Genomic DNA, 44,916 nt, shown 5'->3' on the forward strand with positions numbered 1-44,916 from the left:
CCTGCGCATCCCGATCGCCGAGCGCGCCAAGCCCCGCAAGATCTCCATCGGCGTCGGCTCCGCCCACAAGGAAATCTCCGGCTGACACCAGCCCGCACCCGGTACGGAGGGCGGACACCCGACCTCCCCCTCACCCCGCCCTCCGCACCCTCTGGGCAGTCCGAAGAAGGGGCGGCAGCCGAGATGACCCTGCGACGCGAAGCGTTCCTCAGCCATGTGAAGGAACGCGGCGAGTACAGCACTGTGGAAGAAGCCGAGCGCGCGGCCCGCGTGGTGCTCGCCCTCCTCGGCGCGCACCTGGTCGGCGACGTCCGCGCCCAGCTGGCGGCACGCCTGCCCGAAGCGTTCGCCCTGATCCTGCTCAACCCGCTGCAGAGCGCCGAACCGCTGTCTCCGGAGCGGTTCGTCCGCGCGACCGCCGCGTGGATCGAAGGCGCCACCGAGCAGACCGCCACCTGGGACGTCAGCGCCGTGCTGTCCACCGTCGCCGACACCGCCGACGAGGATCTGCTGGGCCAGATCCTGCTCCAGCTCCCCCTCGGCTACGACCTGCTCTTCGGCCGCCCCCAGCCCAGCTGACCAACCCGCACGCCGGTGCCCGCACACCGGCCGGCCCCAGAAAGGCAACTACCCCCGTGATCTCCGACGTGCGCGTACCGCTTGAGCACCAGCAGCCGTACTCGACGGCGTACGAGCAGATGCTGGAGAAGGTCCGCTACGAGGGCGCCTACCCCACCCGTGAGCGGGCCGACGACGCCGTCCGCCTGGTCCTCGCCGGGCTGGGACGCCAGCTGACCGGCGACGAACGCGTCGATCTGGCCGCCTGCCTGCCCCTGGAGGCCGCACGTGTGCTGACCGCGCAGATCCCCGACACCCAGCCACTGACCGGCTGGGCCTTCGTCAAAGACCTCGCCGCCCGCACCGGCGCCTCCCCGGCCACCACCCGCTGGGACACCGGCTCCGTCTTCGCCGCCGTCACCGCCCACGCCGGACCCGACCTGATCACCCGCATCCTCCACCAACTCCCCAACGGCTACGCCCTGCTGTTCGGCCAAGCCGAACTCACCCAGGCCGCGTAGACGGCGAGGCGCGGGAGGTCGCCTGAGAGCCCAGCCACAGGACCGGGGAAAGCCCGCTGTCGATGTCGCCCTCGCGTCCGCGCCGCGCCTCGTCGAGGGCGGAGACCTGGGCCAGCACCTCCTGGGACGCCGCGTGCTGCGCCACCGTGGCGTCGCCGGGGAGCCGGTTGGCGTTGCGCACCCCGTCCAGGAGCCGCCACCCCCGCTGCCCGAGCGGCTCTCGCCGCGCCATCGTGGGCCACTCCGTGGTCACCACGTGGTGGACGTACGACCGCATCCCCGAGCGCACCCCGTCAGCCTGCGGCTCAGGGAGGCTCCACGAGGCCGTCCCGGGCGGGGCGGCTGTGCCCACACGCGAAGCAGGTGAGGAACGGGTGACCCACGTGCCCCTCAAACCGCGGCGGGCGGTGGATCGACGGGGCACGACCGGGCGCCACCGTGGCGCTCAGCCGGGTGCCGTGTGTGACCGTGGACCGTCGCGGGCCGGGGGTGAAGGTCAGCGGCTCGTCCAGCGGGGTGGGCTCGGTCAGGGTGACGGTGACGGTGGCGCCCTGGTGCGGGGCCGCGAGGGCGGCGAAGCGCGCCAGGGTCGAGGGCGGAAGAGCGCTCGGCGGCCGCGGCGGCGGCCCCCGCGTACCCCCAGGGCCACGCTGGTACCGCCGATCAGCAGCTCACCGGCGGTACCGGCCGGGACCGGGGCACCGGACTCGTCGGCGACCACGGCGTGCACCCCGTCGAGGGGGCGGCCGATGGGCATGGTGTCCCCCGTCCATGGCCAGCAGGCCGTCCAGGCGCAGCGCGTCGGGGAAGAGCTCCGCCCCGTCGGCGTCGGCGAGGACGGCGGCGGGCGCGAGCCGCGTCACGTTCTCGCGTACGGCCGTGGCGGCATGACGCACGTCGAAGGGCGCCGCGGCGGCTCCGGAGGCGAGGGTGCCGACCAGAGCGAGGACCTGCTCCGTGGACCGCACGAAGCACAGGGCCACGGTGTCTCCCGGCCCGATCCCCTTGCCGCGCAGGACGTGCGCGACCCGGGCAGCGATCGCCACCAATTCCGCATAGGTGAAATGGCGCATTCCGTCGGTGAGGGCCACCGCGTCGGGACAGCGCGAACGCTGCACAGTCACCATGAACCCTCGTTTCGGGAACCGTGGCGGAAAGGAGAAGAAGGGGTGGGTCAGTTCGCCGGTACGTGAGACGTACTGGACTCGGCAGATTCCGCGGAGTTCTCCGCGGCGCTCTCGTTCTGATCCGCATTCGGCGCGCGCAGATTGCGTACGGCCGGCAGCATGAGCACCACGGAATTAGCAAGGACCTGCCAGCCGACGCCGATGGCCAGGATCAGGCCGCTGCTGGTCTGTTCCGCCAGCGGACCGGCGAGGGCGAGCCCGACCGGCCCGACCGAATAGGCTCCGAAGGCCACGTACGACATCACCCGGGACAGGCTGTCCGCGGGCACGTGCTGCTGGATCGTCGTCATCCAGAGGCTGTTGAACACCGCGCTCGACACGCCCGCCGCGAGGGCCGCGGCGCACACCGTCCACAGCGGGGCGCGGACGGCGAGGGCCGCTGAGGGAGCCGCCCACAGGAACGTGATCAGTGTGGTCACGACCAGCGGGCGCGAGGGTCGTCGGCCGAGCAGCAGCAGACCGCCGAGCAGCGAGCCGCCGCCGAAGGTGCCGACGATCAGCCCCCAGGCCTCGGCCCCGCCGTAGCTGCGGGCCGCCGAGACGGGGCCGAGGACCAAGTAGGGCGCCCACACCAGCAGGTTGAACAGAGTGAACTGGAGGGTGACGGTCCACAACCACGTGTGGGCCGAGAAGGCCCGCCATCCGGCCCGCAGTTCGGCCACCATGGAGCTGCCGCCGGAGTCGGGCGCCTGGTTGCCAACCCGCAGCATGAGCAGGGCGCCGACGCTCACCACATAGCTCAGCGCGTCCACCAGCAGAACCGTGGCCGCCGAGGTGACCGCGACCAGGACGCCCGCGAGCGCCGGGCCGCCCACGCTCGCGGCCGACTGGGCCATCCCGAGCAGGGAGTTGGCCTCCGGCAGCCGGTCCTTCGGGGCGAGTTGCGGCACCAGACCGTCGAACGAGGGACGGAACAGGGCCTCGCCGACCCCACCGCAGGCGGCGAGGGTGAGCACTACCCACAGGGGCACCGGTCCGATCAGCAACAGCACGGCCAGGGCACCCTGGCTGAGGGCGCGCACGGAGTCGGCCACCAGCATCACCAGGCGCCGCGGCAGCCGGTCGCCGAGCACCCCGCCGCCGAGGAGCAACAGCACCATCGGCACGATGCGCGCGGCGAGGACCAGACTCAGGTCGGTGGGTGATCCGTCGTTGTGCAGGACCGCGAACGCCAGCGCCACGGATGCCATCGACGTACCGAGGTTGGACGTGACGTAGCCGACGAAGAAGACGGTGAAATCACGGTCCCGAAATACCGCGAACCGTTCTCGAGACCCCATCAATGGCCGGTCCCGGCCGATATGGGAAAGGAACCCTGTGGGGTGACTGCTCGCACTGACACGAAAGCCTTTCGTGTGGCGGACAACTTGTGGCCCGAACGGCCGTGTGGCGGATACCTTTTGGCTTGAACGACCGGAGCCTACGTATCGTCGACGACCGACGTCAACCAAATGCATACCTGTTCGTGGCAGCAGGCTGAGCGCCGATGACGTCGCCGACAGCGCGAGTCGGGCGGTGGCCAAACCGGCGGGCGTCAACGGCGACTTGATCAAGCTGTTGCCCACCCTCCGAGCACACAGGTCGTGTTCCACGCACGCGGACGCGGCCGCCTGCTAGGGGCACCACTGTGGACTGACACCGTGCCCAGCCGAGTGCAGGCCTACGGGGAGGCGGGTTGTCGGCATTTCCTGGCGTGACAGTTGAGGTGTGCCGGATTCCCGCTGCTCGGCGGACCGCCGTTCATCCTCGGCTGGGACATCAGCGGTGGGGTCGCACAGGCGACGCGGACCTGGCGGTTCAGGCCAGGCGACGAGGTGTTCGGGATGCCGCGGTTCCCGCAGGCGGCGAGCGCGGGCGGCGAGCACGTACGCCGAGGTCGTGCCGATGCCCGCGTTGCACCTGGCACACAAGCCCGCGTCGCTCTCGCACATCGAGGCGGCGGCGCTGCCGATCGTCGGGCTGACAGCGTGGCAGGGCCTCGTCGACCTCGGCGGCGTGAGTGAGGGCGACCTCGTCCTGATCCACGGCGGGATGGAGGGGTCGGCCACGCCGCGATCCACATCGCGAATGCACTCGGGGCGCACGCGATCGCGACGGCGAGCGGAAGCAAGCGGGAGTTCGCCGAGGGGTTCGGCGCCGACGAGGTGATCGACTACACGGCGGTCGACTTCACCGAGGCGGTCCGCAGCGTCGAGGTTGCCGACCTGGTTCCGGAACAGTCGTCCGCGTGGTGCCACGCCGAACCGATCGATGTGCGCGAGAAGCATGCGACGAACTGCGGCGGGATGGGTCTGGCCGGGTCGCGGTATCCGCGCGGCGCTTGAGCGAGTGCACCCAGCCAGGGGCACGAGCACGTGCTCGCCGCATGCCCTGCCCCTGACCGGAAGGAAGAGGCAGGGCCTGAGCCCAACGCCCGTCGCCACCACCCGCAGTCGCAGTCGCTCGCCCGTCCCGACGATCACACGGCCGTGAAGGTCCACAGCAGGTTGGTGCTACTGCCATACGTCCACTGCTTGGCGACGGAGCCCGAGTCGACCTTGCCGCCGCCGTCCAGGACCAGACCGGTGGTGCGGTTGGCGATCGAGTAGCTGTCACCGCCCCGATGGGTGACCGTCCACTGCTGGTTGGTGCCACCGTTCCACTGGGCCTGTCGGGCTGCGGAGCCGTCGGTGGTGGCGCCCCAGCCGTCGGCGACCATGCCGTTCGCGCGGTTCACCAGCCTGTAGTAGCCGCCTCCGACGGGCTCCGCGTGCCACTGCAGGTGAGAGCTGCCGTCCCAGGTCCACTGCTTGAGGTGGGAACCAGAGGCCACGTTGCCGCCGCTGTCCAGGGCGAGTCCGCCTGCGACGTTGGTGATCCGGAAGTACGTCGCCGGGTTGAACTGGACTCTCAGCGAGGTGATCTGGTCGTTGTTGCCCGTGACCCTGAGGTCGGGGTTGTCGGCCGTGAAAGTCCAGGAGGTGCCGGTGAAGTTGTCTCCGGAGTAGCCGATCGCCCGGTGGCCGGGGGCCGGACGGAGGGAGGAGAGGGTGGCCGCGCCCAGTCCGGCCGTGGTCAGGGCGGCTGCGGTGTGGTCGCCGACGGGGAGCACGGCGTAGTCGCCGGTGTAGTTGACGTCCCTGAAGCCGATGACGCCGGAGAGCGGCCGCAGGCCCGGGATCGTGCCGGAGAAGGTGAGCTTCAGGACGTAGGCGTTCGCACTGTACGGCGCGGATGAGGGCAGGGTGACCGTGAGGCCGGAGGCGTTCTGTGCCGGTGTGGGCAGGTCGATGTAGGTGCCGGCGGTGGTGCCGAGGAGCTTCACCGAGGTCAGCGAGGAGAGGTTGATCCGGTCCGCGCCGAGGGTCTTGATGGTCAGTGAGCTGCCAGGCCAGCCCAGGACGGTGGCGTACAGCACATGGTTGGCCTTGTTCCGGGTGAAGCGGATGTCCTGCGGGGTGCCGGCATGCGGAGTGGTGAACGAGCCGCCGCCCATCTTCGTCGGGCCCTCGCCGTACGCCATCCAGGCGCGGGTCGCGTACATCGACTCACCGAAGCGCTTCAGGTGGTCCCCGATGCCCAGCAGGATGTCCTTCTGCGCCTGCGGAATGGCGCCGTCGGCCATCGGCGCGATGTTCAGCAGCATGTTGCCGTTCTTGCTGACCCGGTCGATGAACGCGTGCAGCATCTGCTGGATGGTGTAGTAGCCGATGCCCTGGGTGTAGCACCAGCTGCTGCTGGAGATGCTGTCGTCGGTCAGCCAGTAGGGCGCGGTGAGGTCGGCCGGGCCGCCACGCTCGTAGTCGAAGACCTCGCCCTTGCCGTGCATGCCGTCCTTGTACGTGGTGACGACCTCACGGCCCCAGCTGATGGCCTGGTTGTAGTAGTACGCCAGGAAGTTCAGACGCTGCTTCTCGTCGACCTCGTCCAGATTGAAGTCCTGCCACAGGATGTCGGGCCGGGCGCGGTCGATGACCTCCTTGAGCTTGTCGAACCAGAGCTGGTTCTCCGCGGCCGAGCCCAGCTGCCCGTAGAGCTTCTTGAGGCTCGGGTCCGCCTGGGCGGGGACGGCATCGTAGAAGCCGGTGAAGTTGTACGCGTGATGCATGGCCACAAGGAGTTTGAGGCCCTTGGCGCGGATCGCCGTGGAGAAGACCTTCAGCAGGTCAAGGCCCGGGCCCTTCTTCACCGAGTTCCACTCGTTGGCCTGGCTGTCCCACATGGAGAAGCCGTCATGGTGCTCGGCGACCGGGCCGGCGAACCTGGCGCCCGCGTCAACGAACAGCTGCGCCCACTCGTCCGGGTCGAACTTCCCGCCGGTCGACTTCAGTTTCGGGGCGAACTGGACGAACTTGCCCGCCAGGTCCTGAGCCCCGTTGATGAAGTTGTGGTACGGCCACGCCGATGGCTGGCCGTAGGTCGCGATGTGGTGCTGATGGGCGGTGTCTCCGGCCCGGTACATGTTGCGCGGGTACCACTCGTTGCCGAAGGCCGGGACGCTGAAGACGCCCCAGTGGAAGTAGATCCCGAACTTCGCGTCCTGGAACCACTCCGGGGCCGGCGGGTGCTGGTCGACCGAGTTCCAGTCGGGTGTGTACCTGCTGGGTGCCGCGTGGGCCACACCGGCGCCGGACAAGCCGCCGGTCACGGCCGCCGCGGCCACGCAGGTGGCACCGGCGAGGAAATGGCGTCTGTTGATCGAACTCGACATGAGCACATCCCTGGTGCAGAGGGGGCAGGGGACACAAGTCGGCGTGGCGCAGCGCACAGGGCACCGCGTGTTACGCATGAAGGTCGGTCAGGTCTCCCTGGGTGTCAACCAGCGTGCAGGGATGAAAGCGCTGAAGAGTCAGGCAATTCACCCCGGCTAAGCCTAGTTTGAGGGAATTGCGTTCCGTCAAACATCGCATGTCTGCCCATACTGCATGGCCAGTTCGACTCGTCGAGATCGCCCCCGCTGCCGTGATCGCCTTCCCGCACACGCATCCCCGTATCATCAACGGCACCCTCGGCATGCGGACTGCGGAACAGGTCGGACGAAACGTGGAACTTCAGAATCAGCGCGTCCCCCTCGCGGGGCACGGGGGGAGTGATGCGCGGTGTCTCTGACGGACCAGGCCATTGAGCAGATCCGGGAGCTGATCCGGACCGGTGCTCTGCCGCCGGGGGCGAAGCTCCCGCCGGAGCCGGAACTGGCCGCCCAACTGGGGCTGTCCCGCAACCTCGCCCGGGAAGCGGTCAAGGCACTGGCCGTCGCGCGGGTCCTGGAGGTCCGGCGGGGCGACGGCACTTATGTGACCAGCCTGCAGCCGAGCCTGCTCCTGGAAGGGCTCGGCGGTGCGGTGGAACTGCTTCAGGGCGACTCGGTCGCCCTGAAGGACCTCATGGAGGTACGGCGGCTCCTCGAACCGATGGCCACGGCCCTTGCCGCCACCCGGATCTCTGATGAGCAGTTGGCCGAAGTGAAGTCGCACCTGGACGCCATGCGCGACGCCCACGACGACGTGGAGCGGCTCAACGTCCACGATGCCGCCTTCCACCGCGCCGTCGTCTCGGCCACGGGGAACGAGACCCTCCTCACCCTCCTGGAAGGGATCGCCGGTCGCACCCTGCGGGCCCGCATCTGGCGCGGCCTCGTCGACGACAAGGCCGCGGCCCGCACCCTCGCCGAGCACGAGGCGATCTTCAACGCGCTGTCCGCCCGGGATGCCGCCCTCAGCCAGGCCGCCGCACTGCTGCACGTGAGCAACACCGAGCAGTGGCTGAGGGCACACCTGCGCTCGGGCGAACCCCTCCCCTCCGGGACGACAGCGCGGAAGTGACGAGCGAGCGCGGCCAGCCAGCCGTACGACGGTCGGCCGCTCCAGGACGGCGAGCTGCACCCCGAGGGCTGTCAGCTAGCGGGCAGAGTGGTCCACTTCTGGTTGGCGCCGCCGTTGCAGTCCCACAGCTGGAGCTGCGTGCCGTCGGTCGTGGTGGAGCCCGGAACATCGAGGCAGCGGCCGGAGGCAGGATTGCGGTAGCCGCCGTTGTAGGGCTGCCAGACCTGGTTGGCGCCGCCGTGGCAGGCCCAGATCTGCACCTTGGTGCCGTTGGCGGTGCCCCCGCCGGCGACGTCGAGGCACTTGCCCATGGCGCGCAGGGTGCCGTCGGTGAACGCGGACCAGAGCTGGTTGACACTGCCACTGCAGCCCCAGATCTGGACGGCGGTCCCATTGGCGGTGCCGGCGCCGTTGACATCCAGGCACTTGCCGGCGATGCCGGACTGCACGCGCGCCGCGGTGGGGGCGGGGTTCCTCAGCCACCCGGCGCGGTCCGCGGCCTGGATGCCGCGGTGGAAGGCGTCGGCCATCTTCTGGTAGCCCCCGTCGTTGGGGTGCAGGGGGTCGGCCAGGTCGGCCGTGGTCAGGCTGCTCATGTCGACGGATGCGACGTGCTTGCCCGCGGCCTGCGCGGCGCTGACGATGTGGGAGATGGCCTGGTTGTACGCACCCCGGTACCGCTCCTCCGACTCGCTGGTGGACACGACCAGGGAGGCGACGAGGACGGTCGCGTCGGGCACGTCCGCGGTGATCTGGTTGACCAGCGACTTCAGCCGGGCGATGGCGGTGTCGACCTCGGAGGCTCCTTGGAGGTCGTTGGTACCGATGTGCAGCGTCACGACGTTGGGCCGGTAGCGGGTCAGCGGAGCGTCGGCGAGTGCGGCGATCTGGTCGATGCGGTATCCGGAGTGGCCTTCGTTGTCGGGGTCGGACATCGAACCGCCCCGCAACGTGCCCACGAAGTCCAGCGGATGGCCGTCCGCCGCGAGCCTGTCCCACAACGGAGCCCGGTAGCCGTTGCCCGTACTGCTTCCGACACCCCAGGTTATCGAGTCGCCCAACGGCATGACCCGCAAAGGTGTGGTGGACGCCGCGGAGGCGGGGGTCGCATCTGCCACCGTCGCCCCGAGCGCGGCAGCGACAAGCGAGATCAGGGGTAAGATCCAGGATTTCCTCATGCAGCGTCCTGTTCTGCGAGTGGTTGCTGAATCAGCGGGACTGATCGCCACGCACCCGTATAGATACCACGATCCCGGCTGGAACATCCCATGAATCTGCGAGATCGGAGATCGGTGGCAGGGAGCGAATACTGCGCGATTTCGTGCCAAGAGTGCTGCTATAGCGGCCAGTTCGCCGCTCTCCCCTCACTGACATGCCCCGAGAACATCCCATGTCTGGCCGCGTGAGCCAAGGGAAGGCCGCGGCGACCGTGTCGGTGTACGTCTTGAGGTCCCTGTCAAAGGCGCGTCAGCCGTTGGACTCCTTGGTTCCGGTGCTGGGCCACATGGCACGAAGGTGTCACTGGAACTGTGCGAAGAACCTCCAAATCTCTGCCTTGGTCCAGGTGGCGACGCCGCTTTCGTTGGGGGAGCCGTCGACCGGACCGGGTATGTGGCCGCCGTCGAACGCGGCCCATTGGACGGGGTACCCGGCACGGCAGCCCGAGTAGGTGGTGGTGATGTGTGTGCGGCTGCCCGGCGCGGGCTCGCGTGGGCTCTGGGGAGCGCAGCCGTTGTTGCTGACGAATTTGTCGCGCAGGGAGCGTCCTTGCGAGATGTTGAGGACGGAGTCACCGATGCCGTGGATTCCGAAGTAGGCGATGGGCTGGGTGCCGCCGCCGCACCCGCTGATCTGGGCACCGGAGATGACCGCGACGGCCCTGAAGACATTCGCCCGGCTGCAGGCGAGCGCATAGCTCATGCCGCCGCCCCAGCTGAAGCCCGTGGCGAAGCGCTGTGCCGGGTTGACGCAGAGGCCGCCCTCGATGCGACGGATCATGTCGTCGACGAAGGTGATGTCCTCACCGCCGGTATTGGCCCAGCCGTTCCCGAGACCCTGGGGGGCGACGAGGATCGCGGTGTTGTTCGACTGTTCCTGCTGGCCGTAGTAGGACCAGGCGGCCCCGCTCGTTCCGCCCGAGGCAACGTCGCCGGCGGTTCCGCCCCGCCAGTGGAACGCGAAGATCAGCCGGTAGCGGTGGCTGTTGTCGTAGTTGGCGGGAACTCTGAGGACGAAGCTGCGGCTCTTGCCGCCGCTCTGAATCGTGTGCGTACCACTCGTCAGAGTCGGGGCGTTGCCGCATGCGCCGCCTCCGGACGACAGCTTGACCAGCTGCCATTGCTGGTTGGCGCCGCCCCGGTCGGTGTACTGGACGACGTTGCCGCCGTCGGCGGTGCTGGCACCCTGCACCTCCACCGCCTTGCCGCTGTTGCGGTTGATCAGCCGGACGTGGCCCGCGTCGGAGTCGGCCAGGCGGAACTGCTGGTTGGCCCCGTTGGCATCGGCCCACTGCTGGATCGCTCCGCCGTCGGCGGTCGAGGCGCCTGCCACGTCGAGGACCTTGCCCGAGTGCCGGGCCTTGAGCCGGTAGAAGCCGCCGCCGGAGTCCACGAACTGCCATTGCTGGTTGGTTCCGTCGTGACGCGTCCACTGGCTGACCCGCGCGCCGTCGGCGGTGGAGTTGCCGGAGACGTCCAGGGCCTTGCCGCTGTTGCGATTGACCAGGACGTACCAGGCGTTGGTGTCCACCTCTGCCACCTGAGCGGCACGGGTGCCCGCGGTCGCAGCCTCGGCAGGTGCCGTCATCACCGCGACGAGCATCGCGGTCGCGAGGCCCGCCGCCACGGCGGTGCACCGGGACCACCAGCGATGTCTTGGTGGAGGGGCGGGGGAAGCCGCACTGTGGGTCTTCATCGCATCACTCCTTCGTCTAGGGCAGGTCCCATCAGGTGCGGGTCCAGCGTTGGTTGCTGCCGCCCGAGCAGGAGTAGAGCTGGATCAGGGTTCCGTTGGCGGTGCCCGCCGCGGCGGCGTCGAGGCAGAGGCCGGACTGGACGCCGACGATGGATCCGTCGGATCCCAGGCGCCATTTCTGGTTGTCGCCGCCCCAGCAGCTGTAGATCTGGACTTTGGTGCCGTTGGCGGTGCCTGCGGCGTCCAGGCACTTGTTCCCGTAGACCCTGAGCTCGCCCGCGGCGGTGGAGGCCCACTGCTGGTTGGTGCCGCTGCGGCAGTCCCACAGCTGCACCTGGGTGCCGTCGGTGGTACCGGCGCCGGGCACGTCCAGGCAGCGGCCTGACGCAACGCCCTTGATCTGTCCGGAATCCCCCGGAGGCGTAGAGCCACCGTTGAGTGCGTCGAGGACCGCGGTGTAGGCGGGCTTCTTGGTGCCGTTGCTGTTGAACAGGAGCGGCGAGTGCTCCGGTCGCCATGAGTCGCTGTCGCGCACGCCCCAGACGGTGATGCCGAGGCAGCGCGAGACCGCCAGGCAGTCCTTGGTCACGTTGGCGTAGGTCGTGGCCGACGCACGCTGGATGTCGAGTTCGGTGACAGCCACGTCGACGCCGAGAGCGGCGAAGCTCTGCAGAGTGGTGCGGAAGTTGCTGTGGTAGGGGCTGCCGTCGTTGAAGTGCGACTGGAAGCCGACGCAGTCGATCGGCACGCCGCGCTGCTTGAAGTCCTTGACCATGGCGTACATGGCCTGGGTCTTGGCCGCGGTCCAGTTCTCCACGTTGTAGTCGTTGTAGCAGAGCTTGGCGGCCGGGTCGGCGGCGCGCGCGGTGCGGAAGGCGACCTCGATCCAGTCGTTGCCGGTGCGCTGCAGGTTGGAGTCGCGCCGGGCGCCGGAACTGCCGTCAGCAAAGGCCTCGTTCACGACGTCCCACTGGGCGATCTTGCCCTTGTAGTGGGCCATCACGCCGTTGATGTGGCCGATCATCGCCCGACGCAGGTCACTGCCGCTGAGGCTCTGCATCCAGCCCGGCTGCTGGGAGTGCCAGGCCAGGGTGTGGCCGCGCACCTGCTTGCCGTTCTGTACCGCCCAGTTGTAGACGCGGTCACCTGCGGTGAAGTTGAACTGGCCGCGCTGGGGTTCGGTGGCGTCGATCTTCATCTCGTTCTCGGCCGTCACCGAGTTGAACTCGCGGCTCGCGATCGACGTGTACGCCGAGTCGCCCAGCCTGCCCGAGGCGATGGCGGTGCCGAAGTAGCGACCGCTCTGCGCCGCCGCCGCGCCGAGTGTGCTCTCGGCGGCGTGCGCTGTCGGCGGCGCGGCCAGTGCACCGACGAGAGCGAGCACGCCGACGGCCAGCGCTGTCAGCAGACCGCGGAGCTTGTGGCGGACTGCGGGTGGGGGAATGGCGTACGAGCCCATGTCTGTGCCTCCAAGGTAGACATCACGGAAGGACTGAAGTGCGGCGGAACGCGTCGTCCGCTCCCACTCGGCGAGGCGGACGAGGAGGACCGGAATCCAGATGGGCGGCGATGTTCCGACAGAGGCATGCAGCGTGCGGCCAGACCACTGTCGTCCGAGATTTCGAACTATGACCGGTTCCTCAGGCAAGGATGATTGAAGGGTTGACGGTGGATCGTCAACGGTTCGCGCAGAAGAAGTTTCCGTTCCACACCCGAAAGTTTCCGGACCTCGCGGCCCCTCCCCGAGATGGCTGGGGGCATGTTCCAGCCATGCGCAAGGCCCGCCGTCGGCGTGGAGTGGACGCCGCCTACTCACCTTCCGCTCTGTGCGTGCACCGTGGACTGCAGGCTGTACCGCAAGAATCCGGATGGTTTCGGGTCGCTCTGACAGCCCGTCAAGTCTGAAGGCCAGGCTCTGTTTGTGGACAGATCGGCTTCTGCCCTTGACCGGAAGGCCCCGCATTCCTAGCTTGTGGCGTCAATGAGTCCGGAAGGTTTCCGGAAGGTTTTCGAGGTTGGACTGACCTTCCCCACCCCGGATCCCCTCCCGGAGGGCTTCTCGGCCACGGCGAAGTCCTTCGGCTCAAGTGCCCAGAGCGCCAACCCCTCGACATGTACGGCTGCCTTCGCATCCCTCCGGTCCGTCCCTGCCCCCTCCCCCAGCGCCGCCGCTCCGCGTTCGTCGGGGCCACCTCGCCCCTGCCCCCAGAAAGGGAGGCCCTCTGATGTGGTTTCGCCATCCGTCCCCGTTCCGCCTGAGACGCCTGCTCGCCGCCCTTGCGACCTTCCTGCTCATGGCTACCTTCCTCGGTGCCCAGCCCGCCGCCAGTGCCCAGTCCGCCGCGGCGGCCGTCGACCCCAACGCCTCGTACGTGCTGGTCAACCGCAACAGCGGCAAGGCCCTTGACGTCTACAACCTGGCGACCAACGACGGTGCCCGCATCACCCAGTGGACCAGGAACGATCAGAACCAGCAGCAGTGGCAGTTCGTCGACTCCGGAGGCGGCTACTACCGCATCAAGTCCCGCCACTCCGGCAAGGTCCTGGACGTCCAGAACCGGTCCACCACGAACGGCGGCGCGATCGTCCAGTGGACCGACCAGAACGCCACCAACCAGCAATGGAAGCTGGCCGACAGCTCCGACGGCTATGTGCGGCTCATCTCGCGCCACAGCGGCAAGGCCCTTGAGGTGCAAGGAGGTTCCACTTCCGACGGCGCGAACATCGTCCAGTACGACGACTGGGGCGGCGCCAACCAGCAGTGGCAGTTCGTCAAGGTCGGCGGCAGCACCCCCGGCCCGTGCGATCTCCCCTCGACGTACCGCTGGACATCGACGGGCGCGCTGGCCCAGCCCAAGCCGGGATGGGTCTCGCTCAAGGACTTCACCGTCGTCCCCTACAACGGCAAGCAGCTCGTCTACGCGACGACGCACGACACGGGGACGAGCTGGGGTTCGATGAACTTCAGCCCGTTCACCAACTGGTCGGAGATGGGCTCGGCCAGTCAGAACGCGATGTCGTCCGGTACCGTCGCACCCACGCTCTTCTACTTCGCGCCGAAGAACATCTGGGTGCTCACCTATCAGTGGGGCGCGACCGCCTTCTCCTACCGGACGTCAAGCGACCCGACCAATCCGAACGGCTGGTCAGCTCCGCACGAGCTCTTCTCCGGCAGAATCGACGGCTCCGGAACCGGCCCCATCGACCAGACGCTCATCGCCGACGGGTCGAACATGTACCTGTTCTTCGCCGGTGACAACGGCAAGATCTACCGGGCCAGCATGCCGATCGGCAACTTCCCGGCCAGCTTCGGTTCGTCGTACACGACGATCATGAGCGACACGGAGAAGAACCTCTTCGAGGCCCCGCAGGTCTACAAGCTCCAGGGCCAGAACAAGTACCTCATGATCGTCGAGGCGCGGGGGGCGAACGAGCACCGCTATTTCCGCTCGTTCACGGCCTCCAGCCTGAACGGATCGTGGACCCCGCAGGCCGCCACCGAGTCCAACCCCTTCGCGGGCAAGGCCAACAGCGGTGCCACCTGGACCAACGACATCAGCCACGGCGAACTGCTCCGCACCAGCCCCGATCAGACCATGACCGTCGACCCCTGCAATCTGCAGTTGCTGTACCAGGGGCGCAGCCCCAACTCCGACGGCGTCGACTACGGCCTTCTCCCGTACCGTCCAGGCCTGCTGACACTGCGGCGCTGACGACGTGACCACGTCCGGCTCCAGTACGGAGCCGGTGGGGCGGGCCCGGTGGAAAGCCGAGCCCGCCCGGTCACGTCCTCGACAACTCCCCTATGCATACGCACCTGTTGACGACGGCCGTGTGCGTCATTAGTGTCCGCCTCGAATTTCCAAAAGATCGACCGGTGTTCGACATTTCGATCAATGGGAGCGCTCCCACCTCCGATGGCCAGACCACCTCATCCTGCCGCCCCCCTCCCCCGGAGCCGCTCATGCCCCCCGCCCCTTCGTCACGCCACCCCAGACGACTCGCCGCCGCCCTGGTGACGGGTTCCCTCCTCGTCGGCGGCCTCCTGGCCGCGCCCACCGCGGCAGCCGCCCCCTCGGCGGCGACCACTGCCGTACGCGTCAACCAGGTCGGCTACCTGCCGGACGGCCCCAAGCGCGCCACCGTGGTCACCACGGAGACGCGGTCGCTCACCTGGCAGTTGCGCGACGCGTCCGGGACGGTGGTCGCCTCCGGTGCGACCGTGCCGCGCGGCGCGGACGCCCCCTCCGGGCAGTCCGTCCAGGTGGCCGACTTCTCCTCGTACCGAGGATCCGGCTCGGGATACGTCCTGTCGGTGGACGGCCAGGGCAGTACGCCCTTCGACATCCGCGCGAACCTGTACGACGCCCTCCGCTCCGACTCGATGGCGTTCTTCTACCACCAGCGCAGCGGCATCCCCATCAACGCCTCCCTGGTGGGCTCCGCCTACGCGCGCCCGGCCGGACACCTCGGCGTCGCACCCAACCAGGGAGACACCTCCGTCCCGTGCCAGGCCGCCGTGTGCGACTACACCCGAGACGTCAGGGGCGGCTGGTACGACGCGGGCGACCACGGCAAGTACGTGGTCAACGGCGGCATCTCCACGTGGCTGATGGTCAACTCCTTCGAGCGGGCCAAGCGCGCGGGCAAGGACGCGGCCCTTGGCGACTCGACCCTGCACATCCCCGAGCGCGGCAACGGCATACCTGACGTCCTCGACGAGACACGCTGGGAGCTCGACTTCCTGATGCGCATGCAGGTGCCCAAGGGCAGACCGTACGCGGGCATGGCGTTCCACAAGATCCATGACGCGGCCTGGACCGGCCTGCCGCTCCGCCCCGACCAGGACACCCAGCCCCGCGAGCTGCACCGGCCGTCCACGGCGGCGACCCTCAACCTCGCGGCGGCCGCCGCGCAGTGCGCCCGGGTCTACCGGCCCTACGACGCCGCGTTGGCCCACCGCTGTCTGTCGGCCGCCCGCCGGGCCTGGACGGCTGCCCGGGCCAACCCGGCGCTGTACGCGCCGGATTCGGACAGCACGGGCGGCGGCGCCTACGGAGACACCCAAGTCAGCGACGAGTTCTACTGGGCGGGCGCCGAGCTGTACGCCACGACCGGTAAGCGCGGCTACCGGGACGCGGTCACCTCCTCCACCTGGCACACCTCCGCGACCGCCTTCTCCGCCTACGGTTTCGGCTGGGCCGATACGGCCGCGCTCGGCCGGCTCACCCTGGCCACCGTCCCCAACGGGCTGCCCACAGCCGACCGGGACCGGGTCCGAGCCTCGGTGACCTCGGCCGCCGACGGCTACCTGTCCCGAATGGCCGCCCAGGGCTACGCGGTGCCCGTTCCGGCGGACGGCTACTTCTGGGGCTCCAACGGCGAAGTGGCCAACGACGCGATCGTCCTGGCCGTCGCCGGGGAACTGACCGGGGAGGCCCGCTACCGCACCGGCGCGTTGGAGACGATGGACTACCTGCTCGGCCGCAACGCCCTCGGCCAGTCCTACATATCCGGCTACGGCAGGGCGTCCTCGCAGAACCAGCACCACCGCTTCTGGGCCCACCAGCTGGACGCCTCGCTGCCCCACCCTCCGGCGGGATCCCTCGCGGGCGGTCCCAACAGCGGACTCCAGGACCCAGTGGCGGAAGAGAAGCTGCGCGGCTGCGCGCCCGCCGCCTGCTACATCGACGACATCGGCTCATACTCCACCAACGAGGTGGCGATCAACTGGAATGCCCCGCTGGCCTGGCTCGCCGCCTACGCCGCCGAACGGCCCCGTCGGCCTGCGCAGTGACGTACAAGACCGACAACGTCTGGAACACCGGCCTCACCGCGACGGTCACCGCCAAGAACACGGGCCCGACCGCTACCGTCGCACCGCCGTACGCGCCGAAGTCTCTTCGCGGGGTGGCGCCGTTGAGGCGCGTACCACGAGTTCGGTGGCGAGTTCGATGTGGTGGGACTCGACCTTTTCACCGTTGGCCAGTCGAAGGGCGGTGCGCAGGGCGGCACCGCCCATCTCCCGTAGTGGCTGGCGCACGGTGGTCAGTGGCGGTGAGGCCATCTGGGCGAGGCTTGTGTCGTCGAAGCCGACCACGCTCAGGTCCTCGGGGACGCGCAGGCCGCGGGTGCGGGCGGCCTCGATGACACCGAGGGCGGTCTCGTCGTTGCCTGCGAAGATCGCCGTCGGTGGCTCTTGCAGGTCCAGGAGCGCCGTGGCGCCGAGCAACCCGGTCTCGTAGGTGAATTCTCCGGGCCGGACGTAGGCGTCGGGCACCCGCGCTCCTTCCGCCTCCATGGCGGCGCGGTAGCCGTGCATACGTGCCTGGTTGCATACGGCCATGGCCGGTCCGCCGATATAGGCGACGCGGCGGTGCCCCAGGGAGAGCAGGTGCCGGGTCGCGGCCAGGCCGCCGCCGAAGTTGGTCGACCCGACGCTGTGGACGCGGCTGTCCGGCAGGTGCAGTGGGTCCAGCAGGACCAACGGCAGCCCGGACCGGGCCAGTTCGTTCAGGTGCGCTGTGGTGTACCCGCTAGTGACCGCGATGACGGCGCGGCGCCCGGCTGAGACCAGGTCCCGGGCCCAGTGCGGGGCGTGGGACGCCTTGCTGATCACCACCGAGACCCCCGATTCGGCGGCGGAGTCGATGATGCCTTCCAGGGTCTCGGCCACGTACGACTTGAGGCCACCCTTGAACTGCACCTCGATGGTCGGGCTTTCGACAACCTCGGTGTGGCGGAACACGGGCGCGAGGTAGTCGTGCTGATGCAGCAGTTCCTGCACCCGGCTGCGGGTGTGCGGCGCCACGTCACCACGGCCGTTGACCACTTTGGACACGGTCGCGACGGAGACTCCCGCCTCTTGGGCGATGTCGGCCAAGGTGGTGCGCCTGGCGTTCGGACGCATCGGTTCCTCCCAGGTGTACGTCCACCGGCGTGGTGAGCTGCCGGTCGGCCCGGCCATGCGGGTGGAACCGGTCAACCGTACGGCAACCCGGCACCGACCTCGTCCGGAGAGGTGCCGACGAGCCCCACAACCTCGACACGTCCGACGTCGCCGCCTTCGGCCACACCGACAGTGCATCAGCCGCAGCCATCGCGTCGCCTCTCCGCCCCCAACCAGTCGATTTCGAAATAGTTTCGATCCCTGCCAAGGCTTCTCGAGGGTCGTTCTTGCCCGAGATTACGGAGGTATCTGCACCATGACAACGCGCCTGCACACACCTTGACACGGCGTCAGCCCGAAATCTAATTTGCACGAACAGAGCTCGGAGAAGGCTGTTTCGAAACCCTTTCACCATGACTCACGAGTAGCCGATGGCTCTCGAGTGCGGAGAAGAACATGGCGCTCTCCCGACGTACCTTCCTCGGCCTGGCCGCCGGCGTGCCGGCCTCCGCGACCCTCGCGGCCTGCGGCTCGTCCGGCCCCAGCAAGGGCGGCGGCGGAACGGCCACGTACTGGCACCTGAGCGGCCAGCCTCAGGAAGGCGTCAGGACCCGTGCGGTGGAGCGGTTCAACGAGGCCAACCCCAAGGGCCAGATCGAGGTCACCACCTTCGAGAACGACGCCTACAAGACGAAGATCAAGACCGCTATCGGCGCCGGGAGAGCGCCCACCGTCATCTGGGGGTGGGGCGGCGGCACGCTGCGCACCTACGTGGAGGCCGACAAGGTCGACGACCTCACCCCGTGGTTCGACGAGAACCCCGACATCAAGAACCGGCTCTTCCCGTCCTCGTTCGGCCCGGCGACCGTCGACGGCAGGATCTACGCGATGCCGTTCGAGAGCGTGGAGCCGATCGTCCTGTTCTACAACAAGAGGGTCTTCGACGACGTCGGCGTGGAGCCGCCCCAGTCCTGGGACGACATCATGGCCCTGGTGCCCAAGTTCAACGCGAAGGGCATAGCGCCGTTCTCCCTCGGCGGCCAGTCCCGGTGGACGAACATGATGTGGCTGGAGTTCCTGTTCGACCGCATCGGCGGCCCCGAGGTGTTCCAGGCCGTCTTCGACGGCGAGAAGGACGCCTGGTCCCACCCGGCCGCCATCGAGGCGCTGACCAAGGTGCAGGACCTGGTCAAGGCGGACGGATTCATCAAGGGCTTCTCCTCGACCACTGCGGACTCCAACGCCGACCAGGCGCTGCTGTACACCGACAAGGCCGCGATGATGCTGCACGGCTCCTGGTCGTACGGCATCCAGCAGACCGAGGGCGGCGACTTCGTCTCCAGCGGCGGCCTCGGCTTCATGAACTTCCCACCCGTCGAAGGCGGCAAGGGCGATCCGGGCAACTCCGTCGGCAACCCCGCCCAGTACCTGTCCATCTCCTCGAAGGCCAGCGCCGAGCAGAAGAAGATCGCGAAGGACTTCTTCGCCACCGGCGTCCTCACCGACGACGAGATGAAGGAGTGGATCGACACCGGGGCGGTGCCGATTCGGAAGGGCTCGGAAAAACTCCTTGCCGCATCTGAGAGCGCCGAGTTCCTGCAGTTCGTCTACGGCATCGCCAGCAAGGCGAAGGCGTTCGGCCAATCCTGGGACCAGGCGCTCAGCCCGACGGCCGCCGAGACGCTCCTTGACAACATCACCAAGCTGTTCCAGCTGTCCATATCGCCGCAGCAGTTCACCGGCAATCTCAACAAGGTCATCGGCAAGTGAGCGCACTCACGGGCTCTACGGGGCGCGAGGGCCGGCGCAGCATCCTGCCCTGGCTTGCCGTGCCGGCGCTGCTGTTCTTCGTCGGCTTCGCCGTGGTCCCACTCGTCGGCGTCTTCGTGCTGAGCTTCACGACGTGGGACGGGATCGGCACCATCCACCCGTCCGGGCTGACCAGCTGGCGTGCGGTGCTCACCAACCCCGGGCTGCCGCACGCCCTCTGGGTGACGTTCCTGGTGATGGCCGTGTCCTGGGCGGTTCAGACACCGGCGAGCATTCTGCTCGGCACGTTCCTCGCTGGCCGCCAGCGCTACCGTGCGGTGCTGAGCCTGATCTACTTCGTCCCGCTCCTGCTCAGCTCCGCGGCGATCGCGGTCGCGTACAGGGCGCTCCTTGACCCCAACTTCGGGCTGGGCGCCGGGCTGGGGTTCGAGTGGCTCAGCAAGGACTGGCTGGGGCGCCCCTGGCTCGCCTTCGGCGTCGTCGTCTTCGTCGTCTCCTGGCAGTTCGTCCCGTTCCACTCGCTGATCTACCAGGGGGGCGTCCAGCAGATCCCTCAGTCCCTGTACGAGGCCGCACAGCTGGACGGCGCCGGGCAGATCCGTCAGTTCTTCAGCATCACGCTGCCCCAGCTCAAGTACACCATCATCACCTCGTCGACGCTGATGGTGATCGGCTCGCTCACCTTCTTCGACCTCATCTTCGTCCTGACCGAGGGCGGCCCAGGAGACGCCACCCGAGTCCTCGCCCTTGACATGTACAAACGGGGCTTCCAGGCCAACCTGATGGGGCCCGCCAGCGCCATCGCGGTCATCCTCGTCCTGATGGGCCTCGCCATCGCCCTGCTGCTGCGCCGGCTCGGAGGCCGGGACGCCGGTGAGAGCCAGCTTGAGGGAGTCTGACATGACCACCACGCTGACCAAGCCGCAACCGCAGACGACCACCCCGCGTGGGCAGGGGCGCCGTCCCGGCGCGACCGCCCGCCGACGCAACTGGCTCGGCGGTCTGGCCGGATGGCTCTGGCTCGCCGTGGTCGTCGTACCCCTCTATTGGATTCTCATCACCAGCCTCAAGGCCCGGAGCACCTACTACGCGAGCAACCCGCTGGCTCCGCCGACCGACCCCACGCTGGACAACTACGAGCTGGTCCTCGAGTCCGACTTCGTCAGCTACTTCTGGAACAGCGTCGTGGTCACCGCCGGTGCGGTGGTGCCGGCGGTCGCCGTCTCCTTCATGGCCGCCTACGCCATCGTGCGCGGCTGGCGCATACGGTTCCTGCGCGTGGTGAACGGCATGTTCCTCGTGGGCCTCGCCATCCCGCTGCAGGCGACGGCCATCCCGGTCTATCTGATCATCATCAAGCTGCGGCTGTACGACAGCCTGCTGGCGCTGATCCTGCCGTCGATCGCCTTCGCCATCCCGCTGTCCGTGCTGATACTCGCCAACTTCATCCGCGACGTGCCCAAAGAGCTGTTCGACTCGATGCGGGTGGACGGAGCCACCGAGTGGGGGACGCTGTGGCGCCTGGCGGCGCCGCTCACCCGCCCGGCCATCCTCACCGTGACCATCTTCAACGCGCTGACCATCTGGAACGGATTCCTGCTGCCGCTGATCCTCACCCAGAGCCCTTCCCAGCGGACTCTGCCGCTCGCCCTGTGGACCTTCCAGGGCGAGTACGGAGTCAACGTCCCCGCCCTCCTGGCCGCCGTCGTCCTCACCACCCTGCCCCTGATCATCCTGTACGCGTTCGGCCGCCGCCAGCTGCTGAGCGGTCTGACCGCCGGATTCAGCCGTTGACCGACGAAAGTGAACGCCGACGTGGCTGCAGAGACCACCACCGGAGTCTCCCCCTGGAACGACCCCACTCTTTCCGTCACCGCGAGAGTCGACGCCCTGATCCACGCGATGCCCCTTCAGGAGAAGATCGCCCAGCTGTACGGAGTGTGGGTGGGCGCCTCTGATCAGGGCGGTGAAGCGGCCCCCCCCCCCACCAGCACGACGTGGAGGAGGCCGTCGACGCGCTCCTGCCCAACGGCCTTGGCCGCTCTCGCGCATGACGAGTGCCTGGCCGACTTCGCCGCCTGGGGGCGACGGCCTACCCCGTTCCGCTGTCCCGGGGCGCCACCTTCCATCCGGACACGGTGCGGCGCATGGCCGCCGCCATCGCGTGCCGTCGGCGTCCACCAGGGACTCGCGCCCGTCCTGGATGGGGTGCGCGACGCCCGCTGGGGCCGGGTCGAGGAGACCATTGGTGAGGACCCGCACCTCGTCGGCACCATCGGGACGGCATACGGGCAGGGCCTTGAGTCCGCCGGGATCGTCGCCACCCTCATCGTCGCCGACTACTTCGCCATCGCCTTCCTGAAGACGCTGCACGGCATCGCAACATACGGCGCACCCTTGGCCAGGGCCGTCGCCGACGGCCGCATACCAGAGGCATCGGTCGATCGCGCCCTGCGCCGGACACTCACCCAGAAGGCGACGCTCGGCCTGCTCGACCTGGAGACACTCGTGGTCACCGTCCTGCTCGCGGGACGACCGCACGCCCTCGGCCGCGTCAGCGAGGCATCCACCATCGACCCGACCCCCGCGTTCGCCTTCGGTCACGGTCCGTCCTGCACGCGGTTCGACTGGACAGACCTGACCGTGGACGTCCAGGAGGCCCCGACGGACGGCGAGTTCACCTACAGGCTCGTCGTCTCACAGCACGCCGCGCCGGGCGAGGTTGCGCATCAGCGCTCGTGCACCGAACGTCCACGGCGCGGCCTGCTCGCTGGGGACGACGGTGTTGACCAGAGTGCCGAGTCGCGGGCTGGAGATCCGCACCATGTCGCCGTACTCGTGGGTGAAGCCCGCGCCGGGTGCCTGTCTGTCCTCGGTGGGGGCGAACAGCGTTCCGGTGAACAACACGAAGCCGTCCGGGTATTGATGGTGCGGACCGTGCGTGGCGGCCACCAGGTCCAGTACGTCGCGGCTGATCTCGCACAGGGAACTGCTGCCACGCAGTACGTAGCCGCCCGTGCCGTCGATCCGGAGGTCGATGTCGATCCCGCGTACGGTGTCGAGGTCGAAGTCCTCGTCGAACAGGCGGACGAACGGGCCGATCGCGCATGAGGCGTTGTTGTCCTTCGCACGGGACAGCAGCAGGGCGCTGCGCCCCTCGATGTCGCGGAGGTTGACGTCGTTACCGAGCGTCGCGCCGCGTACTCGACCGCGCGAGTCCACGACGAGGACGGCCTCAGGCTCGGGGTTGTTCCACACCGAGGCGCCGAGCACGCCGATGTCGACGCCGGTGCCGACCGCGGACAGTACCGGGGCCTTGGTGAACACTTCCGGGTCCGGCCCGATCCCGACCTCCAGGTACTGCGACCACAGTCCTTCGGAGACGAGCAGTTCCTTGGCCTTGTCCGCTTCCGGCGATCCGGGACGGATGCCGTCGAGCGTGCCACCCACCACCTGCCCGACGCGGGCCCGTATCCGCGCGGCCTGCGCCGGATCGCCACCCGTGCGCTCTTCGATGACACGTTCCAGCAGACTCCGCGCGAAGGTGACGCCCGCGGCCTTGATCACTTGCAGGTCGATGGGGGCGAGCAGACGCGGAACGTCACGGCGGCCGGTCGGTGCGCCAAGCAGTTCGTCCAGGTGCCAGACATGTCCGCCGTCGGCCTCGCGGACGACTGCCGCCGCGTCATCGCGTTCCACGAGGTCGGAGACGGTGGGTGCGATGGCGGTCAGGTCGACGACCTGTTCGCCGCGGACCGCGGCCACACACGGTCCGTCCCATTCCGGGTCGTGGACGCGCGCGACGAGGGCGGCTCGGTCGGCGTCCGTCGGCAGGACGGAGCCAGCCGTGAGGACCGGACGAGGGCACGCTGCTGCCGATTCCACGATCGATGCTCTCCTGGGTTCGAGGGGGCGCGGTCACCTGGGGCTCAGTGGGAGTCGCGGGGGACCTCGTGTCCACGGCTTCCGCGCAGGAAACCGAAGTCGGCGCCCTGGTCGGCCTGTTCCACGTTCTGGGTGTAAAGCCAGGCGTAGCCGCTGGTGTGCCGCTCAGCGGGTGCCTGCCATGCCTGCCTGCGTCGTGCGAGCTCGGCTTCGTCCACGTCCAGGCGCAGGGAGCGGCCCGGGACGTCGAGGACGACCGGGTCCCCGTCGTGCACCAGGGCGAGAGGTCCGCCGACGGCGGCCTCGGGCGCTACGTGCAGGACCACTGTCCCGTACCCAGTGCCGCTCATCCGGCCGTCGCAGACGCGCACCATGTCCTTGACGCCGGCCTTCAGCAGCTTGGCGGGCAGCGGGACGTTGGAGACCTCGGGCATTCCGGGGTAGCCCTTGGGTCCGGCGTTGCGGATGACGATGACGGTGTTCTCGTCGATGTCGAGTTCCGGGTCGTCGGCCACCTCGTGATACGCCTCGGGGGAGTCGAAGACGCGCGCGGGGCCGCGGTGGGTGAGCAGGTGCGGTGACGCGGCGGACTGCTTGATCACAGCGCCGTCGGGGCACAGGTTGCCGCGGAGGACGGCGAGGCCGGTGCCGGCCGGCTGGAAGGGGACGTCGAGGCCGGTGATGACGTCGGAGTCGACGCGTTCGGCAGTCCCGGTGTTCTCGGCGATGGTGCGTCCGGTGACCGTGATCTGTTCGCCGTGCAGCATCTCGCCGCCGAGCAGCTCGGCCATGACGGCCGGCAGACCGCCCGCGTAGCAGAAGTCCTCCATGAGGTAGGTGCCGCTGGGCATCAGGTTGACCAGGGTCGGCACCGCGCGGACCAGGTCGTCGAAGTCCTGGAGGCTCAGCTCGACGCCGACGCGTCCGGCGATGGCGGTGAGATGGATGACGGCGTTCGTGGAGCCGCCGATGGCCGCGTTGACCCGGATGGCGTTCTCGAACGCCTCCCGGGTCAGGATCTGCGAGGGGCGCAGCTCCTCCTCCACCATGCGTACGATGCGCTGCCCCGCCGCCTGGGCGGTTTCCATCCGCCGGGAGTCGACCGCGGGCCAGGCCGCCGAGCCCGGCAGCTGCATGCCGAGCGCCTCGGCCATGCAGGCCATCGTCGAGGCGGTCCCCATCGTCATGCAGTGCCCGTTGGAACGGGCCATGGATCCCTCCGCGAAGAAGCACTCCTCCTCGGTCATCCGGCCGGTCTTCAGGTCCTCCTCGAACTTCCACACGTGCGTGCCGGATCCCACGTCCTGGCCCCGGTACTTGCCGTTGAGCATCGGCCCACCGGTGACCATGAGGGCGGGCAGGTCGACGCTGGCAGCGCCCATGAGCATGGCGGGGGTCGTCTTGTCGCAGCCGGACAGCAGCACGACACCGTCGAGCGGATTGGCCCGGATCAGCTCCTCGACCTCCATGGCCATGAGGTTGCGGTACAGCATGGCGGTGGGGCGCATCAGGGTCTCGCCGGTGGCCATGGTGGGGAAGTGGAGCGGCAGGCCGCCCGCCTGCCACACGCCGCGCTTGACGGCCTCGGCGACGCGTGTCAAATGGACGTTGCACGGGGCGAGTTCGGAGGCACTGGTCGCGATACCGATGACGGGACGCCCGTCGAACACCTCGTGCCCGAATCCCTGGTTGCGCATCCAAGAGCGGTAGACCATCCCGCTGCGGCCCCGGGCGCCGAACCATGCCTGGCTGCGGCGGCTCGTCTTCTGACTGTCGGTCATGCAGGCACTCCCGTGGCTGGCGTCGTCCGCTTCGCGATGGGGCGTTGTCGGGTGAGGCCCCACAGGCCGTACCCTGTCCTGCAATCATTAAATGATTCGATGAATGACGTCCAGGGGGTGAGCAGAGATCGTGGTGCACTTCCTGACCACGCATCAGCGCGTGGTCGACGGGCTCGGGCGGCGCATCGTGGGTGGCGCGTGGGAGCCGGGGGACCCGTTGCCGGTCGAGGACGCGCTCGCGGCCGAGATCGGCGTCAGCCGTGGGGTGGTGCGGGAAGCGGTCAAGGCACTGGTGGCCAAGGGGATGCTGCACGTACGCCCGCGCACCGGCACGCGCGTGCTGCCCCCGGAGCACTGGAACCACCTGGACCGTGACGTGCTGCGCTGGAAGCAGGCCGGGGACGCCACGGCTCTGCTGCGCGACACGGGTGAACTGCGCCGGATCGTCGAGCCCGAGGCGGCCCGGCTCGCTGCCGACCGGGCCGGGCCCGACGATGTACGCGTCCTGTACGACTCCCTGGCGGCCATGGAGGCCGCGGCCGCGGAACCCGGCCGCGGCGGCTACGTCGAGGCCGACATCGCCTTCCACCGGGCCCTGCTCGACGCCAGCGGCAACCGTCTCCTCGGCTCACTGGGCCGCGCTGTCGACATCGCGCTGGAACACAGCTTCCTCGTCAGCACCCAGACCCCCGGTGCGGTGGAAGCCTCGCTGCCGGGACACCGCGCCGTCGTGCAGGCCGTCGAGGCCCGTGATCCCGCGGCCGCGGCGGCCGCCGTACTGGCCATCATCGAAGCCGCCGAACATGACATCGCCCAGTCACCCGGAATGCCCAGCGATGCCGTATGACCTGTCACGGCTGCGACAAGGCAGTGCCACGGGCAAGGGCACGGAAGCGGTCGACGCCGTCGAGATCTTCGTCCGGCCCACCGGACGACGCCCGTAGACCAGCGACCTGTCCGATGTCCGCTGGAAGGTGACCGGCCCCACGCTCACCGCCCGCGGTAGTCGGTACGACGGCAATGACCTTCGGGGGTGAGACCGCCATCGACGATGTCGCGGGAGGGAGTGGGGGCGGAGATCCGGGAGCAGGTGGATGCCGCCGCTGTCAAGCACGCAGGCGCTCGGCTCGGGATCCCGGCCTTCGGCTTCACGCACGAGGTGCCGCAGCACGCCGTTGAGCGGGTCGAAGATGCCTTCCTTCTGCCGGTCGGTGAAGGAGCCGTACACCGCCCCCGGTGAGGCGCCCCTGAGGCGCCCCGCCCTCAGCCAAGCGTTGTCGAATTCCCGCAACCCGAGAACATCCCGATACAAGCAGTCCCCTACTCCCGCCATCGAGTCAGCATGAGGCGTAGCCCTGACCTCACCCCTGCACGTCCCGCGCAGACCAAACCCGACCGCACCCGCACACAGACGGGAATCACACTCGGCGCCGCCAAGGTCACCAGGGGGGGCCGGAGACCGTCACGCCGCGGGTCCGACAACCGCTTCACCCGTCGCGCTCGCCAGCCACCCCGAGCCGCCGCCCACGCTCATTTCCACACTTCACTGGCGCAGCCGCGCCGTCTATCGGAACACTGAGACGGCGGATCAGAAGATCCACCGCCAGCAGCAGCGCGACCGGAGGCCATCCAGCGACCAGCACTGGCTGCCACTCCAGGGCCGGGGCAGCCGCACTATTCGCGGCCAGCGAGACCGCGATCCCCAGCATGAAGGCCGACCACACCGCGCTGCGCGCTCGACGCGTGACGGCCGTAGAGGGCCTCAACAGGCCCACCGTGGACAGAAGCAGCAGGCCGTCAACCGACAGAGGCCACAAGGAGGCACTGACCGCGTCCGCTCCTCCCCGCCGAATCGGGCCAGCAGATGTACCGCTGCCCGCCGAGCCTCCCGCCCGGGCCCGTGTGCGGCGCGTGGTGGGCACGGTCCGGCTCCTGGACGCGCTGGTCCGCTGAGCGGAACGCTCCCTTGTCCCCCGTGCCACCCCCGCAGATGCTGGGTGCCCACGCCACCCAGACAACGGGGGAACCTCGTGACACCTCGCTTACCGTCCCGCCGCTCGCTGCTGAGAGGAGCGGGGGCCGCCGCGCTGGCCGCGGGCCCGATCGCTCTGGCCGCTCCCGCCGCCGCGGCGCCCTCCCCCGCACCGCGCCGACCGTCGCGCCGCGGGCGGGCGCGGCTCGTAGCGGCCGGTGTACGGGACAAGATGACGTGGTGGGACGCCACGAGCACGGCCGCGCCGACCGTGTACCAGCCGAACAACGTCCCGCTCCTCGCCTGGCGCGGCAACCGCAACAGCCGCAACCTCACCCTCGCCAACGTGATCGGCCCGCGGCTCCAGTTCGCCGGATCGACCCTGCAGAAGACGATCCTGGGCGCGGCGTCCGACTACGCCCCGGTCTTCCTGCCGCAACTGTCGCCCCAACGCACCGCCCGCCTCGCCTGGACCGGCCTCGAACAGCGACGCCTGGTGCACGTCGGTGACTTCGCCCTCACCGACGACCTTCGGCTGACCGGCGAGATGACCGGGCAGACCCTGATGGGCAGCGGGCAGCTCAACGCGACGAGCGGCCCCGACCTGTCGTGGCTCCAGCGCCACCGGGTCAACGTGCTCGACGAGAACGGCCGCGTCGCCTTCGCCCAGGCCAGGGACATGACGTACGACGAAGCGCTGCCCCTGCCCTTCCTCGGCAGCCCGCGCGGCCCGGTCCGCAACCGGGGTCTGAACGAGCCCGGCGCCCTGTGGGCGTGGACCGCGGCCGACGGCGCGCTGTGCTTCGCCCTCACCCGATCCACCGTGCCCGCGACGGAATCGCCGACGGTGGCCCGATCGGCGCAGTCGAGCATCTGCGAGCCGTCCCGTCTGCTCCCGTACGGAAACGCGCTCTACATCGCCTGGACCGGCATCGACGGCGCCGGACGCCTCAACATCGCCCCCGTCGACCTGGCGGCGGTCCGGGCCGGGAACGACCCCATCGGCACGGTGTACACGCTCCCCGAGAACAGCCTCGCCGCCCCCGCCGTGGAAGTGCAGATCGACGTCGACAGCGGGCGCAGCCGCCTGGTCGTCTTCTGGACCGGCACCGACGGCACGGGAGCGCTCAACGCCTGCGAGGTGATCCTGCCCTGACACCGGGCACGGCCGCGCTGGCCCCGCGGCTCCCGTGCGCCCGCGTGCGCGCCCTCTCCCGGTGCGCCGGTCGGCCTCCACCCGGACGGGTTGCTCCGCTCGCCCCCGCCGGGGAACCAACCCTTGCGGGGGCAGCATGAGTCTTCCTGGCGAGAGGGAGGTTCTCATGGCGATGCGCACGGTAGGGATCTCACTGGCCGCCGTGGTGGCGGCCGCGGCGACCGGCCTCGCCGTCCCGTCAGCACAGGCGGCGGCACCCACCGGGGCGGACCGGGGGCACGGACAGACCCGGGCCGCCGTGGCCGCCGCCGTCGCGGGCGGGGTCCCGGGCGTCCTGGCGCGGGCACACGACGCGCACGGGACCTGGCACGGCGACGCCGGGGTCGCCGACCTCGCCACGCGGCGCGCGCCCCTGCCGGGCGACCGGTTCCGGGCGGGCAGCATCTCCAAGGCGTTCATCGCGACCGTCCTGCTCCAGCTGGAGGCGGAGGGCAGGCTGGGCCTCTCGGACACCGTGGAGAAGTGGCTGCCGGGCGTGGTCCGCGGCCACGGGCACGACGGCCGCCGGATCAGCCTGCGCCAACTCCTCAACCACACCAGCGGCGTCTACGACTACACCGAGGACCCGGACCTGCACCTCCAGGGCATGCAGTATCTGGCCCACCGCTACGACACCTGGCGTCCCGAGCAGCTCGTGGCGCTCGCCATGAAGCACAGGCCGAACTTCGCGCCCGGCACGAGCTGGGGCTACACCACCACCGAGTACGTCCTCGCCGCGATGGTCATCGAGCGGGCGACGGGCCACAGTTACGCGGCGGAGGCCGAGCGGCGGATCTTCAGGCCGCTCGGGCTGCACGCCACCACCCTGCCCGGCACGCGCTCCCGGCTTCCGGCGCCGAGCGGGCGCATGTACACCAAGTTCGCCGACGACCCCCGGCACGAGGTCCACGACATCACCGAGTTCAACCCGTCCTGGGGCTGGTCCGCCGGGGAGATCGTCTCCAGCACCGCCGACCTCGACCGCTTCCTCACCGCCCTGATGCGCGGAAGGCTCCTCCCCAAGGCCCAGCTCGACGAGATGACGACCACGGTCCCCTCCCCCGACTTCGGCGACGGCCAGGACGACGGCCTGGGGATCTTCCGCGCCGAACTGCCCTGCGGCGAGGTGGTCTGGGGCCACACCGGCTTCATGCCCGGCTCGCAGAGCATGGCCTACACCACCCGGGACGGCAGGCACCGGCTGGTGGCCAACTTCAACACCGACTGGGCCGGTGACGGCGACGCCGCCGGGTATCTGCTCCTCGCAGAATTCTGCGGGACCGTCCCGCCTTCGTCGACCGCCGCGGCGTCAGGTGTGGTTCCGTAAGCCCGTCGGCCGCGCCGCGGCCGGTCGATCCCCTCGCGGAAGGACGTACGCCATGACAGAACAGGTCTTTGGTACTTCACGTCGCAGGGTTCTGGGCGCGGGCGCCGCCCTGGGCGCGCTCGCCGCGCTCGGGCCGCTCGCGGCGGCGGCCGACGCCGCGCCCTCAAGGGCCTCCTGGCCCACGGAGTTCCCGCTCCCGGACGGCTTCCGGCCCGAGGGCATCGCCACCGGCCCCGGCCCGTACGCCTGGTTCGGCTCGCTCGGCGGCGGGGACCTCTACCGCGCGAGCCTCGCCACCGGGCGCGGCGAGACCATCTCGACGGGGACGGACGCGATGAGCATCGGCCTCAAGAGCGACAGACGCGGCCGCCTCTTCATCGCCGGCGGCGGCTCGCGCCAGCTGCGCGTCGTCGAGGGCCGCAGCGGCCGCGTCCTCGCCACGTACGAGGTCGGCAGGCCCGCCAGCCTCGTCAACGACGTCGTCCTCACGCCCCGGGCCGCCTGGTTCACCGACTCCACCCAGCAGCAGCTGTACGGCCTGCCCCTGGGGCCCAAGGGCGAGTTGCCCGCCGCCCGTGACGTGGTGACGCTGCCGCTGGGCGGCGAGTGGATCGAGGCCCCGGCCGAGGGCTTCACCACCAATGGCCTCACGCGCACGCCGGACGGGCGCGGGCTGCTCGTCATCAACGTCCACGCCCACGGCGGCAGTCTCTACCGCGTCGACGTGCGCAGCGGTGACGCCCGCCGTGTCGACCTCGGCGGCAGCAAGCTCCCCGACGGCGACGGCGCGCTCCTCCTCGGCCGTACGCTGTACGTCGTCCAGCAGATCCAGAACGCCGTGGACGTGTTCCACCTGGACGCCTCGGGCCTGCGCGGCACGGCGATCGCGCGGATCACCGACCCCCGCTTCCGCATCCCCACCACCGTCGCCGCGTTCGGCGACCGCCTGTATCTGCCCAACTCCCGCTTCACCGAGCCGCCCACGCCGACGACCGAGTACAACGCGGTGGCGGTGCGCCAGGTGCACTAGGGCCCCGCCGTGCGCTACCCGTCGAGCGACGCCGGGGTCGGGCCGTCGGGGCGGACCGTGATGCTGTACGCGGGCTTCTCCGGGACGGAGTGGAAGCGCGGGACGGGGCCGGGCAGCAGGTGTTCGAGGAGCGCGGTCGACTCCCGGAGGGCGAACTGCAGGCCCAGGCAGGCCCGGGCCCCCAGGCCGAAGGGGTAGTAGCCGCCGGGATGGGCGGGGCGCCGTCCGGGGGTGGTGAAGCGCGCGGGGTCGAAGCGCTCGGGGTCCTCCCAGAGCCCGGGGTCCCGGTGGGTGAGGTAGGGGCAGACCAGGACGTCGGTGTCCGCCTCCACCGCGTACCCGGCGAGGACGTCGTCCTGCGTGGCGCTGCGCGGCAGGATCCAGGCCGAGGGGTAGAAGCGCAGCGTCTCGTGGACGAGCGCCTGGAGGGCCTCCCGTCGCGCGGCGGAGCCCTCCGGGCCCGCGGCGAGGGCCCGCTCCCGTGCGTCCGGGTCGCGGTCAAGCAGGAGGTGGAGCCAGGTCAGGGTGGTGGCGGTGGTCTCGTGACCGGCGACGAGGAGGGTGACCAGCTCGTCGCGGATCAGCCGGTCGGTGTACTCCGGGCGCGTTCCGGCCGCTTCGATGAGGACGTGCAGCAGGCCGGGACCGTCGGGGCCGGGCGCGTCGTCCCGGGCGGCGGCGATGGCGCGGCTCGCCACGGCGTCGATGCGGGCGAGGTCGGCGGCGACGGCTCCCTGGGGGTCGGCGCGGTCGGCGGGCAGGCTCGGCAGCGCGGCCACCACGGCGGGCACGGCGGTCAGTTCACGCTCCGTGCCGGGGTCGAGGGGGTGCCCGGTCAGGGACCGCCAGATGGTGTCCAGGGCGAAGCGGCGCATCTCGTCGCCGACGTCGAAGACCTCGCCGGTGCGGGCGTACGCGGCCCAGCGGGTGGCGGCGGTCCGGGCGGCCTCGGTGATCCGCTGCTCGTAGCGGCGCATGCCGCGGCCGGTGAACTGGGCCTGCAGCAGCCGCCGTTGCCGCTGCCAGGCCTCGCCCGTCGCGGCCAGGAGGCCGTCGCCGATCAGGAGCCGGGCGCGGTGCGAGCGCTTCACGTACCGGTCGGGGTGGAGCGCGAGCACGTGCTGCACGGCCTGGGGCTCGGTGACCAGGACGGTCGGGCGCGGGCCAAGCCCGACCGCGACGACGCCGCCGAGCTGGTCGCGCGCCCTGGTGAAGAGGTCGACGAGTTCCCCTCCCCGGGCCCGCCACTCCGTAACGGCTGCGGGGTCGAGCTCGGGGATCCGGCGGCCGGTCGGGGACGGGCCGGGGCGGGCGTGGGTGGCCACGGGGCTGCTCCTGTTCAGCGGCGGTACGCCGACACGGGCGGGTGCGGGCTTCACGCACTGTAGGGGAGCACGAGCGGTGGGCGACAGCCCACCGGCCCGTGCTCCGGCATCATGAAGTCCCTTCGTCCCACAGGCCGGTGCTCCGGGCCCGGACGACCTGCTCGACACGGGTGAGCACGTCGCCCTCCGGCCGTGGATCGAGACGCCGTCCGTCACGCAGGCGCAGGGCGACGTGGTCGTCGGCGGCCTCCTTGGGGCCGATGACGGCCTGGTAGGGCACGAGGCGGGCCTGTCGGACGCGGGCGCCGAGGCTGCCGTGCTCCGGGCCCACGACCTCGGCGCGCAGGCCCCGTTCGGCGCAGCGCCCGGCGAACTCCCGAGCGCGCGGCAGCTCGGCGTCGGTGAGGGGCAGGATCACCAGCTGGGTGGGCGCGAGCCAGGCGGGGAAGGCGCCGCCGTGCTGCTCGACGAGGTGGGCGACGGCCCGCTCCACGCTGCCGATGACGCTGCGGTGGACCATGACCGGGCGGTGCTTGGCGCCGTCCGCCCCGACGTAGTGCAGGTCGAACTGCTCGGGCTGGTGGAAGTCGACCTGCACGGTGGACAGGGTGGACTCGCGTCCCGCGCTGTCGGTGACCTGGACGTCGATCTTGGGTCCGTAGAAGGCGGCTTCCCCTGCCGCCGCTTCGTAGGGGACCCCGGAGCGGTCGAGTACGCCGGTCAGCAGGGCGGTGGCCCGCTCCCACTTCTCGGGGGCGGCCACGTACTTGCCTCCGGCGCCGGGCAGGGAGAGGCGGAAGCGGCTCGGGGTGATGCCGAGCGCCTCGTACGCCCGGCGGATCATGTCCAAGGCCGCGTGCGCCTCCTCCTCGACCTGGTCGAGGGTGCAGAAGACGTGCGCGTCGTTGAGCTGGATGGCGCGCACCCGGGTCAGTCCGCCGAGCACGCCGGAGAGTTCCGAGCGGTACATGCCGCCCAATTCCGCCATGCGCAGCGGCAGTTCACGGTAGCTGTGGGAGCGGGACCGGTAGATCACCGCGTGGTGCGGGCACAGGCTCGGGCGCAGCACGACCTGCTCACCGCCGAGGTCCATCGGCGGGAACATGTCGTCGCTGTAGTGCGCCCAGTGCCCGGAGATCTCGTACAGCTCGCGCTTGCCGAGCACGGGTGAGTACACGTGCCGGTAGCCCGCGCGGCGCTCCATGTCGCGGATGTACTCCTCCAGGGTGTGCCGGAGGACCGCGCCGTCGGGCAGCCAGTACGGAAGTCCCGCGCCGATGAGCGGGTCGGTGTCGAACAGGCCGAGCTCGCGGCCGAGTCTGCGGTGGTCGGGCATGGCGGTCTCCTCGCGGACGGAAGGGGCGGGTGACCACAGGACGAAGCCCCGGGGCACTCACCCCGGGGCTTCGGATCAGGACGTCTGTCAGCGCGCCGGGATGTTCTCCGGCGTCGTCGTCATCTCGGGCATCTCGGCGCGCTTCATGCGAGGGACGCTAGCAAGCCGCTCCAGCGCCCGCACCGCGTTTTCCGTCCACCGGGCGGACTCGCGCCCCCGGCCGCCGTCTGGCGAACGGCGCGATGTGGCGTACGGGCCGCGGGCGATGAACCCTGTTCGTCGGCGGGAGGCGCTCAGTCCGTCGCGATGCGTACGCGCTCGACGGCCCCGTCGGAGAGGAACGCCGACAGCGTCCTGCCCTCTTCGGCGACGGCGGTGCGCTCGGCTCGCGAGACGCGGCGCAGCGGGGTGATTGTCACGGTGTCGTCCCGTACGGTCCAGGTCGCCGCGACCCGGCCGTCGAGCAGGACGACGCGGGCACCGGCCACCGACAGGCCGCGGTGGTCGTCGTCGATGATCCGGCCGCGGTCCTGGTAGCCGAGGATCGCGTTGTCGAACGCGGGCAGGAAGCGCACCGGGGCGGGCGTGTCGGGGTCCGGTCGGGGCGCGTCGGGGAGGTCGAGCAGCTCCCGGCCGCGCTCGTCGCGGAAGGCGACCAGTTCCCCGCGGACGGCAGCGACCGCGGCCGGAAGCCCCGCGAGGCCGCTCCAGGCGCGCAGGTCGGCCGTGGCGGCCGGGCCGAAGGCGGCCAGATAGCGGCGTACCAGCGCCTCACCGACCGGGTCGGAGCCCGCGGGCGACGGCGGCGCGGCGGCGCGCCCCAGCCAGGCGGAGAGGGGGAGGTTGCGCACGCCCGCCCTGGTGCGCCACAGCCCGCGCGGCGGCACCTGGACCATGGGCACGAGCGCGGCGATCAGCATCTCCCCCAGGGCGCGGGGTGCCGTGTCCGGCCAGCGGTCGGCGACCGCCCGGGTGAGTTCGGCCATGGTGCGGGGCTCGCCGTCGGCCAGCACCGCCCGGCCCGCCGCGGCGAGTTCGTCGAGGTCCACCTCTTCGAGCTCGGCGCGGTAGACCCCGAGCACCCGCTGGCGCAGCATCGCGTCGTGCCGCGACCGCCAGGCCAGGGCGTCGTCGGCGGTGACGAGGTGGACCGTGCGGCGCATCAGGTGGGTGCGCACCACGCGCCGCTCGACGAGCAGGTCGGAGAGCTCCCCCGGCGCGAAGGCGCGCAGGCGCGACCAGAGCCCGACGAACGGCTCCTGCGGCTCCTGTGCCTGGAGTCCGCCGAGGTGCGCGACGGCGTCGAGAGCCGGTAGCTCGGCGCGGTCGAGGAGCAGTTGCCGGGCGAGCGTCGCGCGCCCCAGCGCGCGGGCGTCGAGCACGGTCACCGGGCCACCTCCGGGCGCCGGTTTCCGGTACGGCCGTGCGGATACGACGTCACTGGTTCGCCCTCGCTTCGGGATCACGCGTCCTTGGGTCGGTGATCACAGTGCCAGGGATCGCGGTCAGCTTGTGTCCGCGATGCGCGACGCCTGCCGTTCCGCGCGATGCCTTTCGTTGCTCGCGCCTTACGCAGACGGTTCGGCGGCCCGGCCCTGGCACGGGGCCGGGGCCCGCGGCCAACGGCTCCGCCTAGCGCACCCGGTACACCTGTCCCGTCTGCGCCCCCTCGACCGCGCGGACGTACGCCGTCGCGACGCGCGCCGCCGGGACCGGCTCCATGCCCGCGAAGAACGGCCCGTACGCGGCCAGGGACTCCTCGGCCACCGTCGGGCTGACCGCGTTGATCCGCTGCGGCGGGAGCTCGATCGCGGCGGCGCGTACGAAGGCCTCGACGGCGCCGTTGGCCGCGGACGCGGCGGCGCCCGCCACGATCGGCTCCTCCGTGAGGACCCCGCTGACCAGTGTGAACGAGCCGGTCGGCGCCACGTGCCCGGCGCCTTGGCGGACCAGTTCCAGCTGGGCGACGGCCTTGCCGCGGAACGTCGCCGTGACGTCGTCCGCGGTCAGGTCGGCCAGCGGCTTGAACACGGCGTCGCCCGCCGCGACGGCCACCGCGTCCAGCGGACCGGCCTGCGCGTACAGCCGGGCCACGGCCACCGGATCGGTGACGTCGCAGATCAGGTCGCCGCTCGTGCGGCCGACGCCGATCACTTCGTGGCCGCGCCCCGTGAGCGCCTCGTGTACCGCGGAGCCCAGCGTGCCGCCCGCGCCGACGAGAAGAATCCTCACAGTCCACCATCCAATGCTTCGAAGACGAATCTCCCGCAGATACGCAGATACGCAGATCCAGCGATACGCGGATACCGGAAGGCCCTGGGGAGCGCCCCCAGGGAAAGCCGGGTGAACGGTGAACCACCCGGCGGACCCGACGCTACGGATCGCGCTCCGCGCCCGGAAATGCCGTCTGGGCAGGGACTATGCTTCGTACGCATGGATGTGGAGCTGCGTCACCTCAAGGCCTTGACCGCCATCGCCGAGGCGGGCACCGTCACCGCCGCGGCCGCCCGGCTGCACATGACGCAGCCCGCCCTGTCCCGCACCCTCGCCCAGCTGGAGGCCCGGGTGGGGGTCCGGCTCGTCGACCGCTCCTCCCGGCGGCTGGACCTCACCCCGGCCGGGGCGACCCTCCTCGGGCACGGGCGCGCCATCCTCGCCCACCTCGACGCGGCCCTCGCCGACGCCCGGGCCGTCGACCGGCCGCTGCGGCTCGGCTACACGTGCGCGGTCCTCGGGCAGCAGACCGTCCCGCTGCTGCGCTCGTGGCGGCGGGGGCAGCCGCACGCGCCGCTCGAGGTCGTCCGGCAGGACAACAGCACCGCGGGCCTGGCCACCGGCGACACCGACGTGGCGGTGCTGCGCACCGTGCCCGCCGATCCGCGCATCCGCACCGAGGCCCTGTACACCGAGGACCGGGTCGCCGCCCTGCCCGACGACCACCCGCTCGCGGCCCGCGGCCGGACGCGCCTGGCGGAGCTGACCTCCGGCCCGGCCCTGCCGCTGGCCCTGTGGCCGGACACCGGCACCGCGTCGGTGGACCTCTGGCCCCCGGCCCAGCGCCCGCACCGCACGGTCGAGGTGCGCAACGTCGACGAGTGGCTCAACCTCATCGCCACGGGCGGCGCGTTCGGCGTCGGCGCCGCGGGCACGGCGGAGAGCCACAGCCACCCCGGGGTGCGCTTCGTCCCGATCGACGACGCCCCCGCCGCCACGGTCTACCTCGCCCACCCGTCCCACCCCACGCACCCCCGCACGCAGGAGTTCCTGGCGGCGGTACGGGAGGTCGTCAGCGGCTGAGCCGCGCCCGGCGCCACTCCCCGGGCGGAGCCCCGTACGCGGCGGCGAAGGCGCGGCTGAAGGCGGACGGGCTGGAGAAGCCCGAGCGGGCGCCGATCGCGTGGACCGGGGTGTGGCGCAGGGCCGGGTTCTCCAGCTCCGCGCGGCTGCGCTCCAGGCGGCGGTGGTGGATCGTGGCGGCCACGGTCCGCTCCCGCGTCCGGAAGAGGGCGTGGAGCGTGCGTACGGAGATGTGGTGCCGAGCCGCGACAGCGGGCGGCGTCAGGGCGGGGTCGGCCAGGTTGTCGTCGATGAAGGCGTCGATGCGGGCAAGGAGCATCCGGGTGCGGGCCTCGGGAGGCGTGCGGTCGTGCGCGTTGAGGCGGTCGGCGAGGTAGGCCACGGCCAGTTCCCACACGGCCGGTCCGAGCCGGGTCCGCTCCTGGTCGGTCATGGCGGGCGCCTCCTCGACCAAGTGCCGCAGGAACCGCGCGAAGACCGCGGCCGTGCCCCGGTGCGTCGCGGTGGCGCTCGCGAGGAGCTGGTCCGTCCGCGCGTCGGCGAACGGCAGCTCGACCCTGGGCAGGTGCACCATGACGGCCCGGGAGAGCCCGTCGTCCGGCCCGCCGAGCCCGCGCGCGTCGAAGGGCCGCGAGGTGTTCCACAGCCCCAGGTCACCGGCCTTCATCCGGGCTTCGTTCCGGGCCTGGGCGATCCACATGTCACCGCCCGCGTTGAGCGTCAGCTCGTACACGTCGGGGTCGGATCTCCGGATGAGCGCGGGGGTCCGCTCGGACCGGATCGCGGGAAAGGACAGCGTGGTCACCTGGACGACGCCCAGCCCGACGGTCCCCGCGCCCGCGGTGAAGTCATGGGTGTGCTCGCTGGTGATCCGGGTGGGTGCGACGTCCTGGCTGATCAGTTCGCACCACCAGTCGAAGCGGTGCTCGGGCGGTACGCAACTGCTGTGGAGTGCCGAGAAGCTCACTGGTCCTCCCCTTGAAAGTCACCGGTTACCCATCAACGCGCGAACACCCGGTCTCAGCAAGACCCCGGCGCACGCAAAGCGGCACTCCGCCGGGAACCTGTAATACCTGAACCAGGCCTTCACTCCTATACTGCGGGCATGCAGTCGACGACCATCAGACGTGCGGCCGAGCAGGACGCCGAGCCGCTGACCGCCCTGGTCCAGGGATCGAGCGCCTACCAGGGGCCGTACGCCCCCATGGTGTCGGGCTACCGGGTCACCGCCGACTACCTCGCTCGCCACGAGGTGTTCACGGCAGTCGACCCGGCCGGGCACCTTCTGGGCTTCTACGCCCTGGTGCTCGAACCTCCGGAGCTGGACCTGATGTTCGTGGCGGACACCGCGCAGGGGTCGGGCGTCGGGCGGCTTCTGGTCGAGCACATGAAGGGCCGGGCCGCGGCGGCCGGGCTGACCCAGGTGCGCGTCGTCTCCCACCCCCCGGCGGAGGAGTTCTACCGGCGTCTGGGAGCGGAGCGCGTGGGGACCGTCGCTCCGCTCCTTCCGAAGATCACCTGGGAGCGGCCCGAGCTGCGGTTCGCCGTCGCCCGGTGAGGCCCGGCCCGTACCGCGTGGCACCGGCTCAAAGCCCCGTATCGCCGACGGCCCGTCAGCGGTAGGACGCCACCGCGCTGACGTAGAGCGCGCAGGCGCTTCCGGTGGCTCCCCCGCCGATGAGGAGGGCGTGCGCCACCGGCGTGCCGCCGCGCCAGGCGGTGAAGGCGGCCGCGCCGCCGAGGTGGAGCGCCGCGGAGAAGGCGAGCAGGAGCGCGAGGAGTTGGGTGGCGGTCATCGGGTGGCCCTTCCGGTCGGCGCCCCCTCTCGCGGGGCGCGGTCGGGAGGAACGCTGCGCGTCGAACGGCGTGTCCGGCTGCCATCGGCGCGGAATCGGCCGCCCCGGCTGCGCTTCCGCTGGCGGGGAGCCTAGGCTTCGGGCATCCGGTGGTGGCCGTTCGCGACGGCCCCGCCGGTCGGCGGCGGCAACGGCGGGATGGGGCGGGCCGGTTGGAGGACGTGTTCGCACGGTTGCGCCGGGTCGGCGCGCTCAAGCGCGGCCGTCTGGACGGCGAGCCCTCGGACCGCCGTCTCGCCCGAGCCGCCGGGGTGTCGCACGGGACACCGGGGGCGTGGCTCGACGGGCGGCAGCTTCCGCAGCGCGTCGATCCGCTCCTCGCCGTCCTCGACGAGATCCGGTCGGAGGCGGCCCGCAGAGGACTCCTCGCGACGCGGGCCGACGCCCTGGGGGCGGACACCGTCGGCGAGTTGCTCGACGAGCAGCGTTGGCGCGCCGCCTTCGAGGCCGAGCGCGGGCACCGCAACGAGCGCTCCCGCCGTGAGGCGGAGCGGCAGCGGGCGCGCGCCGCGCTGGAGCGTGACGGGCTGCGGGCCCGCCAGGCGGCCCTCGCGGACCGTCCCCGCCCGGTACGGCAGTGGCCAGCCTGCCGGTTGGGCGTCCACCCGGCCATTCCCGGCCGCACCCCTGCCCCCGGCCCTGGCCCGGCCCCCGCCGTCGCCCACCCCACCCACGGCAACGGCAACGGCCCGACGGGCGCCGGGGCCAGCGGCTTCGTCCTGCCCCGCTATGTGCCCCGCCCGCACGATGTACGGCTGCGAGGCCTCCTCGCCCCGGCCGTCGCCGACGGGGCCCGGCCGATCCTGGTGGTCGTCCAGGGACCGTCCTGTACGGGAAAGACCCGCACCGCCTACGAAGCCCTCCAGGAAGCCGTCCCGGAAGGCTTCGACCTGCTCTTCCCTGCCGACACCGACAGCCTGCTGGCCACCCTCGCGGCGGACGCGCTGCCGCCGCGGACCGTGCTGTGGCTCAACGAGGCCCAGCAGTACCTCACCGACCCCCAAGGCGAAGCCGCGGCGGCCGCGCTGCTCCGCAGGCTCGACGGCGAGGGCCCGCTCGTCGTCATCGCCACGCTGTGGCCCGAGCACGCGGAGGCGCTCACCCGCCCGGCGTCGCACTCCGGGGACGCCCACCGCCACGCGCGGGCCCTGCTCGCCCAGGCCCACTGGGTGGACCTGCCCCGGACGTTCGCCGCGGACCTGGACGCGGCCCGTACCGCCGCGGCAGGGGACGCCTCGCTCGCCGAAGCCGTGGCGGCCGGTGCGGCCGAGCTGACCCAGGTGCTCGCCGCGGGCCCCGACCTCGTGCGCCACTACGAGCGGGCCGCGGGCCCCCACGGCCCGTACGGCAGCGCGCTGATCACCGCGGCCATGGACGCCCACCGGCTCGGCGGAGTCGGCCCCCTCCCCCTCGCCTTCCTCGAAGCGGCGGCCGTCGGCTACCTCACCGACGCCGAGCGCGCCGCCGCCCGCCCCGACTGGTTCGGCCACGCCCTGGCCCGTGCCCGCACCCTGATCAAGCACACCACCAGCCCCTTGCAGGACATCCCCCACCCGACCGGCATGGGAAGGCTGCCCGGCACGGCACGCCTCGCGGACTACCTCCAGCACCACGGCCGCCACGCCCGCCGGTTCCGCTGCCCGCCCGACTCCTTCTGGCGCGCGGCACACGAGCACCTCACCCACCCCGAGGAACTGCTCCGCCTCGGCGACGCGGCGCGGTGGCGGGGCCGGTACGCCCACGCCGTGCGGCTGTACGACGCCGCGGCCGGCGCCGGGGAGTCGTACGCCCTGATCCGCATCGGGCAGATGCGGGAGGACGACTTGGACATGGCGGAGGCCGAGAGGCTCTACCGCCTGGCCGTCGACGCCGGGAACACCGACGGCCTCCTCTACCTGGCGGCCCTGTGGGAGGACGCGTGGTGCTGGGAACAAGCCGAAGAGCTCTATCTGCGGGCCTCGGCAGCGGGGGTCGAGGACGCCCTCGCCTACGCGGGGCTGATGTGGGACGGGGCGGGTGAGCCCGCCAAGGCGTGGGCCGCGTACGAACGGGCCCTTCAGGCGGGCCACACCGACGTGCTCATCTTCATGGCGCAGTCGCGGTGGCACGAAGGCGCGCCGGAGGAGGCCGCCGCGCTCTACCGGCGCGCGGTCGACGCCGGGCACACGGACGCGCTCCACCAACTGGTGTGCCTGTGGGAGGAGACCGGGCGGCAGGAGGAAGCGGACCGGCAGCTGCGCAGGTTCGCCGAGGAGGAGGACACCTCGGCGTTGCTCAGCGTGGCCCACATGATGGGCGAGTCGGGGCAGCCGGAGCGCGCGGAACAGCTCTATCTGCGCGCCGCTTCGGCGGGCGACTCCCGGGGCTGGTTCCTGCGCGCCTTCATGTGGAAGAAGGCAGGCGACCCGGCTAAGGCCGAGTCGTCCTTCCGGGCCGCCGTGGAGTCGGGAGACCTCGGCGCGCTCTCCCAGCTGGCTCGCATGCGGGAAGCGGCCGGGGACATCGCCGATGCCGAGGCCCTCTACTGGCAGGCCGTCGACGCCGAGGCCGACAGCGAGGCCATGATGTGCCTGGCCCGGCTCCAGGAAACGGCAGGCGATCGCGAACGAGCCGAACAGCTGTACCTCATGGCGGCCGATACCGGCGACGTCCGGGTGGCCTCGGCCCTGCTCGCGCTGGCGCGGCTGCGGGGCGCGGAGGAGGAGACGTATCTGCGGTTCGGCCTGGCAGCCGACGGCTCCGCGAGCGCCCCCTGGGAATGGCCACCGCTCCTGAGCCCACCCCGGCCCCGTGACCAACCGCCCCGCCCCACCCCGTGATTGACGTCCGCCCCCGCCTGCGATAGGAACTCCGGACACACCATTTGACAGCGTTGTCATCACTGCGGTGCGAGGAGAGACGGCCATGGAACAGAGACCGACGGCGGCGACCGTTGAGCGACGCGCTTTCCTGAAGATGCTCGGTGCCGCGGGGGTGACCGTGGGCCTGGCCGGGACGGTGTCGCTCGCCGGGGCGGCCGGAGTCGCGTACGCCGCCGAGGAGGGCCGGGTCCGCGCGCCCCACCAGCCGTACATGCACGGGTACAACGCGGCCGGGCTCAAGTCCTGGACCCCCGCGTCGGATCCGTACGCGCGGTACTTCCGCTCGCGGGTGCCGCTCGCCTCCCGCATCGCCCCCTTCGCCGCGACGCAGGCGCGCCCCGGCCTGGCCTCCGAGGCTCAGGTCATGAACATGTCCTACGACTACGACAACGCCTTCTTCACGGCCTACCGCCACAACGACCAGTACGCGCGCAGGCTGTTGAGGTTCTGGCAGTACAGCGACCTGTACAGCTCCTGGCACGGCATGCCGGTGGCGGGCTCGTCCACGACCGACCCCGAGCACGGGCTCATCAACCTGCCCAACCCCGCGTACACCGACGCCGCGCACCGCAACGGCGTGAAGTCGCTCGCGGGGTGGTTCTGGCCGCGGAACGGCTCCTTCTCCGCCTATCTGGAGCAGCGGCCCGACGGTTCGTTCCCCGTCGCCGACAAGCTCCTGGAGATGGCCGACTACTTCGGGTTCGACGGCTACTTCATCAACCAAGAGGCGTCCATATCCGGCGCGGACGCGACGCGCTTGATGGCGTTCCTGAAGTACCTGCGGGCCAAGGCCCCGGCGGGGTTCCACCTCCAGTGGTACGACTCGCTCACCACGAGCGGTCAGCTCGCCTACCAGAACCAGTTCAACGACGCCAACGCCCCCTGGGTGCGGCACCAGGGCACCCCCGTCAACCACAGCATCTTCATCAACTACGCCTGGAACGCCTCCCGGGTGGCCGCGTCGGTCGCCACCGCGAAGCGGCTCGGCATGAAGGTCCACGACGTGGTCTACCTCGGCACCGAGAACGAGAAGTACGGCTTCAACCCGCCCTACGACCCCCGGCTGGTGTTCCCCGAAGGCGGCCGCGCGCAGGCGAGTTGGGCCCTGTTCGGCACGCACATGGCCTGGGCGAACAACCCCGACCGCGGCGACCCGGACAAGCAGCAGAACACCTTCGTGCGCGAGCGGCGCTACTGGTCGGGCCCCAACGAGGACCCCACCCGCACCGGCAGGACCGAGTACGTCCCCTGGCCCGACAACGGCCGCCCCAACGACCCCGACAACCACCGCAAGTGGGACGGTGTCGCGCACTACATCGCCGAGCGGTCGGTGATCGGCGCCTTCCCCTTCGTCACCCGCTTCAACACCGGGCACGGCCGGGCGTTCTTCCTCGACGGAGTGCGCCGCTCCGACCGCGAGTGGAACAACGCCGGGGCCCAGGACCTGCTGCCCACCTGGCAGTGGTGGGTGCGCGGCGAGGGCGGCGGCGCGCCCGCCACCGTCGACTACGACCCGTCGACGGCGTACGACGGCGGCTCCTCCCTCCTGATCTCCGCGCCGCGCGGGGCCGCCCGCGCCACCACCGTCCGGCTCTTCAAGACGGGGCTGCGCGTCACGGGCGGCGAGAGCGCCCGTCTGGTGTTCCGCACCGACCGGCCGGGGCAGGACAGCGGTCTCGAACTGGGGCTCGTCTTCGAGGACGCCCCGGACCGCACGGCGTGGCTCGCGGCCGGTCGCGCGGCGGCCTCCGGCTGGACCACGGTCACGCTGCCGCTGGACGCCTTCCGGGGCCGGACCGTCGCGGCGCTGCACCTGCGCGTCTCGCCTCCGGCCGGGGACGCGTACCGCCTCAACCTCGGAGAACTGGCCCTCCTTCCAGCAGGTGCCTCTCAGCCCCCCGCCCGGCCGACCGGCTTCACGGTCGAGAAGGCCCACCCGGACGCGGCACGCACCACGGCCGAGGCCTTCCTCGCCTGGGACTTCGCGGACTCGGGCGTCTGGTACTACGACGTGTGGCGCCTGCGCGCCGACGGCACACCGGAGCCCCTCGGCCGCGTCTACGACGACGTCCACTACGTCAAGTCCCTCACCCGCGAGGGCACCGAGCCTGCCACCACCCTGGCCTTGGTGGCCGTGTCCCCGGACGGCACACGCTCAGCACCGGCCACCGCACGGGTGACCTGGACCTAGCAGCGAGGCACGCCCGGCGGGTGGGGGGCTGGCTGGTCGGTTCAGAGGACGTACGCGCGCGGCGCGACCGGCCCCGACAGACCCTTCATCACGGTGAATTGGCGGCGATCCGCCCCTTCACCACTTCTACACTGATGTAGATTCCTTCGCGATCTCCCTCCGGAAGGAGCCCTCGGCGCGCCGTCTTCGCCGGGGGCCGGACGCGGGCACGTCGAAGGAAGAAGCCATTGCCTCACGCCGAGATGTCGGAGAGCTCCGCAGCCCTTGAGCGCACCCTCGAACAGGCCCTGCGCTCCCGGGAGTTCAGGGACGCGGCCCGACGCAGCGACAACGTCCCGAACGCCGTGCAGCTCCGTACGCGCGCCCGCCGGGCCCACCGCGCGATCCTGGCGAAGGCGGACGAGGAGTACTCCCGCTACCTGCGGGCGCGGGCCGCTACCGCTCCCCACCGGCCCCGCCGTCGATGCGCCGGTGCGGCGTGCCGGACCGGCGGCGGCGCCGCGCTCCTCTCCACGCTCGTACCGGTGCTCTCCGCCGTCACCGCCGAGGTGCTCCTCCTCGCCGGACTGGCCCTGGCCGCCTTCACCGAACGGCAGTACCTCCCGGAGGCCTTCATGACCGTGGGGCTCATCGCCGCGACCGTGGCCGTGGGGTCGGCCCTCCCGGATCTCGCCCGGCTGTCCGGGCGCGCGCGGCGTCGGCACCCGGCCTCGGCGGCCACCGGTCGGCGCACACCCGACCGCGCCATCGAACAGGCCCGTGCCGCCTGGCACCTGGCCCTCCTGGAGCGGGGGGTCATGCCGTTCCTCCTCGGCTGCCTGACCGAGGTGAGGCCCGAGGACACGGGGTAATCGGACGAAGTGCGATCCATGCTGGTGGGACGCAACCCGAGTGGGCCCACCGGCGTCCTTGCCGGAGGACGACGCACACCAGCGCGCCGCGACAAGCGATGGAGGATGAGCAGTGGGTGTTTCCCTGTCCAAGGGTGGCAACGTTTCGCTGAGCAAGGAGGCGCCCGGCCTCACCGCCGTACTGGTCGGCCTCGGCTGGGACGTGCGGACCACGACGGGTACCGACTACGACCTCGACGCATCGGCTCTGCTGTGCGACGACTCCGGCAAGGTGATCTCCGACCAGCACTTCGTCTTCTACAACAACCTCACGAGCCCCGACGGCTCGGTCGAGCACACCGGTGACAACCTCACCGGCGAGGGCGAGGGC

The 44,916-nt window shown here is 70.9% G+C and carries 34 protein-coding genes and 3 pseudogenes; 21 read left to right on the top strand and 16 right to left on the bottom strand.

Annotation, left to right across the window (positions count from 1 at the left end):
- From ACIG3E_RS39830 to ACIG3E_RS39840, 3 genes and pseudogenes are all read left to right on the top strand, one after another.
- Window positions 1–85: pseudogene (locus ACIG3E_RS39830) on the top strand (Hsp20/alpha crystallin family protein); the annotation flags it as partial.
- 98 nt (window positions 86–183) lie between these two features.
- The gene (locus tag ACIG3E_RS39835; RefSeq protein WP_399625890.1) at window positions 184–579 is read left to right on the top strand and encodes a DUF2267 domain-containing protein; all 396 of its coding nucleotides are present in this window, start codon (window positions 184–186) and stop codon (window positions 577–579) included.
- Window positions 580–635: 56 nt separating this feature from the next.
- Window positions 636–1,079 carry a DUF2267 domain-containing protein gene (locus ACIG3E_RS39840; protein ID WP_399625892.1) on the top strand — a complete coding sequence of 148 codons (444 nt, stop codon included), beginning with the start codon at window positions 636–638 and terminating at the stop codon, window positions 1,077–1,079.
- Here ACIG3E_RS39840 and ACIG3E_RS39845 read toward each other — a convergent pair.
- The 3 genes from ACIG3E_RS39845 to ACIG3E_RS39855 form a co-directional block, all read right to left on the bottom strand.
- Window positions 1,063–1,356 (bottom strand): hypothetical protein, encoded by a 294-nt coding sequence (locus ACIG3E_RS39845; protein ID WP_399625894.1) that lies wholly within the window; start codon window positions 1,354–1,356, stop codon window positions 1,063–1,065. The genes ACIG3E_RS39840 and ACIG3E_RS39845 overlap by 17 nt on opposite strands.
- Window positions 1,357–1,750: 394 nt before the next feature.
- Window positions 1,751–2,206 carry an AMP-binding protein gene (locus ACIG3E_RS39850; RefSeq protein WP_399625896.1) on the bottom strand — a complete coding sequence of 152 codons (456 nt, stop codon included), beginning with the start codon at window positions 2,204–2,206 and terminating at the stop codon, window positions 1,751–1,753.
- 47 nt (window positions 2,207–2,253) lie between these two features.
- A complete protein-coding gene (locus ACIG3E_RS39855; RefSeq protein WP_399625899.1) occupies window positions 2,254–3,546 on the bottom strand; it encodes an MFS transporter in 1,293 nt (430 codons plus the stop codon).
- Between the two features lie 417 nt (window positions 3,547–3,963).
- Here ACIG3E_RS39855 and ACIG3E_RS39860 point away from each other — a divergent pair.
- A pseudogene (locus ACIG3E_RS39860) lies at window positions 3,964–4,464 on the top strand (zinc-binding dehydrogenase); the annotation flags it as partial.
- Window positions 4,465–4,724: 260 nt separating this feature from the next.
- On the opposite strand, the gene ACIG3E_RS39865 reads toward ACIG3E_RS39860, so the two are convergent.
- Window positions 4,725–6,956, bottom strand: coding sequence for an alpha-L-fucosidase (locus ACIG3E_RS39865; RefSeq protein WP_399625902.1), 2,232 nt, complete (start codon window positions 6,954–6,956; stop codon window positions 4,725–4,727).
- Between the two features lie 388 nt (window positions 6,957–7,344).
- Here ACIG3E_RS39865 and ACIG3E_RS39870 point away from each other — a divergent pair, with 388 nt between their 5' ends.
- Window positions 7,345–8,067: a FadR/GntR family transcriptional regulator gene (locus ACIG3E_RS39870; RefSeq protein ID WP_399625904.1), complete on the top strand. Its 723-nt coding sequence runs from the start codon at window positions 7,345–7,347 to the stop codon at window positions 8,065–8,067.
- A 71-nt stretch (window positions 8,068–8,138) separates the two neighbouring features.
- Here ACIG3E_RS39870 and ACIG3E_RS39875 read toward each other — a convergent pair whose 3' ends face one another.
- The 3 genes from ACIG3E_RS39875 to ACIG3E_RS39885 form a co-directional block, all read right to left on the bottom strand.
- Window positions 8,139–9,245: a ricin-type beta-trefoil lectin domain protein gene (locus tag ACIG3E_RS39875; protein WP_399625906.1), complete on the bottom strand. Its 1,107-nt coding sequence runs from the start codon at window positions 9,243–9,245 to the stop codon at window positions 8,139–8,141.
- 340 nt (window positions 9,246–9,585) lie between these two features.
- Window positions 9,586–10,980 carry an RICIN domain-containing protein gene (locus ACIG3E_RS39880; RefSeq protein ID WP_399625908.1) on the bottom strand — a complete coding sequence of 465 codons (1,395 nt, stop codon included), beginning with the start codon at window positions 10,978–10,980 and terminating at the stop codon, window positions 9,586–9,588.
- Window positions 10,981–11,011: 31 nt separating this feature from the next.
- A complete protein-coding gene (locus ACIG3E_RS39885) occupies window positions 11,012–12,439 on the bottom strand; it encodes an endo-1,4-beta-xylanase (protein ID WP_399625911.1) in 1,428 nt (475 codons plus the stop codon).
- 766 nt (window positions 12,440–13,205) lie between these two features.
- On the opposite strand from ACIG3E_RS39885, the gene ACIG3E_RS39890 reads away from it, so the two are divergent.
- Together ACIG3E_RS39890 and ACIG3E_RS39895 are read left to right on the top strand one after the other, a co-directional pair.
- Window positions 13,206–14,693: a non-reducing end alpha-L-arabinofuranosidase family hydrolase gene (locus tag ACIG3E_RS39890; RefSeq protein WP_399625914.1), complete on the top strand. Its 1,488-nt coding sequence runs from the start codon at window positions 13,206–13,208 to the stop codon at window positions 14,691–14,693.
- Window positions 14,694–14,944: 251 nt separating this feature from the next.
- On the top strand, window positions 14,945–16,777 hold the full coding sequence (locus ACIG3E_RS39895; protein ID WP_399625916.1) for a glycoside hydrolase family 9 protein: 1,833 nt from the start codon (window positions 14,945–14,947) through the stop codon (window positions 16,775–16,777).
- A 72-nt stretch (window positions 16,778–16,849) separates the two neighbouring features.
- On the opposite strand, the gene ACIG3E_RS39900 is transcribed toward ACIG3E_RS39895, so the two are convergent.
- Window positions 16,850–17,890, bottom strand: coding sequence for a LacI family DNA-binding transcriptional regulator (locus tag ACIG3E_RS39900; RefSeq protein ID WP_399625918.1), 1,041 nt, complete (start codon window positions 17,888–17,890; stop codon window positions 16,850–16,852).
- A 435-nt stretch (window positions 17,891–18,325) separates the two neighbouring features.
- On the opposite strand from ACIG3E_RS39900, the gene ACIG3E_RS39905 reads away from it, so the two are divergent.
- The 4 genes and pseudogenes from ACIG3E_RS39905 to ACIG3E_RS39920 form a co-directional block, all read left to right on the top strand.
- The gene (locus ACIG3E_RS39905) at window positions 18,326–19,639 is read left to right on the top strand and encodes an extracellular solute-binding protein (protein ID WP_399625920.1); all 1,314 of its coding nucleotides are present in this window, start codon (window positions 18,326–18,328) and stop codon (window positions 19,637–19,639) included.
- Complete coding sequence (locus tag ACIG3E_RS39910) at window positions 19,636–20,538, top strand: carbohydrate ABC transporter permease (protein ID WP_399625922.1); 903 nt, start codon at window positions 19,636–19,638, stop codon at window positions 20,536–20,538. Before ACIG3E_RS39905 ends, ACIG3E_RS39910 begins: the two co-directional genes overlap by 4 nt.
- 1 nt (window position 20,539) lies before the next feature.
- Window positions 20,540–21,433 carry a carbohydrate ABC transporter permease gene (locus ACIG3E_RS39915; protein ID WP_399625925.1) on the top strand — a complete coding sequence of 298 codons (894 nt, stop codon included), beginning with the start codon at window positions 20,540–20,542 and terminating at the stop codon, window positions 21,431–21,433.
- A gap of 9 nt (window positions 21,434–21,442) precedes the next feature.
- Window positions 21,443–22,171, top strand: a pseudogene (locus ACIG3E_RS39920) (glycoside hydrolase family 3 N-terminal domain-containing protein); the annotation flags it as partial.
- A 165-nt stretch (window positions 22,172–22,336) separates the two neighbouring features.
- Here ACIG3E_RS39920 and ACIG3E_RS39925 read toward each other — a convergent pair.
- Window positions 22,337–23,524, bottom strand: a complete 1,188-nt coding sequence (locus tag ACIG3E_RS39925) for a fumarylacetoacetate hydrolase family protein (protein WP_399625928.1) — start codon at window positions 23,522–23,524, stop codon at window positions 22,337–22,339.
- Window positions 23,525–23,568: 44 nt separating this feature from the next.
- Window positions 23,569–25,305: an IlvD/Edd family dehydratase gene (locus ACIG3E_RS39930; RefSeq protein WP_399625930.1), complete on the bottom strand. Its 1,737-nt coding sequence runs from the start codon at window positions 25,303–25,305 to the stop codon at window positions 23,569–23,571.
- 127 nt (window positions 25,306–25,432) lie between these two features.
- Between ACIG3E_RS39930 and ACIG3E_RS39935 the strand changes: the two genes are divergently transcribed.
- The 4 genes from ACIG3E_RS39935 to ACIG3E_RS39950 all read left to right on the top strand — a co-directional run bounded on the left by ACIG3E_RS39935 (window position 25,433) and on the right by ACIG3E_RS39950 (window position 30,829).
- On the top strand, window positions 25,433–26,152 hold the full coding sequence (locus ACIG3E_RS39935; protein WP_399625962.1) for a FadR/GntR family transcriptional regulator: 720 nt from the start codon (window positions 25,433–25,435) through the stop codon (window positions 26,150–26,152).
- A 1,183-nt stretch (window positions 26,153–27,335) separates the two neighbouring features.
- The gene (locus ACIG3E_RS39940; RefSeq protein ID WP_399625933.1) at window positions 27,336–28,433 is read left to right on the top strand and encodes a hypothetical protein; all 1,098 of its coding nucleotides are present in this window, start codon (window positions 27,336–27,338) and stop codon (window positions 28,431–28,433) included.
- Between the two features lie 166 nt (window positions 28,434–28,599).
- Complete coding sequence (locus ACIG3E_RS39945; protein ID WP_399625935.1) at window positions 28,600–29,799, top strand: serine hydrolase domain-containing protein; 1,200 nt, start codon at window positions 28,600–28,602, stop codon at window positions 29,797–29,799.
- 52 nt (window positions 29,800–29,851) lie between these two features.
- Window positions 29,852–30,829: an SMP-30/gluconolactonase/LRE family protein gene (locus tag ACIG3E_RS39950; protein WP_399625938.1), complete on the top strand. Its 978-nt coding sequence runs from the start codon at window positions 29,852–29,854 to the stop codon at window positions 30,827–30,829.
- A gap of 14 nt (window positions 30,830–30,843) precedes the next feature.
- On the opposite strand, the gene ACIG3E_RS39955 is transcribed toward ACIG3E_RS39950, so the two are convergent.
- The 4 genes from ACIG3E_RS39955 to ACIG3E_RS39970 all read right to left on the bottom strand — a co-directional run bounded on the left by ACIG3E_RS39955 (window position 30,844) and on the right by ACIG3E_RS39970 (window position 35,737).
- A complete protein-coding gene (locus ACIG3E_RS39955; RefSeq protein WP_399625941.1) occupies window positions 30,844–32,154 on the bottom strand; it encodes a cytochrome P450 in 1,311 nt (436 codons plus the stop codon).
- 109 nt (window positions 32,155–32,263) lie between these two features.
- A complete protein-coding gene (gene thrS / locus ACIG3E_RS39960; protein ID WP_399625964.1) occupies window positions 32,264–33,529 on the bottom strand; it encodes a threonine--tRNA ligase in 1,266 nt (421 codons plus the stop codon).
- 254 nt (window positions 33,530–33,783) lie between these two features.
- The gene (locus ACIG3E_RS39965) at window positions 33,784–34,878 is read right to left on the bottom strand and encodes a winged helix DNA-binding domain-containing protein (RefSeq protein ID WP_399625942.1); all 1,095 of its coding nucleotides are present in this window, start codon (window positions 34,876–34,878) and stop codon (window positions 33,784–33,786) included.
- 244 nt (window positions 34,879–35,122) lie between these two features.
- Complete coding sequence (locus ACIG3E_RS39970; protein ID WP_399625966.1) at window positions 35,123–35,737, bottom strand: short chain dehydrogenase; 615 nt, start codon at window positions 35,735–35,737, stop codon at window positions 35,123–35,125.
- 186 nt (window positions 35,738–35,923) lie between these two features.
- On the opposite strand from ACIG3E_RS39970, the gene ACIG3E_RS39975 reads away from it, so the two are divergent.
- Window positions 35,924–36,787 carry a LysR family transcriptional regulator gene (locus ACIG3E_RS39975; protein WP_399625944.1) on the top strand — a complete coding sequence of 288 codons (864 nt, stop codon included), beginning with the start codon at window positions 35,924–35,926 and terminating at the stop codon, window positions 36,785–36,787.
- Here the strand turns inward: ACIG3E_RS39975 and ACIG3E_RS39980 are convergent.
- Entirely contained in the window at window positions 36,777–37,754 is a 978-nt protein-coding gene (locus tag ACIG3E_RS39980; protein WP_399625946.1) for a helix-turn-helix domain-containing protein, read from the bottom strand. The two genes, ACIG3E_RS39975 and ACIG3E_RS39980, sit on opposite strands and share 11 nt — an antisense overlap.
- Window positions 37,755–37,892: 138 nt before the next feature.
- On the opposite strand from ACIG3E_RS39980, the gene ACIG3E_RS39985 reads away from it, so the two are divergent.
- Complete coding sequence (locus ACIG3E_RS39985) at window positions 37,893–38,345, top strand: GNAT family N-acetyltransferase (RefSeq protein WP_399625948.1); 453 nt, start codon at window positions 37,893–37,895, stop codon at window positions 38,343–38,345.
- 55 nt (window positions 38,346–38,400) lie between these two features.
- On the opposite strand, the gene ACIG3E_RS39990 is transcribed toward ACIG3E_RS39985, so the two are convergent.
- Window positions 38,401–38,583 carry a hypothetical protein gene (locus ACIG3E_RS39990; protein ID WP_399625950.1) on the bottom strand — a complete coding sequence of 61 codons (183 nt, stop codon included), beginning with the start codon at window positions 38,581–38,583 and terminating at the stop codon, window positions 38,401–38,403.
- A 221-nt stretch (window positions 38,584–38,804) separates the two neighbouring features.
- Between ACIG3E_RS39990 and ACIG3E_RS39995 the strand changes: the two genes are divergently transcribed.
- The 4 genes from ACIG3E_RS39995 to ACIG3E_RS40010 all read left to right on the top strand — a co-directional run.
- The gene (locus tag ACIG3E_RS39995) at window positions 38,805–41,462 is read left to right on the top strand and encodes a sel1 repeat family protein (protein WP_399625952.1); all 2,658 of its coding nucleotides are present in this window, start codon (window positions 38,805–38,807) and stop codon (window positions 41,460–41,462) included.
- An 85-nt stretch (window positions 41,463–41,547) separates the two neighbouring features.
- Window positions 41,548–43,695, top strand: a complete 2,148-nt coding sequence (locus ACIG3E_RS40000) for a hypothetical protein (RefSeq protein WP_399625955.1) — start codon at window positions 41,548–41,550, stop codon at window positions 43,693–43,695.
- 227 nt (window positions 43,696–43,922) lie between these two features.
- On the top strand, window positions 43,923–44,546 hold the full coding sequence (locus ACIG3E_RS40005; protein WP_399625959.1) for a hypothetical protein: 624 nt from the start codon (window positions 43,923–43,925) through the stop codon (window positions 44,544–44,546).
- A 112-nt stretch (window positions 44,547–44,658) separates the two neighbouring features.
- On the top strand, window positions 44,659–44,916 hold a 258-nt coding region (locus ACIG3E_RS40010), incomplete at its 3' end, for a TerD family protein (RefSeq protein ID WP_366795625.1).

Source organism: Streptomyces sp. NPDC053474 (assembly GCF_044544845.1).
In the GTDB taxonomy this organism is placed as follows: Bacteria; Actinomycetota; Actinomycetes; order Streptomycetales; family Streptomycetaceae; genus Streptomyces.

Excerpts from the sequence above, each read along its gene's own strand:
- ACIG3E_RS39905 (WP_399625920.1), top strand. The coding sequence starts at position 18,326 with ATGGCGCTCTCCCGACGTACCTTCCTCGGCCTGGCCGCCGGCGTGCCG.
- ACIG3E_RS39855 (WP_399625899.1), bottom strand. The coding sequence starts at position 3,546 with ATGGGGTCTCGAGAACGGTTCGCGGTATTTCGGGACCGTGATTTCACC.
- ACIG3E_RS39915 (WP_399625925.1), top strand. The coding sequence starts at position 20,540 with ATGACCACCACGCTGACCAAGCCGCAACCGCAGACGACCACCCCGCGT.
- ACIG3E_RS39885 (WP_399625911.1), bottom strand. The coding sequence starts at position 12,439 with ATGGGCTCGTACGCCATTCCCCCACCCGCAGTCCGCCACAAGCTCCGC.
- ACIG3E_RS39945 (WP_399625935.1), top strand. The coding sequence starts at position 28,600 with ATGGCGATGCGCACGGTAGGGATCTCACTGGCCGCCGTGGTGGCGGCC.
- ACIG3E_RS39865 (WP_399625902.1), bottom strand. The coding sequence starts at position 6,956 with ATGTCGAGTTCGATCAACAGACGCCATTTCCTCGCCGGTGCCACCTGC.
- ACIG3E_RS39850 (WP_399625896.1), bottom strand. The coding sequence starts at position 2,206 with ATGGTGACTGTGCAGCGTTCGCGCTGTCCCGACGCGGTGGCCCTCACC.
- ACIG3E_RS39930 (WP_399625930.1), bottom strand. The coding sequence starts at position 25,305 with ATGACCGACAGTCAGAAGACGAGCCGCCGCAGCCAGGCATGGTTCGGC.
- ACIG3E_RS39835 (WP_399625890.1), top strand. The coding sequence starts at position 184 with ATGACCCTGCGACGCGAAGCGTTCCTCAGCCATGTGAAGGAACGCGGC.
- ACIG3E_RS39845 (WP_399625894.1), bottom strand. The coding sequence starts at position 1,356 with ATGCGGTCGTACGTCCACCACGTGGTGACCACGGAGTGGCCCACGATG.
- ACIG3E_RS39990 (WP_399625950.1), bottom strand. The coding sequence starts at position 38,583 with ATGACCGCCACCCAACTCCTCGCGCTCCTGCTCGCCTTCTCCGCGGCG.
- ACIG3E_RS39890 (WP_399625914.1), top strand. The coding sequence starts at position 13,206 with ATGTGGTTTCGCCATCCGTCCCCGTTCCGCCTGAGACGCCTGCTCGCC.
- ACIG3E_RS40000 (WP_399625955.1), top strand. The coding sequence starts at position 41,548 with ATGGAACAGAGACCGACGGCGGCGACCGTTGAGCGACGCGCTTTCCTG.
- ACIG3E_RS39975 (WP_399625944.1), top strand. The coding sequence starts at position 35,924 with ATGGATGTGGAGCTGCGTCACCTCAAGGCCTTGACCGCCATCGCCGAG.
- ACIG3E_RS39875 (WP_399625906.1), bottom strand. The coding sequence starts at position 9,245 with ATGAGGAAATCCTGGATCTTACCCCTGATCTCGCTTGTCGCTGCCGCG.
- ACIG3E_RS39985 (WP_399625948.1), top strand. The coding sequence starts at position 37,893 with ATGCAGTCGACGACCATCAGACGTGCGGCCGAGCAGGACGCCGAGCCG.
- ACIG3E_RS39900 (WP_399625918.1), bottom strand. The coding sequence starts at position 17,890 with ATGCGTCCGAACGCCAGGCGCACCACCTTGGCCGACATCGCCCAAGAG.
- ACIG3E_RS39950 (WP_399625938.1), top strand. The coding sequence starts at position 29,852 with ATGACAGAACAGGTCTTTGGTACTTCACGTCGCAGGGTTCTGGGCGCG.
- ACIG3E_RS39880 (WP_399625908.1), bottom strand. The coding sequence starts at position 10,980 with ATGAAGACCCACAGTGCGGCTTCCCCCGCCCCTCCACCAAGACATCGC.
- ACIG3E_RS39895 (WP_399625916.1), top strand. The coding sequence starts at position 14,945 with ATGCCCCCCGCCCCTTCGTCACGCCACCCCAGACGACTCGCCGCCGCC.